At 59.2% G+C, this 56,685-nt stretch carries 54 protein-coding genes (2 of these 54 running past the window's edge); 40 read left to right on the top strand and 14 right to left on the bottom strand.

All coding sequences use genetic code 11. The features are described from left to right. The 10 genes in view from AC4CWF_RS19325 to virB11 are tightly spaced (at most 41 nt apart) and all read left to right on the top strand, a layout consistent with a single transcriptional unit that may run on beyond the window. Window positions 1–324, top strand: the 3' portion of a protein-coding gene (locus tag AC4CWF_RS19325) for a VirB3 family type IV secretion system protein (protein ID WP_491286839.1). It extends 21 nt beyond the left edge of the window; the window shows 324 of its 345 coding nt (coding positions 22–345); its start codon lies off the left edge, out of view; the stop codon is at window positions 322–324. Further along, on the top strand, window positions 311–2,680 hold the full coding sequence (locus AC4CWF_RS19320) for a VirB4 family type IV secretion/conjugal transfer ATPase (RefSeq protein ID WP_491286837.1): 2,370 nt from the start codon (window positions 311–313) through the stop codon (window positions 2,678–2,680). Before AC4CWF_RS19325 ends, AC4CWF_RS19320 begins: the two co-directional genes overlap by 14 nt. A gap of 41 nt (window positions 2,681–2,721) precedes the next feature. Continuing rightward, complete coding sequence (virB5, locus tag AC4CWF_RS19315; protein WP_491287698.1) at window positions 2,722–3,378, top strand: P-type DNA transfer protein VirB5; 657 nt, start codon at window positions 2,722–2,724, stop codon at window positions 3,376–3,378. Next, window positions 3,375–3,608, top strand: coding sequence for an EexN family lipoprotein (locus AC4CWF_RS19310; RefSeq protein ID WP_491286835.1), 234 nt, complete (start codon window positions 3,375–3,377; stop codon window positions 3,606–3,608). The genes virB5 and AC4CWF_RS19310 overlap by 4 nt, the downstream gene beginning before the upstream one ends. Window positions 3,609–3,611: 3 nt before the next feature. Beyond that, window positions 3,612–4,544, top strand: a complete 933-nt coding sequence (locus AC4CWF_RS19305) for a TrbL/VirB6 family protein (RefSeq protein ID WP_491286834.1) — start codon at window positions 3,612–3,614, stop codon at window positions 4,542–4,544. A gap of 38 nt (window positions 4,545–4,582) precedes the next feature. After that, window positions 4,583–4,867 (top strand): hypothetical protein, encoded by a 285-nt coding sequence (locus AC4CWF_RS19300; RefSeq protein WP_491286832.1) that lies wholly within the window; start codon window positions 4,583–4,585, stop codon window positions 4,865–4,867. 1 nt (window position 4,868) lies between these two features. Then, on the top strand, window positions 4,869–5,540 hold the full coding sequence (locus AC4CWF_RS19295) for a VirB8 family type IV secretion system protein (RefSeq protein WP_491286830.1): 672 nt from the start codon (window positions 4,869–4,871) through the stop codon (window positions 5,538–5,540). Between the two features lie 23 nt (window positions 5,541–5,563). Further along, window positions 5,564–6,394 carry a P-type conjugative transfer protein VirB9 gene (gene virB9, locus AC4CWF_RS19290; protein ID WP_491286828.1) on the top strand — a complete coding sequence of 277 codons (831 nt, stop codon included), beginning with the start codon at window positions 5,564–5,566 and terminating at the stop codon, window positions 6,392–6,394. A gap of 8 nt (window positions 6,395–6,402) precedes the next feature. Then, window positions 6,403–7,575, top strand: a complete 1,173-nt coding sequence (virB10, locus tag AC4CWF_RS19285; protein ID WP_491286826.1) for a type IV secretion system protein VirB10 — start codon at window positions 6,403–6,405, stop codon at window positions 7,573–7,575. Between the two features lie 8 nt (window positions 7,576–7,583). Beyond that, window positions 7,584–8,609 (top strand): P-type DNA transfer ATPase VirB11, encoded by a 1,026-nt coding sequence (gene virB11 / locus AC4CWF_RS19280; protein WP_491286824.1) that lies wholly within the window; start codon window positions 7,584–7,586, stop codon window positions 8,607–8,609. A 476-nt stretch (window positions 8,610–9,085) separates the two neighbouring features. Here the strand turns inward: virB11 and AC4CWF_RS19275 are convergent, their stop codons facing one another. Beyond that, window positions 9,086–11,122 (bottom strand): oxidoreductase, encoded by a 2,037-nt coding sequence (locus AC4CWF_RS19275; protein WP_491286823.1) that lies wholly within the window; start codon window positions 11,120–11,122, stop codon window positions 9,086–9,088. 145 nt (window positions 11,123–11,267) lie between these two features. Between AC4CWF_RS19275 and AC4CWF_RS19270 the strand changes: the two genes are divergently transcribed. The 8 genes from AC4CWF_RS19270 (at window position 11,268) to AC4CWF_RS19235 (ending at window position 19,475) form a co-directional block, all read left to right on the top strand. Then, the gene (locus tag AC4CWF_RS19270) at window positions 11,268–11,897 is read left to right on the top strand and encodes a TetR/AcrR family transcriptional regulator (RefSeq protein ID WP_491286821.1); all 630 of its coding nucleotides are present in this window, start codon (window positions 11,268–11,270) and stop codon (window positions 11,895–11,897) included. A 5-nt stretch (window positions 11,898–11,902) separates the two neighbouring features. Continuing rightward, window positions 11,903–12,712, top strand: a complete 810-nt coding sequence (locus AC4CWF_RS19265) for a pyrroline-5-carboxylate reductase family protein (RefSeq protein ID WP_491286818.1) — start codon at window positions 11,903–11,905, stop codon at window positions 12,710–12,712. A gap of 60 nt (window positions 12,713–12,772) precedes the next feature. Continuing rightward, window positions 12,773–13,774 (top strand): ABC transporter substrate-binding protein, encoded by a 1,002-nt coding sequence (locus AC4CWF_RS19260; RefSeq protein ID WP_491286816.1) that lies wholly within the window; start codon window positions 12,773–12,775, stop codon window positions 13,772–13,774. Window positions 13,775–13,873: 99 nt separating this feature from the next. Continuing rightward, complete coding sequence (locus tag AC4CWF_RS19255; RefSeq protein WP_491286814.1) at window positions 13,874–14,761, top strand: ABC transporter permease; 888 nt, start codon at window positions 13,874–13,876, stop codon at window positions 14,759–14,761. Continuing rightward, a complete protein-coding gene (locus AC4CWF_RS19250) occupies window positions 14,754–15,857 on the top strand; it encodes a quaternary amine ABC transporter ATP-binding protein (RefSeq protein WP_491286813.1) in 1,104 nt (367 codons plus the stop codon). The genes AC4CWF_RS19255 and AC4CWF_RS19250 overlap by 8 nt, the downstream gene beginning before the upstream one ends. Before the next feature lie 216 nt (window positions 15,858–16,073). Next, the gene (locus AC4CWF_RS19245; RefSeq protein ID WP_491286811.1) at window positions 16,074–18,155 is read left to right on the top strand and encodes a ParB/RepB/Spo0J family partition protein; all 2,082 of its coding nucleotides are present in this window, start codon (window positions 16,074–16,076) and stop codon (window positions 18,153–18,155) included. Window positions 18,156–18,671: 516 nt separating this feature from the next. Continuing rightward, a complete protein-coding gene (locus AC4CWF_RS19240; protein WP_491286810.1) occupies window positions 18,672–19,094 on the top strand; it encodes an antirestriction protein in 423 nt (140 codons plus the stop codon). A gap of 87 nt (window positions 19,095–19,181) precedes the next feature. Further along, the gene (locus tag AC4CWF_RS19235) at window positions 19,182–19,475 is read left to right on the top strand and encodes a DUF5983 family protein (RefSeq protein ID WP_491286808.1); all 294 of its coding nucleotides are present in this window, start codon (window positions 19,182–19,184) and stop codon (window positions 19,473–19,475) included. A 38-nt stretch (window positions 19,476–19,513) separates the two neighbouring features. Here the strand turns inward: AC4CWF_RS19235 and AC4CWF_RS19230 are convergent, their stop codons facing one another. Continuing rightward, window positions 19,514–19,837, bottom strand: coding sequence for a type II toxin-antitoxin system RelE/ParE family toxin (locus AC4CWF_RS19230; RefSeq protein WP_491286806.1), 324 nt, complete (start codon window positions 19,835–19,837; stop codon window positions 19,514–19,516). Then, window positions 19,837–20,118 carry a type II toxin-antitoxin system Phd/YefM family antitoxin gene (locus AC4CWF_RS19225; RefSeq protein WP_491287696.1) on the bottom strand — a complete coding sequence of 94 codons (282 nt, stop codon included), beginning with the start codon at window positions 20,116–20,118 and terminating at the stop codon, window positions 19,837–19,839. Before AC4CWF_RS19225 ends, AC4CWF_RS19230 begins: the two co-directional genes overlap by 1 nt. A 249-nt stretch (window positions 20,119–20,367) precedes the next feature. Between AC4CWF_RS19225 and AC4CWF_RS19220 the strand changes: the two genes are divergently transcribed. Both AC4CWF_RS19220 and AC4CWF_RS19215 read left to right on the top strand, forming a co-directional pair. Continuing rightward, window positions 20,368–21,558, top strand: a complete 1,191-nt coding sequence (locus tag AC4CWF_RS19220) for a DUF932 domain-containing protein (protein ID WP_491286804.1) — start codon at window positions 20,368–20,370, stop codon at window positions 21,556–21,558. A gap of 180 nt (window positions 21,559–21,738) precedes the next feature. Then, window positions 21,739–22,158: a hypothetical protein gene (locus AC4CWF_RS19215; protein ID WP_491286803.1), complete on the top strand. Its 420-nt coding sequence runs from the start codon at window positions 21,739–21,741 to the stop codon at window positions 22,156–22,158. A gap of 251 nt (window positions 22,159–22,409) precedes the next feature. Here AC4CWF_RS19215 and AC4CWF_RS19210 read toward each other — a convergent pair whose 3' ends face one another. Beyond that, the gene (locus AC4CWF_RS19210) at window positions 22,410–23,558 is read right to left on the bottom strand and encodes a DUF1173 domain-containing protein (RefSeq protein WP_491287695.1); all 1,149 of its coding nucleotides are present in this window, start codon (window positions 23,556–23,558) and stop codon (window positions 22,410–22,412) included. 337 nt (window positions 23,559–23,895) lie between these two features. Here AC4CWF_RS19210 and AC4CWF_RS19205 point away from each other — a divergent pair, with 337 nt between their 5' ends. The 9 genes from AC4CWF_RS19205 to AC4CWF_RS19165 all read left to right on the top strand — a co-directional run bounded on the left by AC4CWF_RS19205 (window position 23,896) and on the right by AC4CWF_RS19165 (window position 29,583). Continuing rightward, window positions 23,896–24,264, top strand: coding sequence for a hypothetical protein (locus tag AC4CWF_RS19205; protein WP_491286802.1), 369 nt, complete (start codon window positions 23,896–23,898; stop codon window positions 24,262–24,264). Between the two features lie 5 nt (window positions 24,265–24,269). After that, window positions 24,270–25,313, top strand: coding sequence for a DUF7146 domain-containing protein (locus tag AC4CWF_RS19200; protein WP_491286801.1), 1,044 nt, complete (start codon window positions 24,270–24,272; stop codon window positions 25,311–25,313). Between the two features lie 381 nt (window positions 25,314–25,694). After that, a complete protein-coding gene (locus AC4CWF_RS19195) occupies window positions 25,695–26,636 on the top strand; it encodes a DUF2493 domain-containing protein (protein ID WP_491286800.1) in 942 nt (313 codons plus the stop codon). A 63-nt stretch (window positions 26,637–26,699) separates the two neighbouring features. Further along, window positions 26,700–26,960, top strand: a complete 261-nt coding sequence (locus tag AC4CWF_RS19190; protein WP_491286798.1) for a type II toxin-antitoxin system Phd/YefM family antitoxin — start codon at window positions 26,700–26,702, stop codon at window positions 26,958–26,960. Beyond that, complete coding sequence (locus AC4CWF_RS19185; RefSeq protein WP_491286797.1) at window positions 26,950–27,372, top strand: hypothetical protein; 423 nt, start codon at window positions 26,950–26,952, stop codon at window positions 27,370–27,372. The genes AC4CWF_RS19190 and AC4CWF_RS19185 overlap by 11 nt, the downstream gene beginning before the upstream one ends. 97 nt (window positions 27,373–27,469) lie before the next feature. Then, the gene (locus AC4CWF_RS19180; RefSeq protein WP_491286795.1) at window positions 27,470–27,736 is read left to right on the top strand and encodes a type II toxin-antitoxin system Phd/YefM family antitoxin; all 267 of its coding nucleotides are present in this window, start codon (window positions 27,470–27,472) and stop codon (window positions 27,734–27,736) included. Beyond that, on the top strand, window positions 27,733–28,131 hold the full coding sequence (locus AC4CWF_RS19175) for a type II toxin-antitoxin system VapC family toxin (RefSeq protein WP_491286794.1): 399 nt from the start codon (window positions 27,733–27,735) through the stop codon (window positions 28,129–28,131). Before AC4CWF_RS19180 ends, AC4CWF_RS19175 begins: the two co-directional genes overlap by 4 nt. 614 nt (window positions 28,132–28,745) lie before the next feature. Next, complete coding sequence (locus tag AC4CWF_RS19170; RefSeq protein WP_491286793.1) at window positions 28,746–29,069, top strand: DUF736 domain-containing protein; 324 nt, start codon at window positions 28,746–28,748, stop codon at window positions 29,067–29,069. A gap of 346 nt (window positions 29,070–29,415) precedes the next feature. Beyond that, window positions 29,416–29,583, top strand: a complete 168-nt coding sequence (locus tag AC4CWF_RS19165; RefSeq protein ID WP_491286792.1) for a hypothetical protein — start codon at window positions 29,416–29,418, stop codon at window positions 29,581–29,583. A 583-nt stretch (window positions 29,584–30,166) separates the two neighbouring features. Here the strand turns inward: AC4CWF_RS19165 and traG are convergent. The 3 genes from traG to AC4CWF_RS19150 are packed head-to-tail and all read right to left on the bottom strand — an operon-like array spanning window position 30,167 to window position 32,593. Next, window positions 30,167–32,086 carry a Ti-type conjugative transfer system protein TraG gene (gene traG / locus AC4CWF_RS19160; RefSeq protein WP_491286790.1) on the bottom strand — a complete coding sequence of 640 codons (1,920 nt, stop codon included), beginning with the start codon at window positions 32,084–32,086 and terminating at the stop codon, window positions 30,167–30,169. Then, window positions 32,077–32,316, bottom strand: coding sequence for a conjugal transfer protein TraD (locus AC4CWF_RS19155; protein WP_491286788.1), 240 nt, complete (start codon window positions 32,314–32,316; stop codon window positions 32,077–32,079). The genes traG and AC4CWF_RS19155 overlap by 10 nt, the downstream gene beginning before the upstream one ends. Then, on the bottom strand, window positions 32,306–32,593 hold the full coding sequence (locus AC4CWF_RS19150; protein ID WP_491286786.1) for a TraC family protein: 288 nt from the start codon (window positions 32,591–32,593) through the stop codon (window positions 32,306–32,308). Before AC4CWF_RS19150 ends, AC4CWF_RS19155 begins: the two co-directional genes overlap by 11 nt. 220 nt (window positions 32,594–32,813) lie before the next feature. Between AC4CWF_RS19150 and traA the strand changes: the two genes are divergently transcribed. Beyond that, window positions 32,814–37,448, top strand: coding sequence for a Ti-type conjugative transfer relaxase TraA (traA, locus tag AC4CWF_RS19145; RefSeq protein ID WP_491286784.1), 4,635 nt, complete (start codon window positions 32,814–32,816; stop codon window positions 37,446–37,448). Between the two features lie 373 nt (window positions 37,449–37,821). On the opposite strand, the gene AC4CWF_RS19140 is transcribed toward traA, so the two are convergent. The 6 genes from AC4CWF_RS19140 to AC4CWF_RS19115 form a co-directional block, all read right to left on the bottom strand. Then, entirely contained in the window at window positions 37,822–39,069 is a 1,248-nt protein-coding gene (locus AC4CWF_RS19140) for an aminotransferase class I/II-fold pyridoxal phosphate-dependent enzyme (protein ID WP_491286782.1), read from the bottom strand. Window positions 39,070–39,179: 110 nt separating this feature from the next. Next, window positions 39,180–39,800, bottom strand: coding sequence for a response regulator transcription factor (locus tag AC4CWF_RS19135; RefSeq protein WP_491286780.1), 621 nt, complete (start codon window positions 39,798–39,800; stop codon window positions 39,180–39,182). Between the two features lie 194 nt (window positions 39,801–39,994). Continuing rightward, entirely contained in the window at window positions 39,995–41,065 is a 1,071-nt protein-coding gene (locus tag AC4CWF_RS19130; protein ID WP_491286778.1) for an ABC transporter substrate-binding protein, read from the bottom strand. Then, entirely contained in the window at window positions 41,062–41,784 is a 723-nt protein-coding gene (locus AC4CWF_RS19125) for an ABC transporter permease (protein WP_491287693.1), read from the bottom strand. Before AC4CWF_RS19125 ends, AC4CWF_RS19130 begins: the two co-directional genes overlap by 4 nt. A gap of 157 nt (window positions 41,785–41,941) precedes the next feature. Beyond that, window positions 41,942–42,835 (bottom strand): ABC transporter permease, encoded by an 894-nt coding sequence (locus tag AC4CWF_RS19120; protein ID WP_491286776.1) that lies wholly within the window; start codon window positions 42,833–42,835, stop codon window positions 41,942–41,944. Further along, the gene (locus AC4CWF_RS19115; protein ID WP_491286774.1) at window positions 42,832–43,947 is read right to left on the bottom strand and encodes an ABC transporter ATP-binding protein; all 1,116 of its coding nucleotides are present in this window, start codon (window positions 43,945–43,947) and stop codon (window positions 42,832–42,834) included. The genes AC4CWF_RS19120 and AC4CWF_RS19115 overlap by 4 nt, the downstream gene beginning before the upstream one ends. A 215-nt stretch (window positions 43,948–44,162) precedes the next feature. Between AC4CWF_RS19115 and AC4CWF_RS19110 the strand changes: the two genes are divergently transcribed. From AC4CWF_RS19110 to AC4CWF_RS19090, 5 genes are all read left to right on the top strand, one after another. After that, entirely contained in the window at window positions 44,163–44,852 is a 690-nt protein-coding gene (locus AC4CWF_RS19110) for a GntR family transcriptional regulator (protein ID WP_491286772.1), read from the top strand. Between the two features lie 112 nt (window positions 44,853–44,964). Next, on the top strand, window positions 44,965–46,320 hold the full coding sequence (locus tag AC4CWF_RS19105) for an aspartate aminotransferase family protein (protein ID WP_491286770.1): 1,356 nt from the start codon (window positions 44,965–44,967) through the stop codon (window positions 46,318–46,320). After that, complete coding sequence (locus AC4CWF_RS19100) at window positions 46,317–48,032, top strand: acetolactate synthase catalytic subunit (RefSeq protein ID WP_491286768.1); 1,716 nt, start codon at window positions 46,317–46,319, stop codon at window positions 48,030–48,032. The genes AC4CWF_RS19105 and AC4CWF_RS19100 overlap by 4 nt, the downstream gene beginning before the upstream one ends. Further along, entirely contained in the window at window positions 48,032–48,805 is a 774-nt protein-coding gene (gene fabG, locus AC4CWF_RS19095) for a 3-oxoacyl-ACP reductase FabG (RefSeq protein ID WP_491287691.1), read from the top strand. The genes AC4CWF_RS19100 and fabG overlap by 1 nt, the downstream gene beginning before the upstream one ends. 14 nt (window positions 48,806–48,819) lie before the next feature. Further along, a complete protein-coding gene (locus AC4CWF_RS19090; RefSeq protein WP_491286766.1) occupies window positions 48,820–49,530 on the top strand; it encodes a winged helix-turn-helix transcriptional regulator in 711 nt (236 codons plus the stop codon). Here the strand turns inward: AC4CWF_RS19090 and AC4CWF_RS19085 are convergent. Next, entirely contained in the window at window positions 49,520–49,774 is a 255-nt protein-coding gene (locus tag AC4CWF_RS19085) for a Y4oE-related protein (RefSeq protein ID WP_491286764.1), read from the bottom strand. The genes AC4CWF_RS19090 and AC4CWF_RS19085 overlap by 11 nt on opposite strands. Window positions 49,775–50,156: 382 nt before the next feature. Between AC4CWF_RS19085 and AC4CWF_RS19080 the strand changes: the two genes are divergently transcribed. From AC4CWF_RS19080 to AC4CWF_RS19060, 5 genes are all read left to right on the top strand, one after another. Continuing rightward, window positions 50,157–51,092 (top strand): nucleotidyltransferase and HEPN domain-containing protein, encoded by a 936-nt coding sequence (locus AC4CWF_RS19080; RefSeq protein ID WP_491286762.1) that lies wholly within the window; start codon window positions 50,157–50,159, stop codon window positions 51,090–51,092. A gap of 662 nt (window positions 51,093–51,754) precedes the next feature. After that, window positions 51,755–52,615 (top strand): ABC transporter substrate-binding protein, encoded by an 861-nt coding sequence (locus tag AC4CWF_RS19075; RefSeq protein ID WP_491287689.1) that lies wholly within the window; start codon window positions 51,755–51,757, stop codon window positions 52,613–52,615. Between the two features lie 72 nt (window positions 52,616–52,687). Further along, on the top strand, window positions 52,688–54,304 hold the full coding sequence (locus AC4CWF_RS19070) for an amino acid ABC transporter permease/ATP-binding protein (protein WP_491286759.1): 1,617 nt from the start codon (window positions 52,688–52,690) through the stop codon (window positions 54,302–54,304). A gap of 49 nt (window positions 54,305–54,353) precedes the next feature. Continuing rightward, the gene (locus AC4CWF_RS19065) at window positions 54,354–55,592 is read left to right on the top strand and encodes an acetamidase/formamidase family protein (protein ID WP_491286757.1); all 1,239 of its coding nucleotides are present in this window, start codon (window positions 54,354–54,356) and stop codon (window positions 55,590–55,592) included. A gap of 101 nt (window positions 55,593–55,693) precedes the next feature. Continuing rightward, a protein-coding gene (locus AC4CWF_RS19060) for an acetamidase/formamidase family protein (RefSeq protein WP_491286755.1) crosses the window boundary here: on the top strand, window positions 55,694–56,685 show its start. The gene runs 1,315 nt beyond the window's last position; the window shows 992 of its 2,307 coding nt (coding positions 1–992); it begins with the start codon at window positions 55,694–55,696; its stop codon lies off the right edge, out of view.

Below are 56,685 nucleotides of genomic sequence, written 5' to 3'. Positions count from 1 at the left end.
GAAGAAGACACGCTGTTCCTGGCCTGCACGCGTCCGGCGATGATCGCCGGCGTGACCATGGAGGCAATGGGCGTCAATATCATGCTGACGACCATCCTCTACATTACCGCGGGTTCGATCGTTTACGCGCTGATCGGCCTTGTGTTCCATCTCGTGTTTCGGGCGCTCGTCAAGCACGATCACAATATGTTCCGCATCCTGTTTTCCTGGATCGAGACCCGAGGTCGCTCACGCAACACCTCCTATTGGGGCGGCTCGACGCTGTCGCCGTTAAAACTCAGCCGCTACTACGATGAAAGGGATTTGAGCATTGCCGAGCCTTGACTCATTGCGGTCCCGTGAGCTGGGGCCGGAAACGTTCATTCCTTACATCCGCCACCTCGACGAGATGATTGTCGCGCTTGAGTCCAGGGCTCTGATGACAATGATCGCGCTTGAGGGTGTTTCCTTCGAAACGGCCGATGTCCTGGAGCTCAACGCACTCCACCGTAGCCTCAACACGCTTTATCGCAATATAGCCGACGAGCGGTTGTCCCTGTGGACACATGTCGTTCGCCGTCGCGACAACGCCTACCCGGAAGGACATTTCTCCAATCGCTTTTCCGGAAGTCTCGATGCCAAATACCGGGAGCGGATGGTGCGCGAGGATCTCTTCCGAAACGATCTCTATGTGACCCTGGTCTGGCATCCCAGTCGGGACCCTGTTGAGAAAGCGGCCAACATTCTTTCTCGCCTGCGCAAGGCTCGCAAGTCGGCGACGGAGCTTGATGAAAATGGCGTCAAGCTGCTGCGCGGAAAGGTTGCCGACATTACGGCCGGCCTGAAGCGCTTCGAACCGCGGCAATTGTCTCTTTATGAGCACGAGGGCATTCTGTTCTGCGAGCAAAGCGAAGTTCTGCACCAGATCGTTGGCGGAAGACGTGAGCCCATCCCTCTCACCGAGGGGAGAATTTCTTCCGCCATTTATTCGGACCGGGTGATATTCGGCCGCGAGACCGTCGAGATCCGCCATGAGGCCGACAGTCGTTTTGCCGGCATGTTCGGTTTCAAGGAATATCCGGCAACGACGCGCAGCGGCATGCTGGACGGTATCTTGACGGCGCCCTTCGAGCTGATCCTGTCGCAGTCATTTGCTTTCACTTCTAAAGCTGATGCCCGCACGATCATGGGCCGCAAACAAAACCAGATGGTCAGCGTGGGCGACAAGGCTGCATCGCAAATTGATGAGCTCGGCGATGCGATGGACGATCTGGAATCGAACCGCTTCGTCCTGGGGGAACACCATCTGTCTCTTGCCGTCTTTGCGCCTTCGGTCGAGGCCTTGACCGATCACATGGCAAAGGCGCGCGCGCATCTGACCAGCGGCGGGGCGGTTGTCGCACGCGAAGACCTCGGCCTCGAACCGGCGTGGTGGGCCCAACTGCCGGGCAATTTTCGCCACCGGACACGATCCGGTGCGATCACCTCCCGTAATTTTGCAGCGCTCTCGCCCTTTCATTCCTATCCGACCGGCCAGAAGGATGGCAACGAATGGGGGCCGGCGGTCGCCATCCTCAAAACGGCTTCCGGCTCACCCTTCTACTTCAATTTTCATCATGGCGATCTTGGAAATACCTTCGTCTGTGGGCCGTCAGGGGCGGGCAAGACGGTGCTCTTGAACTTCATGCTCTCGCAGCTCGAGAAGCATGACCCGCATATGGTGCTTTTCGACAAGGACAGGGGCGCCGATCTCTTCGTGCGTGCTGCTGGCGGGGCTTATCTTCCGCTCAGAAATGGTGCCGCCACCGGCTGCGCGCCATTAAAGGCAGTCGACCTCACCAGGGACAGCAACAAGGTCTTTCTCACGCGTTGGATCGGCAAGCTGGTCGGATCGACAACCCGAGAACTGACCGTCACAGAACTGCGCGATATTGCCTCGGCCGTCGATGGCTTGGGCGACTTGCCGGTCGAACGCCGGTCGATCGGCGCTTTACGCACCTTCCTCGACAATTCCAGTATCGAGGGCATCGCCTCCAGGCTCAGACGGTGGGAGAGGGGAGGGCCGCTCGGTTGGGTCTTCGACAACGAAGGGGATGACATCGGGATAGGTGCCAAGTTTATCGGCTACGACATGACCGACTTCCTGGACAATGAGGAGATCCGGACACCTTTAATGGCATACCTGTTCTTCCGTATCGAGCAGTTGATCGATGGACGCCGCATCATCATCGTTATCGACGAATTCTGGAAGGCCCTGCAGGACGAAGGCTTCCGGGACCTCGCCCAGAACAAGCTCAAGACGATCCGCAAGCAGAATGGTCTGATGCTGTTTGCGACCCAGAGTCCACGCGATGCCATCGCCTCGCCGATCGCTCACACGATCATCGAACAGTGCCCAACACAGATCTTTCTACCCAACCCTCGGGGAGATCGAGCCGATTATGTCGACGGCTTCAAGCTGACCGAGCGAGAATTCGAATTGATCTCGCGTGAGTTGTCCGTCGAAAGCCGTCGCTTCATCGTCAAGCAAGGGCACAACAGCGTCGTTGCCGAGCTCAACCTCAACGGTTTCGACGACGAACTCGCTATCCTGTCTGGCCGTACAGCGAGCGTGGGACTCGCAGACGTCATCCAGGCCGAGCTAGGCCCGACGAAAGAGGACTGGCTTACCGTGTTCCAGGAAAGAAGGAGGACATCATGATCCGCTCACGCAGGATAGGCATCTCTGCGGCGATTGCCACCATGCTGATGTCGGCCGATTTTGCGTCCGCACAGGGCATTCCCGTCGTTGACCAGACGGCCATAGCCAAACAGATCGAGAGCATCGCGCAGCTGAAGTCGCAGCTCGATGCATTGAACCAGCAGCTTCGGCAGGCCCAGCAGCTGTATGGATCGTTGAACAAGATCACCAACATGGCCGACATTGCCGGTGTGCTGAATGATCCTTCCATCCGCAAGGCGCTGCCACATGACTTTGATGCCATTGAAGGCCTGTTCAAGGGATCCGGGACCGGCGTCTTTGGCAATGCTGCCTCGAAATACCTCGAGGGTAATTCGACCTATCGCACGGATGCCAATGATTTCTACGCGCAAGAGCTCACGCGCGCTCAAAACCAGAACGCAGGGCAAATGAGCCTCGGTCAGCAGCTTTATGATGCCGCCACCAGGCGTATCGACGGTATCGATCAGCTTCGCCAGCAGATATCGAACGCGGCCGACGCCAAGGACATTGCCGATCTGCAGGCAAGGCTGCAGGCCGAATCCGCATTTCTGCAAACCGACGTTCTTCGTATGCAGGGTCTGCAGATGGTTCAGCAGGCGCAGCTCCAGGTCGATGCCCAGCGCAAGGCTGAGGATTGGCGAAAGCGGATGGACACAATGGGAGCGGCGCTCAAATGAAACGGTTCATTCCTGTGGCGGTGCTTCTTTTCGTATCAGCCTGCTCCCAGCAAGATGAAAAAGTCTACACGGTCGACGAGTTGATCAATGACGATGCGCGGCTCACGAAGATCATCAGCGAATGCCGCGATAATCCTGGTGAACTCCGGAACACCCCAAATTGCCTCAACGCGGAGGCCGCCGACGGCAAGAGCCGCCTTGAGCGAATGCGCAAGGCGCTTGGAGGCTGAGAGATGTACCAGGTCTTCAGCTTTCTCGACGGGCAGTTCCAGGCCCCGCTGGAGAATTTTATCTCTTCCGGGACGTCGAACATTGCAAACTGGATCAGCGGTCCGCTGACGGCGGCCCTGACGCTCTATATCGTGCTCTACGGTTACCTTGTGCTTCGCGGGTCGGTACAAGAACCGATTATCGAATTCGCCTTCAGAGCGATAAAGCTTGCCATTATAGTCACGCTGGTGCGCAACGCCAGCGACTACCAGACCTACGTTACCAACATCTTTTTCGAGACATTGCCGCACGAAATCTCGCAGGCGCTGAATTCAGGCACGGCGCCCAGCGCCTCCACCTTCGATAGCCTCTTGGATAAGGCCCAGAAATGCGCCCACGAGATATGGTCCCGAGCATCATGGCCGGTCGATATCGTCACTGGCCTTGGTGGCATGTTGGTTATTGGCGCGAGCTTTCTTGTTGCTGCGATCGGTTACATTGTCTCCCTTTATGCGCGTCTGGCACTCGCCATCATTCTGGCGATCGGTCCAATCTTCATTGCGCTGGCCATGTTTCAGACGACACGGCGCTTCACCGAAGCCTGGATCGGGCAGTTGGTCAATTTTGTGATCCTGCAGGTTCTGGTCGTTGCAATCGGCTCGCTACTGATCACCTGCATCGATACGACATTCACGGCGATCGCGGTCTATAGCGACGTTCTCATGCGTCCGGTTGCACTCTGCTCCATCTGCATTGCCGCTCTCTATGTCTTTTACCAGTTGCCCGCTATCGCCTCGGCTCTTGCTGCAGGCGGAGCATCCCTGACCTATGGCTATGGTGCGGCTCGGGATGCGCATGAAAGCACGCTTGCCTGGGCTGCATCGCACACTGCCAGAGCGGTCGGGCGAGCAACACGTACCGCTGGCCGCCGGCTGACCCCGAACCGGGCGGAATGACAGCCCCAAACCCCATCGCACTGGACAGGTTATTTAAGATGATGCGGTTCGTTTTGATGCTCGTGCTGAACTTGATCCTCGCAGGCTGCAGCTCGATGTCCCATCCCTTGCCGAAATGCGACGGCTATTCGCGTCGACCGCTCAACCGGTCCATGTGGCAGTGGGAGACCAACGACAAATCGAGCCTGGAAATGTCCGAGGTGGTTCCTGCCGAGCCTACGAGTTATGCCGCGGCTTTTGGGGAGGAGCCAGCCGCGGTTGCGCCTGCCGCCTTTGCGCAGTTCGACGTCGAGAATTCCTATCGCTCTTGCAAGGGCAAATGACATGATAACCGCCGATAGTCTGAAGAGCCATTTCGAAAAGGCCCGCCGGTTCGATCAGGACCGATTGATCCAGGTGGAGCGTTCTGCTCGGATCGCCTGGTTTGTCGCTATCTCAGCCAGCATTATCGCTGTCGTTTCGGTATTTGCAATCGCAGCGCTCACCCCCCTGAAAACTGTGGAACCGTTCGTCGTGCGGGTCGATAATTCGACGGGGATTGTTGATGTCGTTTCCGCCTTGACCTCGACCGCCGGCACCTATGACGAAGCCGTCACGAAATACTTCGCCTCCAAATATGTGCGTGCGCGCGAAGGGTACGTCTGGAGCGAAGCCGAAGAGAATTTCCGTACAGTGGCGCTTCTGTCGACGCAGCCGGAGCAAACGCGTTTCGCGGCAGCCTATCGCGGCAGCAATCCCGGTTCGCCGCAAAATACTTACGGCCGTAGCGCGACATCGCGGATCAACATCATCTCTATCGCGCTGATCAACCCGAGTGTGGCATCGGTCAGATATATACGGACCGTTACGCGCGGCGACGACGTGCGCACTTCGCATTGGGTCGCGACCCTTACCTTTTCCTACGCCAACGCGCCAATGTCCTCGACTGACCGCCTGGTCAATCCTTTGGGCTTCGTCGTCAGTGATTATCGGGCCGATCCGGAGGCAATCAATTGAGACTAACCTTTTTCATTCCTGTCGTGGTCGCCTGCGCTATCGCCTCAACGGCCCTTGCTCTCGAAACGCCGCGCAGCGCATCCCAGGACGGCCGCATCCGCTTTATCGACTATCAGCCGTACAATGTCACCAAAATCGTGGGCACGCTCAGATCGTCTGTGCAGATCGAGTTTGCCGCCGACGAGGAGATCGCACACGTCGCTCTCGGCAATAGCGTGGCCTGGGAAGTGGCGCCAGCTGGCAACATCCTGTTCCTGAAGCCTCGCGAAAACCAGCCAGTGACCAACATCTCCGTCGTGACGGCCCGGCGGGACGGCTCGACCCGCAGCTATCAGATGGAACTCACTGTCCGCGATGGCAGCGTCGCAGTCGGCCAGAACACCTATTTCTATGTGAAATACCGCTATCCCGCCGATGAAGCACAGCGGCGCAAATTGGATGCCGCTGCCCGGGAGCAAGCGGCGCAGGCCGGGCAAGCCGACCAGATCCTCACACTCCACGAGGCTTATGGACCGCGCAATTGGCGGTATTCCGCGCAAGGCGCGCAAGCGCTCCAGCCACAGTCGGTTTACGACAACGGCAAAGTCACGACATTTGCCTTCGTCGGAAACCAGGCAATGCCTGCCATCTACATAGAAAACTCAGATGGTAGCGAAAGTCTGGTTCCAAAATCGGTCGATGGTAACCTCGTGCTCGTTCATGCGCTCAGCGCCAAGTTCATTTTGCGCAGGGGTGGTGACGTGCTTTGCGTCTTCAACGAAGCCTTCGATCGGATCGGCATAAATCCTGAGACCAGCACGACGTCACCGTCGGTCGAGCGCGTCGTCAAAGTGCCGTTTGAAACAGCGCGATAGGGGGCGTCATGTCCGAGGAACAGGTTACACACATTCCAGGCGAGCGCGCCGAAACGTCACCCGCCCGCCGGCTCGACACCAATCCAGTCCTCAAGCGCGGCGCAGTTGCCCTGGCGATTGTTGTCTTCGTGGCATTTGCCCTGTGGTCGATGCAAGGACAGGATAAGCCCTCAGAGACCGCGCCGGAACGGGTCATCATCCGCCAGACGACGGATTTCGAGCCGGCCAAGGAGCCGGTCCAGCCGGTCACGAAGCCGGCAGAGGCGCAGCTTCCGAGCCCCGTTCTGACAGAGCAAGCGCCGAGCGAGGATGACAAGTTGCTCGACGCCGCAAGACGGGCTCCGGTGATCGCCTACACTGGGGGAAAATCGCCCTCGTCGCGCCGGGAAAACCACAATGAAATGTCGGATGAGGTAACCAATTTTGTCCCCCTTGGCGCAAATGCCAGCGCCTTCCAGTCTCAGGACGAAAATGACGAGCAGCGTTTCACCCGATTGCTGACACCGACGCAATTGCAGGGTTCGCGCGCCGGCATGCTTGGCAACCGAAATTTCATCATCGCCATGGGGACATCGATCCCCTGCACCCTCGAAACGGCACTCTCCTCCGACCAGCCGGGGTTTACCAGCTGCGTGATCAACCGTGATGTGCTGTCGGATAATGGCCGTGTAGTTTTGATGGAAAAAGGAACACAGGTCGTCGGCGAATACCGAGGCGGGATTCGCCGTGGGCAAAAACGGCTGTTCGTCCTTTGGAACCGTGCAAAGACGCCGAAGGGCGTGATTATCACCCTTGCGTCGCCGGTGACCGATGCATTGGGCCGGGCGGGCGTTGACGGTCAGGTCGATACGCACTGGTGGGAGCGCTTTGGTAGCGCAATTCTCCTATCAATCGTCGGCGATGCGACCTCCTACGTCAGCAGCAGCCTTCAGGACAGCGATGTGGAGGCGAAAAAAACGACCAGTGCCGGCCAGCAGGCGGCGGCAATTGCCGTCGAACAATCGATCAATATCCAGCCAACTTTGGTCAAGCACCAGGGCGAGCTTGCATCCATCTTCGTCGCGCGGGATCTAGACTTTTCGAGCGTCTACCGTCTTCGTGTAACCGAGCCTCGCAACCGGATCTACGATCGTGCCGTGCTGGGCGATTTTACCCGGGATTCGAAGCGTGTGGCAAAATAGGCGTCGCGATGACCGAAGCCCCAGATGCCGGCGTCGTACGAGAATTGCTTCTGCCGCTGTCGCGGTTCCTTCGGGACAAGTCGCTCTATGAGGTTATCGTCAACCGGCCGGGACAAGTCGTAACAGAGGGAGCGGATGGGTGGCAGACCCACGATATGCCGGACCTATCCTACCATAGGCTTATGCGCCTTGCTCGCGCGGTCGCGAGTTTTTCGAGCCAGTCGATCGATGAAACCCGACCGATCCTATCGGCAACCTTGCCCGATGACGAACGCATCCAGATTGTCATCCCGCCGGCGACAACAAAGGGCACCGTCAGCATCACCATCCGCAAGCCTTCCTCGGTCTCGCTAAGCCTTGATGATCTCGATCATGGCGGATTGTTTGGAGATGTCGTGCACGCCAAATCGGCCGGCGGCAGGTCCGATCTGACGCTGTTGGAATTCTACCGAACCGGCGCTTACAAGCAATTCCTCAAGGAGGCGGTGCTGGCGCGGAAAAACATCATCATCTCGGGTGCGACCGGATCGGGAAAAACAACTTTATCCAAGGCGCTGATCCGCCACATTCCGCACAGCGAGAGGGTCATATCTATCGAGGATACGCCTGAGCTGGTGCTCCCGCAGCCCAATCATGTCCGGCTTTTCTACTCCAAAGGTGGTCAGGGAGTGGCCAGGATAGGCGCCAAGGACCTCCTCGAATCCTGCCTGCGCATGCGGCCCGACCGGATCCTGCTTCAGGAGCTTCGCGACGGGACAGCCTTCTACTACATTCGCAATGTGAACTCCGGACATCCTGGTTCAATTACGACAGTTCACGCCGATTCCCCGCGCCTGGCATTCGAGCAACTGACATTGCTGGTGAAGGAATCGGAGGGAGGGGGCGATCTCGAGCGCCATGACGTTCGTGAGATGCTAACGGTTGCCATCGACGTGATCGTGCAATGCAAGCGCGTAGACGGACGGTTTCGGGTGACCGAAATCTATTTTCGTGACGCAATCGAGTCTGACAGCGAAGATTTTCGATTAAGTTGAGGCGCTGACAAGAAAGTCACGAACGTTGAACCAAGCATTATTTCCTGCCGCGGCAATTCGCGCCCGGCGCCGGGATCCCGAGGATCCGGTGACGGGCGCTTAACCCGCTCGTCGCTGATGTCCTGTTGGGCTCAAGCCCTCCGCGAAGGATCGGCGCATGCCGAACGCATACTGGAAGCTTTCGCTTCGCTGGTCGACTATGCCGGGCCGGGCAACAAGTTGCGCCGCCATGCGCTCAAGCATCGCCTCGTTCTCGGGACGCGACACGCGACGGAAGCTCCTGGTGCAGTGCCCGCGTAGGCTGCACACCTTGCAAAAACCGCGATTGACGTAGTCGATCTTCACACTGTCGCGTGATTTACCAAAGTGACGGAGTCAGAACACTTAAGCCTGAAACTTTCGACAAATCCCCGCTTAGCGACCTCGCTATCTATCGCTGACGCGGGAGTGCATCAGGCACCTATCGTCGAACTATGTCAGAGATCCTTGGCGAGGCGCAGCGCGTCGTAGATCGCCGCATGTGTGTTTCGAGCAGCAACAGCGTCACCAATCCTGAACAGCTGATAGGAGCCCGAAGGGTTTCGCTCGAGCACTTGCGGCGCGCCGGATAGCAATTGATCGTAGGAAACTTCGCCGAGGTTCATCGAACCGGGTTTGAGCTCGAAATACAGTTCGTCGAGTGGGATCGTGCCATGGTTGACGACGATCTGGTCGACCGTGCGCTGCCGCGCGACGCCTCCATAATCGCTGCCGACATGGGCGATAATCTGGTTGCCGCTCCTCTCGGCCCGCTCCAGTCGGTAGGTGACCGTGAAGGTGACGTCGAGCTTCTGCAGCGAGCGCATGTAAGGAACGAGGTTCATCGCCATAACTTCGGGTGCGAAGGCGCGATCTGGCGTCATGATCTCGACCTTGGCGCCTGCTTTTGCGATGAGTTCCGCCGCCTGCAAACCGGCATGGTCCCCGGCATCATCGAAGACAAGCACGTTGGTGCCGGGCTTCACGTCGCCGGATATAATATCCCAGGACGACACCACAAGGTCGTTGCCTTTCGATAAAACCTCCGTATGCGGCAGGCCGCCCGAGGCGATGATGACAACATCCGGCGCTTCGGCCCGGATCGTGTCGGCATCCGCCCAGGTATTGAAATGAAAGGTGACGCCGAGCTTTTCGCATTGGCTCATGCGCCAGTCGATGATGCTGATCATCTCTCGCCGCCGCTCGCTCTGCGCGGTGAGGCGGATCTGTCCACCGGGATGGTTGGCGGCCTCGAAGACCGTCACGGCGTGCCCCCGCTCGGCCGCCACGCGTGCGGCTTCAAGACCGGCCGGTCCAGCTCCGACGATCGCCACCTTCCTTATAATTTCCGCTTTCGGGATCGTATGCGGCATCGTCTGTTCGCGGCCGGTCGCGGCATTGTGGATGCAGAAGGCCATGCCGCCCTGATAGATGCGGTCTAGGCAGTAATTGGCGCCGACGCACGGCCGGATGTCATTCTCGCGTTTTGCGATGATCTTTGCAACGATATGCGGATCTGTCATGTGGGCGCGCGTCATGCCGATCATGTCGACCTTGCCGCTAGCGATCGCATGACGCGCGGTCGCTACATCCGGAACCTTGGCCGCATGGAACGTCGGAAAATTGGTCGCGGCACGGATTTCGCCGGCAAAATCCAGATGCGGGGAGTTCGCCATGCCCTGGATCGGAATGACGTCGGTGAGGCCCGCATCCGTATCGATATGGCCTCGGATAACGTTCAGATAATCGATCAGGCCGCTGTCGCGCAGGCGGCGCGAAATCTCGATGCCCTCGGCAGCACCGGTGCCCCCGGGAAGACATTCGTCGGCGGTATAGCGAACGCCCAGGATAAAATCCTCTCCCACCCGCTCGCGCATCGCCTTGAAGACCTCGAGACAAAAACGCATGCGGTTATCAAGCGAGCCGCCGTATGGGCCATCAAGCTCGTTTGTCACCGGCGAGACGAACTGGTCGATCAGATGGCCATAGGCCTCCAGTTCGACGCCATCCATGCCGCCCGCCTTCATGCGTTCGGCGGCATCGGCAAAATCCTTGATGATGCGCGCAATGTCCCAGTCCTCGATCTTCTTCGGAAACGAGCGGTGGGATGCTTCGCGATGATGAGACGGGGCGACGACCGGCAGCCAGTCTCCCTTGTCCCAGCGTGTACGCCGGCCGAGATGGGTCAGCTGGATCATGATCGCCGCGCCTTCCTCATGCACGGCATCGGTCATCTCGCGGATGTACGGTACGATCTCGTCCTTGTAGGCGAGCAGGTTGTTGAAGACCGGCGGGCTGTCCTTGGATACAGCTGCAGACCCGGCCGTCATGGTCAGCGCTACCCCGCCTTTCGCCCGCTCGACCGTATAGGCTCGGTAACGCTCCTTCGGCATGCCATCTTCCGGATAGGCGGGCTCGTGCGACGTCACCATGATGCGGTTACGAAGCGTCAGGTGCTTCAGCCTGTATGGCTGCAGGAGGGGATCGTTCGACATGCGACGGGCTCCGGTTCACGGGTTTGCAACGGAGGCTAGATTGAAATGGACAGCAGTGTCAAATATGAAAACACCTGAGTACGTGCAATATACATACATGTACATTCCGATTGAAATGCAGTTATGGATTTGTTAGGATTTTTTTATGGAACAGGCGGCGAATGACAGCGGCTGGCGGGGATCTCAGGAGGGCTGGCTTCAGGCTGCCTATGAATTTCTGCTGGAATCCGGTGTCGACTCGGTGAAGATCCTGCCGCTCGCCAAGAAACTTGGCCTGTCCAGGACCAGTTTCTACTGGTTCTTCAAGGACAGGGAAGAACTTCTCGATGCGCTTATCTCCCGATGGAGGGACAAGAACACCGGCAATCTGGAAAAGCAGTCCGAGAGTTACGCGGAATCGCTGGCAGAGGCGATGCTCAACGTGTTCGACTGCTGGCTGAACAAGGATCTGTTCGATTCACAGCTCGAATTCGCCGTCCGCAGCTGGGCGCTGCAGTCTCCGGACATCCAGCGCGAGGTGAAGCGTGCGGATACGGCAAGGATAGAGGCGCTGACCCGCATGTTCGTGCGCTTCGGCTTCGCAGACGCACCTGCCGATGTCCGCGCCAGAACGACGTACCTGGTGCAGATCGGCTACATCTCCATGCAATCAACCGAGGATCTCGCCCAGCGCATGAAGCGAATTCCTGAATACATCGCAATCTATACGGGTCAGGTTCCGCAACAGCGGGAACTTGACCGCTTCTATTCACGCCACGGCTACCAAGAGGAGTAGGACGGGTGGAGGCTGGCAAGGGATTGAGAATCGGCGTGATCGGCGGGGCGGGCTGGTTGGGCGGCGCTCTTGCCGGCGCGATCCTCGACGCCGGCATCGTCGGCCCCCAGGATCTCACGCTTTCCTACCGCACTGCTCGCCCAGACCGGTTCGACGGCGCGCTCTGGACCCGGGACAATCAGGCGCTTGCCGACCGCTCGGAGGTCATTCTTCTCTGCGTCCGCCCCGCCGACTGGCAAGGGCTCGCCGTCGATGCAAACGGCAAGCTGCTGATCTCGGTCATGGCGGGGGTTGCGATGCCGGCCTTGCGTGATCGCCACGGGACGCAGCGCATCGTCCGCTGCCTGCCGAACGCGGCGGTCGAAGTTTTTCGGTCCTACACGCCCTGGATCGCGGCGGACGCGGTCGATGATGACGACCGTGCGTTCGTCCGGTCGCTGCTCTCGTCCTGCGGCGTCGAGGACGAGGTGAACAGCGAAAGCGACATCGACTATTTCACGGGCTTTTCAGGTGCCGGTCCGGCGTTTCCAGCGCTTCTGGCCGACGCAATGGCAAAGGATGCCGTATCGCGCGGCATCCCGGCTGCGATTGCCGAGCGTTCGGTCGCCGCACTGCTGATCGGTGCCGGGCGCCTGCTTGAAAAGCGCGGCGAACCTGCGGCCGAGACGGTTCGGGCTTTCGTCGATTACCGCGGCACCACCGCAGCGGCGATCGAGGCGATGCGGGCAGCAGGCTTCGACGCGGCGATTGCCTTCGGTCTTGAGGCCGCATTGAAGAAATCAGTCAGTTTGGGAGAGGCTTCCAGGCAACTGTGATCCGGTCATCCGCGGCGCCCCGGTTCCACCTCCAGCCGCTAAAAACAAGGGAACGATACAATGAACAGACTGTTGGCTTCGGGTTGCATGCTGGTCGGATTGTTCGCCGGCGCATCGTCGGCAGGCGCTGCCGGCTGCGGCAGCGTGACGATCGCGAGCATGAACTGGCAGAGTGCAGAAGTGATCTCCAACCTCGACAAGTTCATCCTGAACGCGGGGTATGGTTGCCAGGCTGAGATCACCGTTGGTGATACCGTCCCGACGATCACCTCGATGGCGGAGAAGGGCCAGCCGGATATTGCACCGGAGGCCTGGATCGACCTGCTTCCGGATGTCGTTGCCAAGGGCGCGCAGGAAGGCCGGATCGTCAAGGTCGGATCGCCGCTGCCGGACGGCGGCAACCAGGGCTGGTGGATCCCCAAATACGTGGCCGATGCGCATCCGGACATCAAGACCATTCCAGACCTTCTGAAGCATCCCGAGCTTTTCCCCAGTGAGGAAGATGCCTCCAAGGGCGCCATCCTGAACGGTCCGCAGGGATGGGGCGGGACCGTCGTCACGACCCAGCTGTTCAAAGCTTATGGTGGCGAGAAAGCCGGCTTCACCCTGATCGATACCGGCTCGGCCGCCGGCCTGGACGGCGCGATCGCCAAGGCCTACGAGCGCAAGAAGAGCTTTGCCACCTATTACTGGGCGCCCACCGCGCTGCTTGGCAAATATCCGATGGTAAAGCTGGAAGCAGGCGTCGCCAACAATGCCGCCGAGTGGAAGCGGTGCAACACCGTGGCCGACTGTGCCGACCCGAAGCCGAACGCCTGGCCGGTGGACACGATCGTGACGCTGGTTGCCAAGCCGTTCTCCGAAAAGGCGGGACCGGACGTGATGTCCTATCTCGACAAGCGCTCCTGGAGCAACGAAACCATCGGCAAGCTGATGGCCTGGATGACCGACAACCAGGCCAGCGGTGAGGACGGCGCCAAGCATTTCCTCAAGGAGAACAAGGCCATCTGGGCCAAGTGGGTATCCCCGGACGCCGCCAAGAAGATCGAGGCAGCGCTCTAGGGTGACGCCGGTGGCGGTGCGCGCGTCGCACCGCCTCTCCGCCTGCCGTTCAGAAAAATAAAAAGACCTTGCACGGCTCTTTCACAGAAGGGGAACCGAATGGAATGGTTTTATCAATTTCCACATATGGATGACGAAGCGCTTCGCAATTTGAAGAAAGCGATCGACGAGGGATTTCGCGGCTTTACCCGCGCCTATGGCGACACGATCGAATTGCTGTTTTCGCCGCTGCAGACTTTTCTCCTAACGGCCGACCGGTTCATGACGCAGACCCCCTGGCCGATCATTACGGCGATCATTCTCGTCATTGCCTGGTTCGCCAGCCGCAACGTCAAGATCGTGCTGAGCTGTCTGATCACGCTCTTGCTCATCGGTTATTTCGACATGTGGCTGGACACGATGCGCACCGTTGCGATGATCTTCGTATGTACCGTCCTGTCGATTGCGATCGGTCTTCCGATTGGTATTCTCATGGCCCGCTCGAACAGAGTTCAGCGGGTCATCAACCCCGTTCTCGACGTGATGCAGACGATGCCGAGCTTCGTCTATCTCATTCCTGTGGTGATGCTGCTGGGCATCGGCCGCGTCCCGGGTCTCATCGCCGTGGTCATCTATGCGATACCGCCAATGATTCGGCTGACTGACCTCGGCATCCGCCTCGTCGACAAGGATGTCCTGGAAGCAGCCGACGCATTCGGCGCATCCGATACGCAAAAACTGTTCAAGGTGCAACTTCCGCTGGCGCTACCGACCATCATGGCAGGGATCAACCAGACGATCATGATGGCACTGGCAATGGTGGTCGTCGCCTCGATGATCGGCGTCCAGGGGTTGGGCCAGCCAGTCCTGAAGGCTATCGCCAACCAGTATTTCACGCTTGGCGTGTTCAATGGCCTAGCGATCGTCGGCATCGCCATCATCTTCGACCGGATCAGTCAGGCCTATGGCAAACGGCTGCAAAAGCATCGGGAGATCGTCCATGGTTGAGCAGGCAACCGGGGGCATCGTCGTGCGCAATCTCTACAAGATCTTCGGCGCCAATCCCGCCAACTATGTCGATGCGGTGCGCAACGGCATGACGAAGACCGAGCTGAACGTGGCGCACGGTCATGTCCTCGGATTACGCGACATCAATATCGAAATCAGGTCGGGCAGCATCCAGGTTATCATGGGCCTGTCCGGTTCTGGCAAGTCGACGCTGATCCGCCATATCAACCGCCTGATCGACCCTACAGCAGGTGAAGTGCTGGTCGGCGGCGTCGATGTTGTCAAAATGGACCGCAGCGAGCTGCGAGACTTCCGGCGCCACCAGACGGCAATGGTGTTTCAAAAGTTCGCCCTGTTGCCGCATCGTAGCGTGCTGGACAACACCATGTTCGGCCTCGAGGTCCAGGGCGTCGATCGCATGAAGGCCAGAGACGTCGCCATGCGTTGGCTGGAGCGCGTCGGGCTAAAGGGGTTCGAGGCCAAGTATCCGAACCAGCTGTCGGGCGGGATGCAGCAACGTGTTGGCCTGGCGCGTGCCTTGTCGAACGATGCTCCGGTGCTGCTGATGGACGAGGCCTATTCCGCGCTCGATCCGCTGATTCGCACCGACATGCAGTCGGTGCTTCTCGACATCCAGCACGAGATCAAGAAGACCATCGTGTTTATCACGCACGACCTCGACGAGGCATTGCGGCTGGGCGATAAGATCGCGATCCTGCGCGACGGCGAGGTGATCCAGCAGGGAACAAGCCAGGACATCGTATTGAGACCGGCCGATGACTATGTCGCAAGCTTCGTTCGCGAGGTCAACAGGGGACGGGTCGTGCAAGTCGAGGCGATCATGTCGCCCTGGCGGGCATCAGCGGATGAAGGCCTCACGATCCCAACCAATATCACGATCGAGGAGGCGATCCGCGCACTGGCATCCGCACCCGATGGCGACGTGACCGTTGTTGATCAGGCTGGCAAACCGGTTGGCTCTGTGAGCTTCCGGCAACTGGCCGGCGCCATGGTCAACTCGCGCGACCCCGAACAAACACCGGTTGATGGGACGGTCGTGATTGATACGCTTGGCCCTTCGAAGGGAGCGGACTGACCTGCGGCCTTCGCCGTAAATGTAAATCGGGGAGAGGTCCCGATGCCGATGCGCATGACGATCCCTTGTTATTGCTGATATTGACCGGTTCATTTCCCTATTGTGCATCCCAGTGAGGGCGGCGGTTGAGAGGGGAGGAAGAGGGGGGAAGGGGCGTTCGTGGCGGGTTGAGGCTGTCGGAGAAAGGCTCCGGCCAGCCCGTCATGGAGAAACGACATGGCACAGGCCATTCAGAAAATAACGCTCAACACTGGGCGCGACGTCCCCTTCGACAAGCTCGTTCTCAGCCAGCAGAACGTGCGCAAGACCAAGGCAGGCGTCTCGATCGAGGAGCTCGCCGAGGATATCGCTCATCGCGGACTGCTGACCAGTCTCAACGTTCGCGTTGAAGTCGATGCCGACGGCAACGAGACTGGCATCTACCGGATTCCGGCGGGCGGCCGCCGATACCGCGCGCTGGAACTGCTGGTAAAACAGAAGAAACTGTCCAAGACGGCGGCCATTCCTTGTATCGTCAGCAAGAGCGACACTCTGGAAGTCGAGGATTCGCTTGCCGAGAATGTCAAGCGCATCGACCTGCACCCGCTGGACGAGTTTCGTGCCATCATGACGCTGCGCGAACAGGGGATCGACGAGGAAGAAATCGCCGCTCGCTTCCACATGTCGGTCGCAACGGTGAAGCAGCGCATGCGGCTGGCGTCAGTTTCGCCGCGTCTTCTCGAACTCTACGCGAATGACGAAATGAAGCTCGGCCAGGTCATGGCATTCTCAATCAGCGACGATCACGTCCGCCAGGAGCAGGTCTGGGACACATTCTCGCGCTCGCATAATCAGGATACCTATTATATCCGTCGGATGCTGACCGAAAACGCAGTGCGCGCCTTCGATCGCCGCGCCGTTTATGTCGGCATCGACGTCTATGAAGCTGCCGGTGGTGTGGTGATGCGCGATCTGTTCGAACAGGACAATGGTGGATGGCTGCAGGATCCGGCGCTACTCGAGCAGCTCGCTGTCGAAAAGCTGACCACTGAGGCCGAAGCGCTGAAGGCTGAAGAGGGCTGGAAATGGGTCGATGCTGCATTCGACTTCTCTTACGGTCACACCGCAGGTCTTCGCCGATTCTACGGTGGGCTGGCCGAGCACACCGAGGAAGAGCTTGCACGTCATGACACGTTGAAGGCGGAATATGACAGGCTCGACGCCGAATACGCTAAGCCAGCCGACGACCCCGAGGAAACAGAGGCCCGGCTTAAGGAACTCGGCAATGAACTGGATATGCTCAATGACCGGCCCTACGTCTTCGATCCTCAAGATGTCGCCCGCGGCGGTGCCTTCATCTCGCTTGCTGCCAATGGCGAGCCGAAGATCGAACGTGGCTTCGTTCGCCCCGAAGACGAACCTGACGCTGAGTTGGGAAGCAGTGAAACCGATGAGAGCGACCATTATGGTCAAAATGAGACTGGCGTTGCCGTGCCTCCCGCGAACGGCGGCATCTCGCTCAATGGCAAGCCTGTCGGCGTCGAAGAGCCGAAAGACGACGACAATATTGGACCTCTTTCCGATCGCGTTATCGAGGATCTCACGGCCAACCGCACCGTTGCGCTACGCAATGCACTGGCGAACAATCCGGTGATGGCCTTCATCGCCGCCCTGCATGTCGCGGTCCTGAAAATCTTCTACCGATACGCGGCGGACTCGTGCCTGGAGATCACCCTCCAACACACTGTCTTCAGCCAGACGCAGGGGCTTGGCGATACGGTCTGGGCAAAGGAGATCGAACAGCGGCAGAAATCTTGGGGCTGTGATCTTCCAGCAAATGCGAACGAAGTCTGGGACTATCTGATCGCGCTCGACCAGGATAGCCGTATGGCGTTGTTTGCCCATTGCGTCTCGTTGTCGGTGAACACAACCGTCCACGCGTGGAACCAGCGGAGGAAGGAAACCGCTCACGCCAACCAGCTTGCCCGTTCGCTCGAGTTCGGCATGGTCGCGGCGGGCTGGACGCCGACGGTTGACAACTATCTTGGCTGCGTCACCAAGGCGCATATGCTGCAAGCAGTCCGTGAGGCGAAGGGCGAACACTCGGCCCAACTGATCAGTCATCTCAAGAAACCCGACATGGCGCGTGTAGCCGCCCGGTTTCTGGAAGGCAGCGGATGGCTCCCGGACGTCTTGCGGCTTCCAATCTATGAGTTCGGGGCGCAACACAATGCCGTTGGTGCGGCCAGGGACGAGGCGGCCGAAGACGATACGGCCGAAACACCGACGCCGAGCGCCAGCCCTCCTGACGCAACGTGAGGAAGGCGCATAAGCGGCCATTTAGCCGGTCGATGATATCCGGGAACATCTCGGAGCCGCCGAATACCGCCCAAAAACCTCGCTCACAAAAGCCCGGCCACTGCGCCGGGCTTCTTTGTTTTCAGGAACACCGTCATACCTGCTTATACAATCAAAACGACCTACACCTCGCCGATATTCAGGCAAGCAACCTATGTCGCCGACAGGCTTGAAGCGGCCTGCACGGTGGCCGTCGACGACGGCAACTGGGGCAATGGTTGCAATCCGAGCACCGCACCTGCGCCGCCATCTAAATTGGTTTCTGTTGGAAGGCTCGGACTTTCAACGGGCTCCACCGACAATCCAGGACTTCCATTCAATCCAGCCCGACGTCTGCATTTTCCTCCTGCGCGCGCCGGCAAAGGCCGCGGCTGCGGTCAGAATGAAGGAAAGAGTGGGGCCGGGGCGAGGGGCGAGGCCGGGCTGTGGAGAGAGGGGCGCCCGGCCAGAATCGTGTTGCCTCTCTGGAGAAGATCGATGTCAATATCCAAAGTCACCCCCCAAACAGCCTCTGTCGTTCCTGACGAGCGCCGCCTGGATTTCCTGCCCACCTTGTTCGGCCCCGCGCTCCGGATCATCGGCGAGAACGCGGTCTACGGCTTCATGGAGCGGCTCAGCCCGCTGGATTATGGCGGCGGGTTCTGGGATTTCTACGAGTATGACGGAAAGCCGCTGTTTCTGGCGCCGAGATCTAGATCGCGTTTCCGGATCACCGGCGAGATCACCGGGTTCCAAGGCGAGGTTTCCGCCGAGACTGCGGGGATTATCGCCACGCTTTTTGCCTTCTCGCATCTCTCCTTCCAGTATCAATCCGAGCATCTCTCGGTTGGCTATGGCCGCCTCTACGCCTACTCGGCCGACCATGCCGAAGCCGCGGAGATTTTTCAGGCGATTGATTGAGGCGCCAACGCGCCCCCATCTCGATTGGCTCGTCTGGTCGGCGTATCGTCTGGACGAGCCGTCTCGCAATCCCAAAGGGTAGAAGCAATGACGACGTTAGAAAGCCACAAATTCGTGACCATCTCGACAGGTCACGTGAGCGCCGAAACCGCCCGGATGCTTGACAGTAGACCCTGCACGGATTGGCCTTGCGTCGGAGGGAGGTATGCCGACTACGGCTGGTTCTTCTACGCCCATGACGAAAATGCTGGCGAAGCGGCCCAGCGCATTCCCGACGTTCTCTTTGCCGTCATGACATGGGCTCGCCGGAAAGGGTTCAGCCATATCCTGCTCGACCGCGACGCGGAGCAGGTCGATGATCTGGCCTGGTATGACTGGTGACGACGGTGACGACGCTGACACACCGGCGAGCGTGTTGCTCAGCGCAACAGTCGCCCCTCGAGGAGAGATTGCATGTCTCGCCGTCCGTCCGCAACGCAATAGTTGATCACAACCTCTCCCATGACGAGATAGATCATTCGCCACGGCTTGTGGTGCAGTTCGCGATATCCGGTGATGCCCAGTCCGACCAGTTCCTTTGGCACATTTCCTCGGCCGGGAAATCCCTCAGGTCCCAGACAGGCATGTTCGATTTCGCCTAGAATCCGCTCGGCGGTTGGGACGCCATCGCGACCGGCGAGGAAACGGTAGAGATCTTCAAGATCCCGTTCCGCGTCCTCTGCAAAGAGGACCTGATATGGCATCACGTTTCAAAGTTCGACAGACGTGCGCGAAGGCGTGCGAAGGTTTCTTTCGCAGGGCGGACTTTTCCGCCCTCGACCTGCTTGTTGGTCAGCGCCAGCACCTTCAAAAGCGCCTGCGTTTCCTGCGTCTCCTCATATTGCGTGACGTCCTGAAGCACGGCTTTTGCTTCGCCATGCAATGTGATCACGATAGGCCTCCGATCATCGCCAAGCCGGCGAATGACCTCCGGTGCATGAGGCTTGAGGTAACTGATGGGCTTGACCTGTTCCGAGAATTTCATCGGTCCGAGCTCCTTTTGACCAGAATATAGACCGTTAATGGTCTGACTGGAAGCAAACATAGCGTAGCTGCAAAAGGGAGAGGAGGGCGGTTTCGCGGGGCGGTGGCTGCTGGAAGTCCAGAGAGAGGGCTTCCGGAACCGCCTGCATCGCTGTGCCACTCTGCCAGCGACATTATCCACTCTTCCCCTCACCAGCCCGGTAACCGCGAAAGCCGTCAGCCGGGCCTTTTCCTTTCAGGAGACTTCACCATGAACACCATGATTTCCAACCCGCAACACATATCGTCCGGATTCAAGGTCGATATATCCCGCGGCGAACGTAATGGTCGCGTTTCATCAGAATGGTTTTCGCGGCCCGACGACGAGCGCTATCTATCGCTTTCCGATCTGCACCGCGCCGTCGGCGACAGAACGGAGCGTGCTCGCGTCCGCACGATCGAGGCCGCCGAGATCCGCGTCGAGGCCACCCGTGACAACGCAGAACGCCTGTCTCTGGTCGTTCCCGGCGGGCGCGAGCCGTTGGCGCCGACACACTGGAGCTACGGCCAGCTCTGCAGCCTAGTCGGCGCGCCTGCGAGCTACATGCGTCAGCTGCCGGCGCCGTTGGCGGCGATCAATCTCCAGCACGGACTCCTCAACCATAATGCCGAAATGGTCAAAACGCTCGAGATGGACGACGGCCGCCTTGAACTGCGGGCGGTGACCGGTCCCGAGTATGGCCGGATTTGGGATAAGGATTTGATCGCGGCGATCATGAACATCGCTGGCAATGGCACGGGCGAGACGATCTGGAAAGTTCCGGGCCTCCTCGACTGGTCGACCATGACCCACAATCCCTTTGTCGACATTACGAAGGATACCACGACGCTGTACGCCAGCGATCGCGACGTCTTCATCTTCCTATGCGATGACACTCACCCGATCGAAGCCGGGCGACTGCCAAACGGCGAACCTGATCTGTATTTCCGTGGCTTCTATGCCTGGAACAGCGAGGTCGGCTCAAAAACGCTTGGTATTGCCAGTTTTTACCTACGGGCAGTGTGCGCCAACAGGAATCTTTGGGGCACCGAGAATTTTGAAGAAATCACCATCCGTCACTCAAAATTTGCGGCCCAGCGCTTCGCCCGTGAAGCTGCCCCGGCATTGTCTAACTTCGTCAAATCCTCGCCCGCGCCATTCGTTGCCGGCATTCGCGCTGCTCGCGAGCGCATCGTCGCCCGCACCGAGGACGATCGATTGACGTTCCTGCGCAACCGCGGTTTCTCCAGGGCTGAAACAGGCAAGATCATCGAGATCGTTCTCAGAGAGGAGGAGAGACCGCCGGAGTCTATTTTTGACTTTGTGCAGGGCATTACCGCGCTGGCGCGGGGAAAGTCGCATCAGGACACCCGGCTGGAACTTGAAGGCAAGGCAAAGAGACTGCTCGAAAGCGCTGCCTGACCTGGCCAATCCAAAGATCCTCATCCATCTCTTGCATTGCCGGCCATCGTGTTGGGCTTCCTTTGTTCTGGCAACCCGAAATGACAACCGACCTCTCTTGCAACGCCCACCCGATGGTCAAGCTCAAAAGGAGAAGCCACAGCTATTCGCCTGTTTCGCTGATACGGATCAGCCCTCGAAATGCTGCTCCTCCTGCATGTGCTGGAATTCAGCAAACTGAAGACAGTCCCGTTTTATCACGGAGGTTGTGCCAACCAAATTGTTCCGCGTCGCGCGCAGCGCCTCGTCGCTGCGTTACGAGCCTCCACGCAACACATCGACAGCCCGCTCAACATCTTCAGCGCCGACCGCAGCATCGGGCTTCTGCCGGCAGGCTACAAGACGGACGCGGACAAGGCGATGATTGGCCTCAGCGAATTTGCGTGTCAGTTCGTGATGCAGGGCATCCTTTCCAGATCAATGGATCTGCGCGTTAACGGTGATCCAATGAATGGATCATCCATCGCAACGTCAGGAGAGCTGATGCGCCAGCGCTTCACTAGTCACCGCCGTACCTGCCACAAGCGAAGCTATTCTGGCCCGGTTCAGGCTTCAAGCTAAGGTCTCCCGCCTGCGGCATCGTTGTCTTCCTCGGAAGGAGGGCGGCATGTTGACAGCTGGCGTTGCACTTGGCCCGTCTATCGTGACAGAGCTTGAGACCGCTCTTCGCATCTGGGAGGCGACGCGCTATTTCTGCGTGTTGCATCAGGATGGGCGGCCAAACCCGACAATCGCCCGCATGCCTCACCTCTGGGCGGTGCATTTAGTCGCGGCGACCTGTCAGCGCCCGATCCGGTCGGTGCGTTTTGCGATCAAGGAAGTCGTGGCATTTCACCATTCGCGACCCGCCACACCCAGGGCGTGATCTCCGGTCTCGCCTCGATCATGGTCGAAAGCGCCTGCTCATATTCCGCTCCGGCGCTCGCCGGGACGATGAACATGGCGACGGGAGCCGGCTTCTGCTCCGGCAATGTCACTGACACGATCGGTGCACCACGCGGCAGATTGAAACGCAGCCCCTTGACGCTCTTTCGCTTGAGGACGCTCAGCTTTTCCAGGAGGCGTAGGTCGTGAATATCCTCGAATGGCAGCCAATGCTCGTTGACCACCATGAGCGCGACCTCCTCAACCGCTGCAATGCCGGCGGTAGAAACACCAAAGGTGGCGACGATAATCAGATGAAACGCCTCGCACGATCGCCACAGTTCGAGTTCCGTGTCGTAGCGTGTGGCGAGCCGCCGCCACGCGTCTTCGTCAATCATCAGGGGAAAGGGCATATGCCGAACGACGATCTTCTGCCCCTCACGCGCGGCGGAAAACTCCTTCACTTCAGCCACGATCATCATCAGCTTACGTGCACCCGAACCGCTCGCCTGGACGCTCTTGAGTGCTGCAGCGCGCCGTGCGGCGATCCCATCCTTGTCTTCGGCATGGAACACTTCCGGCACGAAGAGCATATCTCCCAAGGTAGCGCCCCTCACTGTCATCTGGGCGGCGGCATTCAGAAGGCTTGCTCGCACCCGGCCCCAGCCGCGTCTGCCTGACCAGGTCGACCGCCATTCCGTCAATTCTCCCGCCTCCCAGAGATAGTGCAGCATCGCCCGCAGCGACAATTTCCGGGGTCGGCTGTGGATGCCCTGTTCAGACGCTTCAGCCGTCGCGCTGGATGCGGCCCAAGGCCCACGTTTTGTGAGCGAAAAATCTAGTTTCAGCTCCGCCCTGCCATTGGCATCGACCTGGATCGCACTGCCGATCAAAGGGCCAAGGCCGGAAAGCTCGTAAGGCGGGTCATAGGAGGGGCAGACAGGATCGTGGTCGCGCCCAGAGAGTGGCATCCGCTTGACGAGGTACTGGTCTTCGACCTTGGCGATATACATCGGTACTGACGGTTCTTTGCACATGCACATCGGGCGTAGTCCCTGCTCGTAGGCCTTCGATAGGAAGGCCTGCAAATGAGGCATGGCTTCCTCGACTAGCTCACCATCGATTATGAATTTTCGCACCTCTGTTCTCCTCGTTCCGTCGGCGAAGCTACACGGGGATAATATGTTTTACTATATAAAAAAAGACAGTAAAATTAGCGATGCCAATGATGTCCACGCTGCTGAGGGGAGAGTTCGGAAAAAAGAAGGACGACAGCTGTGGCCTGGAGCAACGCCATTCGGCGCCGCTCGATATTGGCCGAGACGCGGTGCGCTTCGGCGCAGTTTCCCATGTCTTCCGGTTGTGAGATCGAAGGCTACCAGCATTCAGAAGCCTTCGCGAGGCAACCGGAGCGTTCCCGATCAGGAGCATAGAATGACAATACCCGACCATGCCAAGGCCAGTTTCAATAAAATGCCGCACGCTACCGATCGCTGCAACCTCGCGCTAGTAGAATACCCTGATACGCCGACACCAGCAAACCCCGCTGCGTGCTGTCTGCTAGCGGTTACGACGGGACGGATCTCTTGGCTCTGCTGCAGTTTTGGGCTCTACCAAACTGAGGTCGTCAGCCCCGCTGAGGTGTGGCAATCGCTGTTCGGCGGGTCCTCGTTCTTGGTACTCACCGGCAACATGACGCTTTGGAAAGCCCCGCACTTCATTCCAGCTTCGGTTGAAGGGCAGGCGGTGTTGTCGCATCTCATCGAACGGCATCGCGTCATTGATGTCGCTGGCCGGAGTTGACTGCTATGATGTCTGCTTCACAATTGGCAGATCGGCTGGCGCACGATGCCGAGGCGGTCTGCCGTCACTATCTCTCCGCTGGGCGCAGGGCAGGCAATTACTGGATCGTTGGCGATGTCGCCAATAGCAGGGGCAAGTCCCTCTACGTCCATCTCTCAGGCCCCCGCAAGGGCAGATGGACGGACGCGGCGACGGCTCAGCATGGCGATTTGCTCGATCTTGTTCGGGAAACCTGTGGCCTGGTCGATTTCCACGACGTTGCCGAAGAGGCGCGGCGTTTCCTTAACGAAGCCCCGGCGAGACCGGTATCGTCCCACAGAGCTGATACCCTCGAAAGCCAGCCAGCCGAACGACCGGCCGCGGAGCGTGCACGGCGCCTCTTTCGTATGACGCAGCCGCTCACGGGAACACTGGCCGACAGCTATCTGCGCCAGCGTGGCATCCTGCATGCGTCTTTGCATCCCGCGCTCCGCTTTCATTCGTCCTGCTACTACCGCGATCTCGTCAGCGGTAGGGCGACCAGTTATCCGGCGCTGATTGCAGCGGTGACCGATCAAGCCGGTGCGATCACCGGCGTGCATCGCACCTGGCTTGACCCGAATGGCGACGGTAAGGCAAAGATCGATGATCCCCGTCGCGCACTCGGCCGGCTCCTCGGCAACGGCGTGCGGCTCAGCTTTCCCCACCGCGGCCTTGGCCCCGTCGCTGTCATGGCTGCAGGCGAAGGGCTCGAAACCATGTTGTCACTCTCGCATGTGATGCCCGGCATGCCGATGGTCTCGGCGCTGACGGTCAACCATCTTGCCGCCTTCCGGCCGCCAACCAGATGCTTGCGCCTCTATGTTGCCGCTGACGCGGATGCCGCCGGCCGGCATGGCACAGAAGGACTCAGCCGCAGGGTGCAGGCGCTCGGCATCCTGCCGCTTGTGCTCTCCCCGGAGCTCGGTGACTTCAACGAGGATCTGCGGCGGCTGGGACCTGACAGGCTCATCGCAAATCTTCGGGGCCAACTCGTACCAGAAGACGCTCGGGCCTTTCTCATCCGGTGATGCGGCCGGGGAAGAGAACGTGGGCGAGGACGTGGCGTGGCTGGCAACGGTCCTGATCCTGCCGGTCTCCTTCCTGGTGAGGCGCGCCTGCGTGCCTGTCGAGATGCGACCCTTACCAGGCGGCTGTCTGGCCTTCAGCGGATCGGTCAGGTTTCTTCCCCGCGCCGGCTTTTTACTGCGCATCGGCCGCTCCGAAAACCGGTTCCCACTTTTCGGGCCGATGCGGCAGCCGGCGCTCCTCGCGGGCCAAGAAACCCTCCCTCAACCGCCCGGAGCTGCGCTGGGCCGCTTCGCTGCGCTCGCGGTTCCGGCCCGCCCGCCGCCTGGACAGGGATCGCCGTCAGGCCGCGAGAGGCGCGGCCCAAACCGACGGAGACCATCATGAATCTTACCCTTCCCATCGACGACTCCTACGAACCCGACCACGCGTCTTCCCCGACCGACCGCGTCATCTACGAGATGCAAGTCTTTGGCTACCGCCCCTTCCAGGACGAGCCGGACCCGCGCCCGCTGCCCGAGGAGCCGGTCGTCCAGTCGGCGCTAACCGCGATGTTCTCCGCGATGTTCGAAATGCTCGGCGACACGCGGCTGGAGCCCGATCTCGAAGATCTTCTCTGGTCGACGGTCAACCTCTTCCACCGCGCCGGTGAGCGTATCCAGCGCGAGCTTCAGCGCAACGAGGATGCGCAGCGCAGTGGCCAGCGTGAACAGGATGGCTCGGAGGTGAAAAGCGTCGAGCTTGAGCGCCATGTCGTCGAGGGCATCACGCTCCTCGAGCGCCGCAACGCCTTCGAGTCCATGCGCGATTATGCAGCCGATCTCTTCGAGGCGCAAACCGGCTCGCTATGGCGGCCGCGCACCGGCTCCAAGGTCAATCACGCGAACATGACCGCGGCGATGATCGATAGCAGAGATTTTCTCTCTGCCCGCCGGCATGCCGAAAACACGGTGCTGATCCCCGCCGGCACCAAGATCGCCTTCGGTGGCGGCATGGATTATAACGATCACGACCGGATCTGGGCCGCGCTCGACAAGGCCCACGCCAAGCACGCGGACATGATCCTGCTGCACGGCGGCTCGCCGAAAGGAGCCGAACGCATCGCCGCCTGCTGGGCCGAGGCCCGCAAAGTCACCCAGATCGCCTTCAAACCCGACTGGAACAAGCACGCCAAAGCGGCCCCATTCCGGCGTAACGACGACATGCTTTCGGTCATGCCGGCCGGCGTCATCGTCTTCCCCGGTTCCGGCATCACCGAAAACCTTCGCGACAAGGCCCGCCGATTCGGCATCAAGGTCTGGGAAATCAAAGGAGATGGCGCGTGAGCGCCGTTTTCTTGCAAATCTGGAAAATCTGGATAGTATGGAGATCAACAAAGGAGCACGGCCATGCGGCAATTTACGACAGGCGATCTCAACAAGCAGGTTGGCGACGTTACCGACGCGGCTGCGCGCGAACCAGTTGTTCTTACCAAGCACAGGAAGCCACGCTTCGTGCTGATGAGCTATGAGTATTATGAGCGGATGCGCACCGGCGGCGACCCCCGTACCGCCCATCGCGTTTCGGATATGCCGGTGGAACATAAAGAACTCTTCGAGGCGGAGATCGACCGGCTGGCGCGCGGCGAGGGGTATAACGATGAGCCGTGAGTTCCTGCCAGGGCAGGTGATAGTCTACCCCTATCTCTGGTCGTGGCAACACGAGCGCGGTGAAAGCGAAGGCCGGAAGAGCCGTCCGACCTGTGTCGTCGTGGCGGTCCGTGGCGCAAACGACGGCCTCACCCATCTTGCCCTGCTGGCGATCACGACCCAGCCACCCCAAGCCGATCGGATCGCCTTGGAAGTTTCCGATATTGAAAGTCGGCGTGCAGGCCTCAGTGACCACAAGCGCTGCTGGATCGTCGTCGACGAATATAATTACGATGTCGCGGAAAAGTCTTGGTACATGGAGCCGGGCGGAAAAGCACTCGGCCGCTTCAGCAAAGCCTTCATGATGAGGATAGCTACAGCCTTTGGCGAGGCGTCGCGCAAATCGGGTCGTCGCGTCAATCGGACTGAGTGAGGCCTCGCTGGTCAAGCGCCATCTCTCTTTCCATTCAGGCAACGCTTGCATTTTGGAGGAATTGTGTACACATTTCCCACTCAAAAGGAGCCTCGCCATGCCTCAGTCCCGGCCACAGACACCATCTCCCCGCCGTGTCGGCGTGCGGGAGTTTCGCGGTAACCTGACGTCCTTCCTCAAACAGGTTGAGGATGGCCAGCGGTTTGTTCTCACCTCCCACCATAAGGTCGTCGCGGAAATCGGGCCGCCATCACAGGACACTGTCGTTCGCAAGCCCGGCGCGCTGCGCGGGAAGATCAAAGTTGCCGAAGACTTCGACAGCTTGCCGGCAGACGTCCTGACCTCGATGGAAGACGAGGCGTGAGGCTACTCCTCGATACGCATGCCGTGTTGTGGTGGTTGAACGACGACGTGACGCTGGGGAACCATGCGCGTGGTCTTATCGGCGATCCCGAGAACGACGTACTCGTCAGCACTGTCTCCCTGTGGGAAATCACCGTGAAGCTGCGGATTGGCAAGCTCGATGCCGATATAGAAGAGATTCTTGCGATCTTGCCGGATCAGGGATTCGATCGGCTGGATATCACGGATGCACATCTTGTCGCTCTTGCTGCTCTTCCGCTTCATCACCGTGATCCCTTCGATCATCTCCTCATGGCGCAGGCCGTAGCGGAGGGAGCGCATTTCGTTTCGCAGGATCGGAATGTCGCGCACTATGGCATTCCGCTTGTGACTTGCTCGGACCCTCCCACCTTGTGATATTGGATGGGCTTGGTTCCGCGAGGTGGCCGGCGCCGATCGCTCGGATGGCGCGCTTGCCCATAGCGGTTGTGCTTGGCGGACACCAACGACTCAGACTGCCAGCCGCTGGTAGGCCAGTTGGCGAACTCGTATCCGATGCCCCCGCGCGAACAGCTTCGTCCGATATTGCCGACCGGTCGGCAGACGGTAATTGGACGCTGCTAGACTTTGCAGACTGGCGCAAGTGTGATGTTGGCAGGGGCGTGCCCATCCGCGTGCAGCAGGTTCGACCAGGCGAGAGCATGGCGGCAATGCGGATGGCCGCGAAGCGCCTACGAGGCGCGTGGCCAATTTCCCGCAGCGCTGGACCGGGCAGCCATGGGTTTACCACGCCCTTCAGTTGCCCTGAACCATTCCCGTTTTATGTCGCTCGTATAGACGACCGACTGCTTTTGCGGCCAACCCCTAAAGGGGTAAGACTCGGGTGAAAATTTTGCGAAATTCGTTTTCAGTTGTTTCTCCCGGCGGAAAATCGAATTTCGCAAAATTTTCGCCCGAGCTGACCGCAGCAGGTCGGCCGTCTCTTCGTGCGCCATCGGGAATGGTCCCGAACAACTGAAGGAGACAGAACCATGGCCACCACGATCGCAACTCTGACGCAGAAGACTGACGGCATCCTCGAAGGCATCTTCGCCACCATCCGGGTCAACGCCCCGATCGCCATCATCCCGAACGCCAACAAAGCGAGTGAGGAAGCCCCCGACTACCGCGTCATCCACCGTAAGACCGGCTTCGAGATCGGCGCAGGCTGGAACCGCGTCGCCCGCCAGACCGGCGAGGAGTACCTCTCCGTCAAGCTGGAAGCCCCCGAGATCGGCGTCATCTTCGGCAACCTCGCCCAGGCACCCGGCGGCGATCCCAGCAAGAAGGTCATCCTCTGGAACAATCCGAACTGAACGGTGAATAACGGCCCCGAGCAATCGGGGCCGGCTCACGCATATTAGGTCAGCCGACTGCGAGGATTACAGACGTGATCACGGGCATCGAGCCCGAGACCACGTCTCTTTGGGTGCCATACGAGACCAAACCCTGTCTGCTCAGACCGCCAAGTCTGCCGTGAGGATCGCGCCGCCTCAAGGACATCGCGGCCCCTCCAATTTTCAGCCAACGCCCTGAAGGGCGCCGTCAGAAAATCGGTTCCTCCGCTCGCCGCCTCCGGCGGTCGCCTGCGGCGATCCTTGACCCGGCCCGATCCTCACGGCCCTCGGCGTCATCTTTCACATTATCAAGGAGATGGCGACGATGACCTACGACCTCGAAATCCACGTTGAAGAACTGCGCCTCGAAGCCCGCCACTGCGACCCGGCTGAGCGGGCTCAAATCGACGCGGAGCTGCAACAGGCGCGCGCCCAGCTAGCGGCAGCGATCGCAGCTCAAGACGCCGAGTGCGCCGGCGAGGCTCCCCGCTAAGGGGGGCTTTTACCTTGCCGTCCTGGTCACAGCGCCGGATCGACCGGCGCGGTGGACCCCAGCTGCGCTTTCCCAGCCACATCCTTGCGTGCTATCAACCCATGGTGTTGGGGTTCTTTACTGGCGTTCGGTATCGGTGCGCGCCTTGCCCGAGCAGACCGATGAGCATCGCTCTTGCTTGCAGTCGTGATGAGGCTCCTTCGTCTGTGTCCGTGGGAGCGGATACATTCCAAGGACCGCGTCAGGCAGGGAAGGTGTGCCCAAGCGCGTCGGCTCAATCGATGGGGCATACAAGCTGCCATGTTTTTCGTCGCATCCGTGCGTTCGAAACATATTCGATAGGGTTGAGCCAGCATTGGTAGAAGAGCCGTCCGTTCTCCAATCGCGGTCCGGCGACAGTTTCGAATGGAGCCGGCCTATGGCCACCATGCTCAGCCTGCGCCTTCAGTCGCTCCCCAAGCCGGCGTTGCCGTCTCGGCCTTCGGTGCTCACTCTCGAAGGCGAAGCAGCTCGACTGACCGATCAAGGGCGATGAAATAGCCAATCGAAGCCGAATACGGCGTACAGGAAAACGCTTGGATCGTTATGACCTCGACCTGGCAAACCTGTTGGGCTTCGACTGTGTGTCCATTTCCTTTCTCCTGAAATAGATCGCCCGTCCGCAGCGGATGGGACTGTGCCCCTGGACGATGATGATCTGCTCATCCTTGCGCATCGATTGCGTTATCTCATGCGGCATGATCAACGGGCGGCGCTGGAAATTGAGGCTTTCGGATTTTCGCGATGCGTTGTTCTTGCTGTCCCAGCCGAGATTACGTGAGCTGCCCTTTACTTCGACGGTCATCTCCCCGCATTGCGCCGAAACGTTCCGGGCCGTCTCCAACGCTTTGATGGCGGCGTAGCTCGCGAATGCGCATCCGTCGATCCATGAGGTCGCACCGTCCTTCCCGAAATGCCGCTCCAACTGCCCGACCGACTGATATAGCAGCATCATGCTGATGCCGTATTTTCGACCGCGATCGCGAGCTTCCTCCAAGATCTGCATGTAGCCGAGCAGGTCGACCTCATCGAGCATGAACAGTGCCCGGCGCTTGAAACCACCGTCAGACTGAAACATGGCATTGATGAGCGCGCCGATGATGACCCGGCCGATGCCAGGATAAGACCGCAGGATCGATGCGGGGATGTTCAGGAAGACGTCCTTATTGCCGGTGACGATGTCGCTTGATTTGAAGGTATTGCCGCAAACCATTGCAGCATAGCTGTTGAGCGACAGCCACTGCGTGTCCTTCGATGCCGTGGAATAGACACCGCTGAAGGTCTGTTCGGTCATGTTGGTGAAGACGCCTAAGGTTTCGCGGATAAAGTCCGATTGTGAATTCTCCTGAATGTCGCGCAGCATCGCGAGCACCGATGGTTCCGGCTCTGATACGATCTGACGCAGGCTGCGAAGGTTGCGCCGTCCCGCATATTCCGGCGACAGCATGACATGGGCAAGCAACCCCGTCAGCAGGTTGTGCGCCTGGCTCTGGAAGTAGGAGCCAGTCGAGCTTGCAAAGCGCGCGCTTTCCGACAGCAGCATATGGGCAACGCCGACGATATCCTCTTCTTTGCGCTCAGATGTCTCTATGCCGTCGAGCACGTTGAAACCCACGATAGGGTTTGATGGATCAAGCAACATGATCTCTCGCTTGAGAACGCGGTTCCGATGCCCGATGACCATCGGCGCGACCTCCGTAGACGGATCAAGGCAGATCAGCGGTCCGGAATATCGAAGCGCTGTCGGGATGACGTTGCTGGTCGTCTTGTATCCACCCGACCCCGCAAAAAACAGTATATGGGTAGAATCGAAGTCCTGCTTGTAGGTCAACAAAGGCGCCTTGCCACCTTGCCCCCACGTCGAGGGATCGTTGGGATCGAAGGGCTGCGCGTGGACGACTTCCTTATCGACGCGGTAGCGCTCGCCCACGACGATCTCGCCATCCGGCGGGAAGAGCTTTCCCGCTGCTGACATCGAAAGCCAGTCCGCATCGCCGAACATTCCGCGCCGCGCGCGTTTGACCCGTTCGGGAACGACAGTAGAGATCCGTGCCGAGCCCGCCACAGCCATGAAGCCGCATAACGCGCCGATCACGACAACCATGTCGAGATAGGAAAGCGCATAGCCCCATGTGATGTCGCCGCGTTCGACGAATTGAGCAAGACGGCCATATTCCCGCAAGGCATAAAAGCCGAAGACGCTTAAAAAACAAAACAGGTTCACTATCGCGACCGGCCGTCGCCGATGCATGGGCAAGGCCCAAACCGTCAAGAGCCCCGCGAGCGGCCCGAGCAAAAGTGCGGGTAACGGCGTTACGCGCAGGAACCAGTACTCGGTCTTGCCCGACATACCCGTGGCCAGTTCCGTCCAGCGCCAGCCTACTATATGGACGGTGATCGCGGTGACGGCGATCGGCACGATGACGAGCGCCAGGCTCGGATGCATTTTCCCCTTCAATGCCATTCCACCATCTCCTCGACGGGTGCGACCTCACAATTCGGGGAAGGTGCCATGAAGGCTTTCTCACCAATATCGCGCAGCCGCCGGTGCTCCGGCGAGTCTGTCGCCACTTCCGCCAATTCAAGCAGACCGCCTAGAAGAAACGCCCGGTCGGCCTTAGATAGGCCCGCTTTGACGACGATGGCGCCGAGCAGAAACTTCTCGCGGGTCTCCTGTTTACGATCAGCTGTCATTTGAAACCGCCTCCGGCGGTCCAGTGCCACTGATTGATGGTCGATGCGTTTGAGCAGCAGTGCCACCAGAGCTTTTCTCTGCCCCTTTGCGAAATCGTGCAGCGAGCTCTTCAAAAATGCGCTCCACCTCCTCGTCTGTGATCTGCATTTCTGCCAGCCCCGATTTTGTCGCGGCTCTAGCAAAACGCTCGGCGGATCTGACTACCAGCGATCGTCTTCGTTCGCGAAGCTTCTCGATTTGGGCATCGAGGTCGGAAAGCGATGATTTGAGGACCATTTGCGTATCTTCCTTCAGAAAAACAATTTCTGTCTATGGATTATACTATCTAGAAAAAAATAGTTAAATAGGCCATTTTGCATCTGCGTAAAAAGATTGCATCTGAAATTCCACCGCTGGACCTGTTCAGGAAAAGCGGTATCGGCACCTTCGGTGCGATCGGTTTGAGGGCGCAATATACGTCGCTGGTGCGACGTGCTCGGATGGTCTGGAGACGACAGTGGCGATCATGTTCGTCAGAGCGCAGGTGATCAGCAGGGGAGCGGGACGCAGCATCGTCTCCGCCGCTGCCTATCGTCATCGGGCGCGGATGATGGACGAACAGGCTGGTACCTCCTTCAGCTATCGTGGCGGCGAGGCTGAACTGAAGCATGAGGAGCTGGCGCTGCCGGACCAGATCCCGGCCTGGCTGCGCACGGCCATTGAGGGGAAGAATGTCGCGGCGGCGAGCGAGGCGGTTTGGAATGCAGTAGACGCTTTTGAGACGCGTGCGGATGCGCAGCTTGCCCGCGAGCTTATCATCGCGCTTCCGGAAGAGCTTACGCGGTCAGAGAACATCGCGCTGATGCGCGAGTTCGTCCGGGACAATCTGACTTCGAAAGGCATGATCGCCGACTGGGTTTATCACGACAAGGCTGGCAATCCGCACATCCACCTGATGACCGCGCTTCGCCCGCTGACTGAAGATGGTTTCGGCCCGAAGAAAGTGCCCGTGCTTGGCACCGACGGCGAGCCCCTGCGGGTCGTCACGCCGGACCGGCCGAAGGGCAAGATCGTTTACACGCTTTGGGCCGGCGACAAGGAGACGATGAAGAGCTGGAAGATCGCCTGGGCTGAAACCGCCAATCAGCATCTGGCGCTTGCCGGTCATGATATCCGTCTCGACGGGCGCTCCTATGCCGAACAAGGGCTCGATGGGATCGCCCAGAAACATCTCGGGCCGGAAAAGGCGGCGCTCGCGCGCAAGGGCGTCGAGATGTATTTCGCGCCGGCCGATCTCGCGCGTCGCCACGAGATGGCCGACCGGTTGCTGGCCGATCCGGATCTACTTCTGAAGCAGCTCGGCAATGAGCGCTCCACTTTCGACGAACGTGACATCGCCAAGGCGCTGCACCGCTATGTCGACGATCCCACAGATTTCGCAAACATTCGTGCGCTGCTGATGGCGTCTGACGATCTCGTGCTATTGAAGCCGCAGCAGACAGACCGTCAGACGGGCAAGGTGACCGAACCGGCAGTCTTCACCATCCGCGATATGCTGCGCATCGAATACGACATGGCGCAGTCGGCGGAAGTCCTGTCCCGGCGCAAGGGCTTCGGCATCCCCGAGGCGAAGATTGCTGCGGCTATCCGAACCATAGAAAGCGCCAATCCGGAAAATCCCCTCAGGCTTGATCCGGAACAAATAGAGGCCGTTCATCACATCGCCCGCGACAATGCTATCGCGGCTGTGGTCGGGCTTGCTGGTGCGGGCAAGTCGACACTGCTCGCCGCGGCACGTGTCGCCTGGGAAAGCGACAGTCACCGCGTCTTCGGTGCGGCGCTTGCCGGCAAGGCGGCCGAGGGGCTTGAGGATAGTTCCGGCATCAAATCGCGCACGCTCGCGTCGTGGGACCTAGCCTGGGAGAACGGGCGCGATCTGCTCGACCGGCGGGACATCTTCGTCGTCGATGAAGCCGGCATGGTCTCGTCGCCGCAGATGGCGCGCGTGCTCAAGCGCGTCGAGGAGGCAGGCGCCAAGGTGGTTTTGGTCGGCGATGCAATGCAGCTTCAGCCGATCCAGGCAGGCGCCGCCTTCCGGGCGATTTCCGAACGAATCGGTTCCGCCGAACTTGCGGGCGTGCGCCGCCAGCGGGAAGAATGGGCGCGAGAGGCCTCCCGTCTCTTTGCTCGCGGCAAGGTCGAGGAGGGGTTGGATGCGTACGCGCAGCATGGACATATCGTCGAGACCGAAAACCGGGCTGAGGTTGTGGACCGCATCGTTGCGGACTGGACGAGCGCCCGCCGTGACTTGATCCAGAGACAAGCAGATACCGAACAGCCGGTCCGCTTGCGCGGCGACGAACTGCTCGTTCTCGCCCATACCAATGACGACGTGAAGCGGCTCAATGAGGCGCTGCGCAACGTCATGAAAGATGAAGGCGCTTTGACCGTCTCTCGTGAATTCCAGACGGAACGAGGCGTGCGGGAGTTCGCCGCTGGGGATCGGATTATCTTCCTCGAAAACGCCCGGTTCCTCGAGCCGCGTGCGCGGAAGATTGGACCGCAATATGTGAAGAACGGCATGCTCGGCACGGTCGTCTCCACCGGCGACATGCGTGGCGGCCCGCTTTTGTCCGTCCGTCTCGATAATGGCCGGGATGTCGTCATCAGCGAAGACAGCTATCGCAATATCGATCACGGCTATGCCGCGACCATCCACAAGTCCCAAGGCGCGACCGTCGACAGGACCTTCGTGCTCGCGACCGGGATGATGGACCAGCACCTGACCTATGTATCGATGACCCGCCATCGCGATCGGGCCGATCTCTATGCCGCTCGCGAGGACTTTGAACCGAAGCCCGAATGGGGGACCAGGTCCCGGGTTGATCACGCCGCCGGCGTCACGGGCGAGCTGGTCGAAACCGGCAATGCGAAGTTCCGGCCGCAGGACGAGGATGTCGACGAAAGCCCCTATGCCGATTTGAAGACCGACGACGGAACCGTGCATCGGCTTTGGGGCGTGAGCCTGCCGAAGGCGCTGAAGGAGGGTGGCGTCTCGGAAGGCGACACGGTGACGCTGCTCAAGGACGGCGTCGAACGGGTGACGGTGACGGTCCCCGTCATCGACGAGGACACGGGAGCAAAAAGTTTCCAGGAGCGGACGGTCGACCGGAACGTCTGGACCGCTAAACAAATCGAAACCGCAGAAGCTCGCCAGCAGCGCATCGAGCAGGCGAGCCATCGGCCCGAATTGTTCAAACAGCTCGTCGAGCGACTTGGCCGTTCCGGCGCCAAAACGACGACACTCGATTTCGAGAGCGAGGCCGACTACCAGGCGCACGCCCGCGATTTTGCCCAGCGTCGCGGTATCGATACGCTCGCCGGGGTCGCAGCCGGGATGGAGGAAGGCGCGGCGCGGCAGCTGGCGTGGCTGGCGCAGAAGCGCGAGCAAGTGGCGAAGTTGTGGGAGCGGGCCAGCGTAGCGCTCGGTTTCGCGATCGATCGCGAAAAGCGCGTCTCTTATAACGAAGAACGCGCTGAAACCCTCGTGGCGCAAATTCCGACAGATCGACAATATCTAATTCCGCCAACGACATTGTTTTCCCGTGGTGTCGACGAGGATGCCCGGCGCGCGCAGCTTCGCTCAGATCGGTGGAAGGAACGCGACGCCATCCTTCGGCCGGTCTTGCAGAAGATCTATCGCGATCCCGAACGCGCGCTTGCCAGATTGAACGTGCTTGCCTCCGACGAGCGGATCGAGCCCCGCAAGCTTGCCGACGATCTTGTCGCCACGCCGCAGCGTCTCGGTCGCCTGCTTGGATCGGATCTTTTGGTCGATGGCCGTGCGGCCCGCTCCGAGCGAGACGCCGCAGTATCGGCATTGCCCGAATTGCTGCCGCTGGCGCGTGCCCATGCCACAGAGTTCCGCCGCCAGGTCGAACGCTTCCGCATTCGGGAGGAACAACGCCGCGCCCACATGTCCCTTTCGGTTCCTGCCTTGTCCAAGCAGGCAATGGCCCGGCTTGTCGAAATCGAAGCTATACGCGAGCGTGGCGGCAAGGACGCATATAGAACGGCCTTCGCCTACGCGTCGGAGGACCGCCTTCTGGTTCAGGAGGTTAAGGCGGTCAACGACGTTCTCACCGCTCGCTTCGGCTGGGCCGCCTTCACCGACAAGGCTGACGCAATTGCCGAGCGCAGCATGATCGAGCGCATGCCGGACGACCTTGCCCCGGATCGTCGTGAAAAGCTCACGCGTCTCTTCGCCGCCGTGCGCCGCTTTGCCGAAGAACAGCATCTTGCCGAGAGGAAAGATCGCTCCAAGATCGTTGCCGGCGCCAGCGTCGAGCCGGGGAAAGAGACGGTGCCCGTGTTGCCGATGCTTGCCGCTGTAACCCAATTCAAAACACCGATCGACCATGAGGCCCGGGAGAGGGCGCGCGCTATTCCTCACTACGGTCAGAATCGCGCCGCTCTCGTCGACGCGGCGGCGCGGATTTGGCGCGACCCCGCCGGTGCTGTCTGCAAGATCGAGGAACTTGTGGTGAAGGGTTTTGCCGCCGAGCGCATCGCTTCGGCAGTCAGCAACGATCCCGCAGCCTATGGCCCGCTGCGCGGTTCCGATCGAATGATGGATGTAATGCTCGCCGCCGGTCGAGAACGGAAGGTGGCGCTCCAGGCCGTCCCGGAAGCGGTAACTCTCGTACGTGCGCTCGCAGCGTCCTACGTCGGCGCTCTCGACACGGCGACCCAAGCAATCATCGAAGAGCGCCGGCGCATGGGAATTGCTATTCCCGCGCTGTCTGATGCGGCCGAAGATGCACTCCGGCAATTGACGGTCGACTTCAAAAAGAGACAAGGGAAAGAGAGGGCTACAACGGTTGACGTCTCCGCGAGATCGATCGCCCCGTCCATCCAACAGGAGTTCGCAGCCGTCAGCCGGGCGCTCGACGATCGTTTCGGTAGAAACGCCATCCTGCGCGGCGAAAAAGACGTCGTTAACCGCCTGTCACCGGCACAGCGCCGCGCGTTCGACGCGCTGCAGGAAGACTTGCAGGTTCTGCAGCAAGCAGTCCGGGCTCAAGGCAGCCAGGAGATCATTTCGGAGCGCCAGCTGCGTGCCATTGATCACGCACGCGGTCTCATCCATTAGCTGCATTCAATGGTCTTTAAAAGCACGCTAAGGACCCCACACAATGTCGCTCGCGTCAGGCCCGTAGGCTGGGCCTATTCGTCGATTTGCGTGCCGTGGCACTCTGACAGAACCCTGTCCGGGGTGAGTGAACGGACTTGATATGCTACACAATTGCGAAGCCGGGAAATAGGGGTGCTGTCTTTCTATTGTTCCCGGCTGTCTCTGGCGAACTTCGATATGTCCACAGTTTGTTCTGAAGGGCACGTTCCCCGCCGAAAGCAACTAAAACGCGTCTCGCAAAACCAGCGTGCTCAGAGGCTTTCCTACCGCCGGACTTGGTAACGTCAAAGGCATGGTCCGTTGCGATTCCTCAATGAATACGAAGAGCTCATCAGTTCTGGCGGATTTCTTCCCTGATGCCGTCGATCGCCGCACACAGGCTTCTGATCTGAGCTTCAGTGTGTGAAGCAGTCAGGCAAATCCTCAATCCTGCTTCTCCGCGAGCGACGGTAGGAAAGAAAATTGCCGATGTGTAGAACCCAAGTCTCAGGAGCTGCACTGCTGCCCCGACCGAGAGCAGTTCGTCACCCAGCCGGATCGTTCTAATGGGAAGTTCGCTGGTCGCGTCTTGTGAGGGAAGCAGTTCGTCCAGGAGCGCCAGGTTCCTTCGCAGTGCCTCCTGCCGACTGGCGAGTTCATTTGTACGATGAATTTGAGCTGACGCAGCTGCCGCGCCAATCGCAGCAGTGTTCAAAGATGCAGAGAATGCATGGGCGACGGCAAAACGCCTGAACAACAGTTCTTGCGCGGCCGTTCCAAGCATCAAGATGCCGCCGGATGCACCAAAGCCCTTGCCGAGCGATGCGGCGACAATCGTCCTTTCACCAAGCTCGTCGAAAACGGATCGCGCAAACCCTGCGCCATTTTCGCCCAGAATGGAGATCCCGTGCGCGTCGTCGATATAAAGGAAAAGGCCGTACTTCTCCTGTAGCGCACGAAGTTCCGCCAAGGGAGCGCTTCCTCCCATCGAATAGGCGCCATCGCAAACGTAAGCCACAGTTTTGTGGGTGCGACACAGAGCGTCGAGCGCCGCAAGGTCATTATGCTGGATGGTTTCCACACCAGTTTCCGCCGCGACGGAGGCCTTGTGATACGCGAGCGTCGCATGGGCAAGGCGGTCGAAAACGACGACAGGCTTTTGTCCGGCTGTCAGATGACCTGAGGCCAGCAAGGGCAGAGCGCTCATGTTGGCTGCAAGGACAGTTGTGAACGTCACTACCCGAGCGCGGAACAGATCGGAAAGATTATCCTCCAGTTCCCCAAGTATGCTGAAATTCAGGCGCGTACGGGCACAGGACCAATGCAGAGTGCCGGAATCACGGACCGCTTTCACCGCGCCAGCGACGATATCGGGATGGTTATCAAAACCCAGGTACGAGCATCGTACAAAGTCCACGACGTCCTGCCCATTATGGGGCAATTTTACGGTTCGGCCCTCAAGCGGCATCGCATAGATCGCCATAATGCCCTGATAGTGCGCGGCGTCGAAACTAGAGGTGGCCGCGTTGATCATCGCAGCAGTATTGCGAGACTGGCCTTGGACGCGCGAGCCTCTTGAGTATCCTGATGTGTTGTTCATGGTGCTCTCCTTCCTTCGCTACCTATGCGCGAAGAAGGTCACGGCTCCGATAGAATGACAACAAAGCTATTGTGAAAGAAAATTCAAGATTTGTAGAAGGTAGCAGTGGGCTATTGGTCGTCGTGGGTGATATCGGCGACATAACCGTTCGAACGGATCGTGCGAATGATCACCTGTTCAGTCGTCTCCTGGATCGCGCGACGAAGTTTTGCGATGTGAACATCCACGGTGCGCGCATTGACGTGATGGTTCACAGGCCAAGCAGTGGCTATCAGATCGTCACGCGAAAGCACGCGGCCAGGCGTTTCAAGAAGTCGCTTCAGCAATCGGAATTCGATCGGACTAAGCTGCACACTGCCAGTCTTGCATCTGACAAGACGCGCCTGCTCATCAACCTCGAGATCGCCAAAGCGAAACAGCGGCCGAGGTGAAGTCGAGGAACCCGCGCGGCCTGAGCTTGGTAGTGAAATTGAGCGCAGATAGGACAGAACTCGTTCGGGCGAAACCGGCCTTACGAATACGTCATCGATCCCGGTCTTTAAAAGATTAAGGTAACTTTGTTCGTGCCGGGCGCGAATGAGCGCTAGCAGTGGCAGATGCGAAGTCAAATCACTTGTCTTTAACGTCTTGCAGAACGCGGTGACCGCATCGATGTCGTCGGCGGTGTCCACAAGGACTGCAGCAATTGCGGCTATCTCGGCCCCCCGCAACACTTTCAAAATCCTCGGCAAGCGAAGCGCGAAATCCTGCTGTAGCCAGAATATGGCTCATCAGCATGTAAAAGTCTGGATCCCTGGAATGGATCATCACGAGATCGGTCATGGTACTGATCAAGCCCTCCGGAGTGTGGTTGTGGGAATGGCCGGCTCGGCCGGTGCCGATGGCTATCAAAGGGCCGGCCGGCGTCGCGTTTGCAATGGCGGGATCACCGCACCCAGTTGTTCCATCGCTGCAGCAGCATGGCAGCATTGGCATTGATCCAGGCCGCATCGGGAACGATGACGCTATCCTTGATCTCTGCCGTTGTCGGCATGGATTTGCGTGTCTCTTCCGACATCAAGGAGACCGCTGCAGTGCTCGGCGGCGTGCACGAGAGAACGTCGCAAGCCTTGGCCTGGACGCTGGGATTGTCGAGCCAAAACGCAATCAGCTTCAGCGCATTGTCCCGGTTGGGCGCGCCTTTGACCAATGCAATCCTGTCTCCGACCAGGAATGAGGCTTTGTACGACCAGCTGATCGGCAAGCCTTCGGTTTTCATGGCTTTCGCCCGCGTTAGCCAAATCTGGCCAAGGTCGTATTCACCGTTACGAAATCCCTGCACGCTCTGATCACCGGTCTTCCACCAAAGGGTCACTTCGTCCCGAATTTCATCAAGTTTGCGGAATGCACGGTCTAGATCCAGTGGAAACAGTTCGTCTTTCTTGACTCCGTCCGCCAAGAGGGCCGCAGCAAGGACGCGCCAAGGATCGTCAAAATTCGGAAATGCCCGGCCACCGGGAAATTTTTTCACGTCCCACATGTCTGCCCAGGTTTCGGGTGTCCCCGTGCGAACAGCGTCCTGCCGATATGCAAGTAACGTTGCAGTCGATTGTAGGAGTGCTCCGCCGACATCGCACGCGTTGATTGCAAGGTCCGCGTGCGCGGAGAAGCGTGCGCAGAAGGAGGTAAGGTCTTCGGTGACCCGGCGGTGTGCCTCCGACGCGGCTTGGATTTCTCCCTCGAGGTAGAGGTCCCAGCTGACATTGTTCGATTTGACCATCGCGGCGACCTTGGCGCGCATCTCGGCATTCGTCGCTGAAACGATAGTGACTGTTATGCCCGTTTCCTTGGTAAAGGGATCGAACCAGGCTTCCTTAAGGGCGCGGTCATAGGCGCCGCCGGTTGAAGCGATGATCACCTGGCCCTGGGCATTCGCCGGCTTGTCGGTGAAAAATGCTGCTCCGGCGACGATGAGGCAAGCCAGGCTGCATGCGTAGTTTCTCCGTATCGATATCATTGGTCTTCCACTCCTGTTGGGGTTTTAGGACTGCGAGGTTTCGAAAGAAGCTGGATGAAGCCGATCAGAAAAAGGGAGGCAACGACGATCACGGTGGATGCGGCTGCGATGACGGGCGTCAGGTTGAAGTCAATATCCTCGAACATCTTGCGCCCGATGGATTTGCCGCCGACGTCCGAGATAAAGAAGGCGACGGTTGCCTCGTCGAAGGAAGCAAGGAAGGAGAACACGGCTCCCGAAGCAACACCCGGAGCGATGTTTGGCAGGGTGATGTGGAAAAAGGCCTGCGTCCGGTTGGCTCCACAATTGAGTGCCGCGAGGTCCAGCGCGGGGTCCAGTCGCTGCAGCGCCGCCGTTACGGTGATCACCACGAAGGGCACTGCAAGCACCGTGTGGCCGATCAGAAAACCGATGAACGTTCCAGTCAGTTGCAGCGGCGAAAAAGTGAGGTAGAGGGCCACACCGAGGACTATGTGAGGAACGATCATCGGCCCCAGTGACAGCGCATGCAGGGTGCCCTTGAACGGCATGTCGCCGCGGATGATGGCCAATGCCGTCATCGTACCGACCACAGTTGCCGTCACTGACGTGGCAATGGCGATGCGCAGGCTGAACCAGGTTGCGGCCATCCAGTCGGGGTCGCGGAAATACGTGCTGTACCACTTTAAGGTGATACCTTGCGGTGGAAACTGAAGATGTGACGTCGCGCTGAGCGACATTGGGATGATGATCAATGTCGGCAGGACGAGGAAAAATAGGATGAGAGCGACGACGAGTCCGGCCAGCAAGGTTACTACCACCTGACCGATGGGGCGGTTTAGCGATCGATATGCGGCCAGGAGATAAGCGGCCGCTGACTGCGGAACTATATTGCGGTTAATGAGCACTGTGAAATCCTTTGCTGAGCGAAAGTGCCCTGCGGAACAGGAAGACGATGAAGAGTGTGATGGATAGGAGAATGGTTGATAGTGCCGCTGCGAAGGGCCAATCCAGAAGAACAGTCGTCTGCTGGCCGATGAGCGTGGCCATCAACATGGAGCCCGGACCACCGAGCAAGGCAGGGGTAATGTAGAAGCCGAGCGCGAGAACGAAGCATAGGATGCAGCCGGCAAAAACGCCTGGAAGGCTAAGCGGCAGCGTGATTAGCAAGAAAGTCTGTACCGGACTCGCACCCAGATTGGCTGCGGCACGCGCAAGATCCGGTGGCAGCGTCCTCAGCGTCGAGTGGATCGGCAGGATGGCGAATGGCAGAAGGATATGTGTCATTCCCAGAATGACGGCGCCCTGCGTGTAAAGAAGCTTCAGGGGTTGGTCCGACAGCCCCGCGTTTTGCAAGACTTCGTTGAAGACGCCGTTTCGCTGCAACAGGACGATCCAGGCATAGGATCTGATGAGGACTGAGGTCCAGAGGGGCACGAAAACGCAGATAGCCGTTATAAGTGCCGCTTTTCCGCTTAGCCGCGTCATGGCGAACGCGACCGGATACCCAAGCACCAGACAAAAGGCTGTGACGGCTGCTGCTGTGATCACGGTCGTTGTCAGGACGTTGAGGTATAGGGGTTCCTGCCCGAACCGAAGGTAGCTCTCTGCACCATTGGCAAAGCTGAGGGCGACGAGTTTGGACACCGGGTAAAGGAAGCCGACTGCGAACGTGGTGATGAGCGGCAGGATCAGCAACCACGAGGTGAAAGGCGCATAACGGCTGGCGTCGCGGGCTCGAAGCATGTTGGGGCGGATACGTGTGGGCTGCGTGGATGTCTGGATGTTCATCGCTCAGCTCCTTCTTCAGGACCAAAGACCCGAAGCGCGCCGGGAACAAAAGCCACTGTCACATCGGAACCTCGTTCGGGGGGAGACAGAAGGCTGGAAGGGACCTCGGTGCGAAGAACCAGGTTTGGAAGCGCGTGAAGGCGTACAAGTGCCGTTCTTGACGCGCCGGCAAACACCACTGCTTCGATCGTTCCGGACAAACTCCGGTCGTTGCGAATTTGGAATGGCGCGATTGATATGTGTTCAGGTCTTACGGCAAGTCTGACGGCGGATCCCTGAGCATGCTGAGAGGCCGACGGGTCGACCGGAGTGGGAACCTGGACGATCGCGCTGCCGACTTCAATGGCGATGCCTAAGTGATCCTTGCCACAGACGATACCCGGAATGAAATTGATCGATCCGACAAAGTCGGCGACGAAAGCGTTATCGGGGTTGGCGTAGAGGTCGCTTGGAGTTCCGATCTGTTCCAGTCGGCCCTTATGCATGACGGCTACGCGATCCGACATGGTCAGCGCCTCCTCCTGATCGTGCGTCACGTAAATGACGGTTGCTCCGATCCGCTCCTGGATACGCTTGATTTCGAACTGCATTGATTCCCGCAGCTTCTTGTCGAGCGCGCCGAGTGGTTCGTCCATAAGTATGACAGGAGGATCGAAGACCAGCGCGCGCGCGACGGCCACTCTTTGCTGCTGGCCCCCAGAAAGCTGGCTCGGATAGCGGTGCTGCAACCCCTCAAGCTGCACGAGATCCAGCATCGCATCGATGCGTTTGCTTATTTTGGAACCCTTTCCGAGGCGCCTCATTTTTAGGGGAAATTCAATGTTCTGGCGCACGGTCATATGCGGGAAGAGGGCATATTTCTGGAATACCATTCCTATGTTGCGCCGGTTCGGCGCAAGGACCGTTACTTCGCGGTCGCCGACCAATATGGAGCCCGCTGACGGCGTCTCAAACCCGGCGATCATGGTGAGAAGTGTGGTTTTGCCGGAGCCGGATGGGCCGACAATAGAAACAAACTCGCCGGCGCCGATATCGAGATCCGTCTTACGCACCGCCTCTACGGCGCCGTAGCTCTTTTCCAGTTGGCGAAGTGTCAGTCGCTGTCCGATCAAATGCTGTCCCCTTAATTATTTTGGAATTACGCAAGGTCTCGGCAGGCTCACCTTTTTCGGATCGGCGTAGCTTCTGCCCGTCCTGCTGATTAAGGCAGGCGTGACTTCAGCGACGAAAATCGCTAGAGTTTGATGCGCCAAAACTTTGCAATACCTTCACATTCATTTTTTTGTTGCATCAAAAAATCATCATGTCAACACAGTTAGGGTGAGAAATGGTCGATATGTTAGCCACTGACGGGAGGAGCCGTCAGGCTCCCAGCCTTGGAGACGCTGCCTACGGGGCGTTAAAAGAGCGATTGAGTAGGGGGGTGTATAGGCCTGGCGACAAGCTGACAGTTCGTTCGGTTGCCGAAGCCTTAGGTGTGAGTTCAACGCCGGCGCGCGATGCGATCAATCGCCTTGCCGCTGATAACGCGGTAATCTACGCAGGCCCAAAGACTGTGCTCGTTCCTGTTTTGAATGAGGCCGACCTACGGGAAATCACCCTCATTCGCATTGCTCTTGAGGGGTTGGCAGCTCAGCTCTCGATCGAGAGCTGCCGGACTGAAGATATTGATAAGCTCCGGAATATACAGGAAAATATCAATGCAGCGCTTGATCGCGGGCAATACGAGCAGGCCCTTTGGTTCAACAAGGAGTTCCATTTTCTTGTCTACCGGTTATCACGCTTGCCGCACATCTTATCCATGATCGAGGCCCAGTGGCTCAGAGTTGGCCCTTCCTTCTATGGCCTTTATCCGGAGTTTGCGGAGGCGAAGTATGGTGTGCGCAATCACGAAATGGCTATTGAAGCGCTCGTTGATCGCGATGGGGGTGGGCTGCGAGCTGCGTTCGAGAACGATATCCGCGATGGGTATCGCAGGTTACGTCACGCCCTTCGAGAGCGTGCGGCCGCGGGCTGAGCTTTTTTGGCATGCGGCCTTGACGTTTTGATTTTTTGTTGCAACAAAAGTGAAGCCTACATAAAGCTCGAGACTTCCCCCGGCACTAATTCAGCAACAAGAAGGTACGCAGATGTTCACAGGAATGGCAGCCGGCGCAGTCGGGCATGCTTGCCCGCGCTCCGCCGCTCTTTATCGTCGCGGTCGTAACGTCTTTCCGGGCGGAACAACCCGGTCCACAATCGACTGCGATCCGCATCCGATCTACATCTCAGGCGGAGAGGGCGCCTATGTCGTCGATATGGATGGCAACCGCCTCCTCGATCTCAACAATAACTTCACGACACTCTTGCACGGGCACGGCTTTGCGCCGGTGGTCGATGCCGTCACCGATCTCGTGCGGAGGGGAACGTGTTTCTCAAACCCGACGCATCACGAGATCGCTCTCGCAGAACTGCTGGTGTCTCGCATTCCGGCAATCGAGCAGGTCCGCTTCGTCAATTCGGGCACGGAAGCTGTGATGTTCGCGATCAAGGCGGCCCGCGCCTACACGGGCCGGCCGACCATTGCCCGTTTCGAAGGCGCCTATCACGGCGCTTACGACTGGGCTGAAACCGGACAGTCAAGGTCGAACGAAGAACCCGGGACAGGCCGTCGTATGGCTCGACCCGCTTACACGGGAGCGCCCAGAACGACGTCAGACAACGTCGTTGCGCTGGACTTCAACGACGTTGACGGGATGGAGGAACGCCTAGCGCCCCATGTCGAGAGCTTGGCGGCGATACTCATTGATCCCATGCCGAGCCGGGCGGGGTTGCTAAAGCCGCTGCCGCGATTCATTGAGCAACTGACACTTTTTGCACAAAGACATGGCATCCTGATCATCGCCGACGAGGTTTTGAATCTCCGGCAAGGATATAACGGCGCTTCATCACGATACGGGCTTTCACCCGACCTCGTGACCGCCGGAAAGATCATCGGTGGCGGCTTTCCGATTGGCGCAGTTGGTGGCCGCTCGGAAGTGATGTCGGTGTTCGGTTCGGACGGAAAGGTCCCTCTTGTTCCGCAAGGCGGAACATTTGCGGCTAATCCTGTCTCGATGGTTGCCGGGCGGGTGGCGATGGAAGCCATGACGTTGGATGCTTTTGACCGACTGGAGCGACTGGGCGACAGGCTTCGCAATCAGCTTTCGACCGCTGCGGCAAAGCACAGTGCCCCGTATTCAGTTGCAGGGGCGGCGTCGCTTTTCCGCATTCATCCCAAGCGCGTGCTCCCAGATACCTATGCTGACGCAATATTAGACGTGGAGGATGCTGCGCGCATGCGCAGTCTCAGCCGTTTTTTCCGCCAAAAGGGGATTCTTCTTCCGGGTGATGCGGCTGCCTGCCTTTCTACACCCATGACGGAAACAGAAATCGACAACATCTCGGACGTATTTGAGATGTTCTTGACAACCTACAGTGATCACAGCTGGGAGGCCAGGCCATGAATTCCATCTCCATAGAGGAAACTGTAGCAGATCGCGTGGCCAGTTCGCTGGTTCGCCACGAGGTCGAATTCATTTTTGCTCAGAGCCTGCCCTCTGCGGTTGTTCTTGCCGCGGAAGCCCGCGGCATCCGCCAGATTTCCTATCGGCAGGAAAATATGGGGGGAGCGATGGCCGATGGCTATGCCCGCATATCCGGAAAAGTCGGTATCGTTTGCGCTCAAAATGGACCGGCTGCCACCCTTCTGGTGCCACCGCTTGCTGAAGCTATGAAGGCAAGTATCCCAGTGGTGGCACTGGTGCAGGAAGTCGAACGCGACCAGACCGACAAAAATGCCTTCCAGGATTTCGATCACATCGCACTTTTCCAGTCCTGCACGAAGTGGGTCCGCCGTGTCCACATGGAGGACCGTATCGAGGACTATATCGACGCAGCCTTCACCGCGGCGACGTCCGGGCGTCCCGGTCCTGTGGCGCTTCTCCTGCCGGCAGATCTGCTTCGCGCCCGGTTCGAGGCTACTGGTGCCAAGCGCCTCGCCAATCTCGGACGCTACCCGCTTGACCGGCCTCGTCCAGCCGATGACGTGATCAAGCAGGCGGCCGTGTGGATCGCTGCTGCGGCCAAACCGGTCGTTCTCGCCGGCGGCGGCGTCCATGGTGCAAATGCCTCATCACAACTCGCGCATCTGCAGGAACTGGCGAGCTTGCCGGTTTGCACTACGAATATGGGCAAGGGTAGTGTCGATGAGCATCATCCACTTTCACTCGGCGTCCTTGGATCCCTGACCGGGCCCAGGTCTCTCGGAGTCTATACGCAGCAATTCCTGGAAGAGGCGGACCTCATCATCCTTGTCGGTACCCGTACCAACCAGAACGGGACCGACAACTGGCGTCAAATTCCAAAGACGGCGCGCGTAATCCATATCGATGTCGATCCGACAGAGATTGGGCGCAATTTCGAGGCGCTTCGCCTGGTCGGCGATGCGCGCGAATGCCTGAAAGCGCTGGCTACCGCCCTCGGAAACCAGGACCTCCGCTTACGGCAAGCCGCCCGCGAAGGGCTTGAGAGTCGGATCGGACGGTGCTGGTCGGATTTCGACGAGGCGCGTCGTCCGGTTGCACTATCGGACCAGTCGCCCATCCGGCCAGAAAGAATCATGCGCGAGTTGCAGCCATGGCTTGAGCGCGATCTGACTGTTGTCGCCGATGCGAGCTACTCCTCTATGTGGGTGACCGGACAATTGCGAGCAGCATCCGAGGGGACGCGATTTATCACCCCGCGCGGGCTTGCCGGACTGGGATGGGGACTGCCGCTGGCAATCGGCGCAAAGCTCGCCCAGCCGCATATTCCTGTTGTCGCTGTGGTCGGAGACGGCGGCTTTGCTCATAGCTGGGCAGAGCTGGAAACCGCGGTGCGCCTCAACATTCCCGTCACTACGATCGTGCTGAATAATGGCATCCTGGGCTTTCAGCGAGACGCCGAGACGGTCAAGTTCGGTCGCTACACCTCAGCCTGCTATTTCTCACCCGTCGATCACGCCCAGATTGCCGCTGCCTGTGGCTGCAGGTCTGCCCGTGTCGCCGATCCTGCTGATCTGGCCGACCTGATTCGAACGGGTATAGAGACGGACGGGCCGTTCCTGATCGAGGTGATGACGGATCCGGGGGCCCATCCACCACTGTCACTCTTTGCCGCCATGGACAAGGCGGCGTGATGATCGATCCGTCGCAACGCGTTGCGGTGGTCACAGGCGGCAGCTCCGGTATCGGGTTTGCCGCCGTAAACCATCTTCTGGACACCGGCTACAAGGTCGCCTTCTTCGGGCAGAGCGCCGCTCATGTGGAGGCGGCGGCAATCAAGCTCCGCCGCCAGTTCGATGACAGGCGCATTCTTGCGCGTTGCGTTGATCTGAGATCGCCGCAACAGGTTGCAGGCTTTTTTTCAGATGTCGAGGATAGGTGGCGTGTCCCCGACACGTTGATCTGTAACGCCGGCGTCTCGCCGAAAGGCGAGGACGGGGCGACACCCTTTGCGCATGTCAGTCTCGATGAGTGGAACGAAGTTCTTTCTGTCAACCTGACCGGTGCAATGCTTTGCTGCCAGGCGGTGGTTTCTGCGATGGCCCGGCAGCGTTTCGGCCGGATCATCTTTATCGGGTCGATCGCCGGGCGGGCTGTCCCGAAGGTAGCCGGAAGTGCGTATGTCGTTTCGAAGGCGGCACTTTCGGGTCTCTCCCGCTCCCTCATTGCGGCTTTTGCCGGAACGGGTGTTACCGTGAATATCGTGGCACCGGGACGTATCGTGACGGACATGGCGGGCGGCCGTGATAGTTCGGTTAACCGGGCAGCCCTGATGCGGATTCCGGTCGGGCGGCTCGGGGAGCCGGCGGACATAGCTAACACGATCGGGTTTCTTGCATCCTACGATGCTGGCTTCATCAACGGTGCAATCATCGATGTGAACGGTGGGGAGTTTGCTCCCCTGTAAAATGGAGCTGGGGAATGCCAAAGATCCTGGTCTGCGTTTCCGACACGCAGCTTTTCTTATTGCTTCGACATGTCCTAGCGCATCAGGGCTTCAGTGTTGTTCTGGTGACACAGCCTGACGAGGTGTTCCACCTTCGCGCGCAGGCGCCCATCGTCGCCGCCTTGATCGACTGGTCGCAAGCCACCACCGACAGTGTCCGCTTTCTGGCGGTCGTAAGGTCTGTTGTTCCCTCTTGTGCCGTGATCCTGATATCCAGAGGTACTAGGAAGCGGGATGTTGTTCTACCCGAATGTGATCTGCTTCTTGAGCGTCCATTCAATCCCGACATTCTGCTGCAGTTCCTGCGTCGGCTCCGAAACCTGCATCTTGCCGCCAATCGTAGTGGTCTGCCCGGACCGGTGCTTCGATTTGCCGACCTTGAAATGAACCTTGCGACGGTGACAGTGCATAGGGCCGGTAAACAAGTGGCATTGACTGCTCTGCAGTTTCGTCTCTTGCGTCGCCTTCTGCAGGCGCCCTCGGTCGTTTGCCAGCGCGACGATCTCATCGAAAGCTGCTGGCCCGCGCATGTGGAGGTGGAACCTCGAACTGTCGACATCCATATCGGGCATATCCGCCGCGCGCTTGAGGGCTTCGGCCCGGACATGATCCGTACGGTCCGGGGCCGCGGTTATGCTCTTCAAATGCCATCCAGCTTCAGGATACTGAAACCTTCTAATTCCTGAGCCGCCGAAATAGTCCGGCCAAGCGGCGGAATTGTTCCTCCTCACCCTCAAACCAAGCGTCCAGCCCACAGAACGCAACCGCGGTCGCCGCTTCACTGCCATAAAGCGCGTGCGCCTGCTCAATGATGGCGACATCGGCTGGATTGCCGTCATTCGCGGGCCGAGGGTTTTTTTGTTTCGGTCTCTTGGACCGGGATTGATTTCGCGACACAACAGTCTCCCCGCGTCCGGCGCAGGAAGTCATTTTGAATGATCGCCGGACGTTGTTGCACGCGTTCCGCATGGATAGGGTGCCGTCCCTGGCGAATGTGTCATGTCTGGTGTTAGACTATAGGCGTCTTGTTGTTCCGGCAAGCGCGCATATTCGTCACTACCACAGAAAGTGACCACACTGGAAAGCTCTGCCAAGCCGTCAGACTGAGAACATAGTTTGCTCGCTCTCTTTCGCCGGTACCCGTGGGATCGGCTACCAAGTTGGACAAGCTGTCATTCGGTCTTGTGTAAAGCTCGCATGTAAACCGCTTTGTAAACCCTTCGTTGAAACGCATGTGACTTTCCTGCAATGTCTGTTGTGCATACAGCTGTCACGATGGTCCGGATTTAAACCGCAGGGATTTTTATTGCTTATGAAGACGAGCCTTGATCATCTGCCGCCGGTCAAACAGCACGAGCTCGCCCGGGTGGTCCAGATTCTCCTTGAGGAGTTTGAGGACGCGCTAAAAGGTGCTTCGGCAGCGTTTAAGAAGCGTGGAAGGATCCTGAAGATCATTCTCTTTGGCTCCTACGCCCGTGGTACGTTCGTTGACGAGCCCCATACGAAGAAGGGCTACCGTTCCGATTTCGACATTCTTGTTGTCGTAAACAATCGCAAGCTCACCGACTTTTCGGCCTACTGGCACAATGCAGCCGAACGCTTGATGCGGAGCAACGATATAAGCACGCCGGTCAGCCTGATCGTGCATTCTCTCAGGGAGATGAACACGGAGCTTCGTCGTGGCCGGTACTTTTTTGTAGATATCCGCCGGGATGGCCTGGCGCTTTACGAGCTTAACGATGAACCGCTGGCTGTGCCGGGGCAGGTAACCGCCGAAGAGGCGTGGCAGATGGCCTCAGTGTATCTGAACGATAGGTTGCCGCATGCGCATAATTTTCTAAAGGGCGCTAGATTTTATCAGGCCGAAAATGATGGCAAAGAAGCGGCATTTCTGCTTCACCAGTCAATTGAGCAAGCTTACGCTACTCTTCTTTTGGTTTTGACCAACTACAGTCCTTCCTCGCACAGTTTGCGATTTCTTCGCGGACTTGCCGAACAGCAGGCCGGAGAACTCGTGGAAATTTGGCCAGAAAGCCAGCAACGGCATACATCTTGGTTCAACATTCTCAACGAAGCCTACGTCAAGGCCCGGTACTCACCGTATTTTGAGATTTCGGGAGAGGCGCTTCAATGGCTAAGCGAGCGAACAGAGGCGCTAATTACAGCCGTAGAGAAAATTTGTCGCGATCATCTTGAACGGATTCGCCCTGCTCAGCCGGCTGTTGAAGAAGTGTCTCGTCGGCCCTGAGAGTGGCTTCGTCAATTTCGTCAAACCCGGCTCACGTGAAGCGGACGGAGTTTTGGCTATAGGCGAAATGAGCCCAGCCTTGCAGCGTGCCGACAGCAATTTCCCCATGCTTCTCGGCTCAGATCTTGATCGTGGCCGGCTCGTGCCCATGATCGCCACCCGGCGACATCGTCATATGGCGGGGCTTGTCGCGCCTCACCAATAGCACAGGATCGGCTCGAGCATCGGCGCCGAACTTTTGCGTGCGTAATTGAAAGTTATCGCGGATGTGTACGCTGGATCAGCCCGACGAGGTGCTGCATTAACCGGATGCAACATCGTCATTTCGCATTCGCTGCACTGCGAAAGCCGAGCATCCGGCTGCGGGAATCAGGTCGCGAAAACGATCAAGGCATGCTGGCGCAGACATACATGCAGGTCATCGGAAGATTAATGCCTGGGCTATTGACGCCTAAATAATAGGCGAAACAAAATTCTGTCTCTTAGGCGCCCAAAAATGACAAGAAATCGTGCGGCCAGAGACAACCGGATCTGGCCTTAAACTTCCTAAGCTCCGTTGCGTCGGGTGCGGCTACTGCATCGACCAACCAACGGAGCGGGAAATGAAAAAGCTGAATATCGGGGGCAGCCGCGCGTTGCTCAGATCCTGGATGGGCCTCTGCATGATGGCGCAGGCGGTTGCGGCCACCGTGACCGGGGCGATGCTACTCTCGGCCGAGCCCGCTGCTGCGGCCGCGCCTGCGGCCTGCGCCGGCCTGCAGACGAAATATCCGGCCCTCAAGGGCAAGACGCTGGTCAACGCCATCAACCCGCATACGCCGGGCTACGAGGCGCTCGATCCCAAGGATCCCAGTAAATATATCGGTTTCGATATTGATCTGGGCGAAGCGATCGGCGACTGCCTCGGGTTCAAGCTCACCTATAAATCCGTGACCTTTGCTGCGCTTCTCACCACGCTTCAGGCCGGTCAGGCCGATATCGTGATTTCCGATATCTACGCCACCAAGGACCGCGCCAAGGCCGCCGACTTCATCACCTATCTCAAGGTGTTCGACGGGGTTCTTGTCGCCAAGGGCAATCCGAAGAAGATCACCGGCATCGATACCTCGCTCTGCGGTGCCGTGGCTGCGGAAAACACCGGTTATGTCGAAGTGCCGCTGATCCAGGAGCTGGAAGCCGAGTGCAAGGCGGCCGGCAAGCCGGCGCCGGAGATCCAGCTCTACGACAACAACGCCAATTGCATCCAGGCCATCCTGTCCGGTCGCGCCGACACCTACATCAACGACGTCAATACCGTCGATGGCGCGGTCAAGGCCTATCCCGACAAGCTCGCCAAGGCCACAGCAGTCATGCTGCCCTATTCGGTCGGCATCGCCGTTCCGCGCGGCAAGGTGGAGTTCCGCGATGCCGTGATGGCCGCATTGACCGAAATCCAGAAATCCGGCTTGCAGGGCGAACTCATGAAGAAGTGGAACCTGCCCGACAACCAGATTGAAGAGCCTTCGCTCGTGCTGGCGGACTGACCGTGTCTAAGGCCGGATTTCAGAAGCGTCTGATCTCCGGCCGAATTTTCCTCGAGAGGAATATACGCCACGATGGATCTTTTTCTCCAGTATCTTAGCCAGCCGTATCTCGTGACGGGCATCGTCTATACGCTTCTGATCACGGTGCTCGGTCTTGGCGGCGGTCTCGTCATGGGGGTTGTCCTCGCCGGCATGCAGCTCAGCAGGTTTGGCGCTCTGGCGTTTCTCTCGCGAACCTATGCCATCATCTTCCGGGGCACGCCGCTCATCCTGCAGATGATCTTCTGTTACAACGCGCTGCCGCTGATCGGCATCAAGCTTTCGGCCATCGAAGCGGCCAGCCTGGCGCTTGCGCTAAACGAGGCGCCGTTTATCGCCGAAATCATCCGCGCCAATGTGATCGGCGTCGATCGCGGGCAGGTGAGTGCGGCGCAGGCGCTGGGCATGACGCCGAACGTCATCATGGGACGTGTCGTGGCGCCGCAAGCCATCCGCTCCATGGTGCCGGCGCTGGGCAATGAAGCGGTGAGTGCGCTGAAGAACTCCTCGCTCGCATCGGTCGTGTCCGTCCAGGAACTGACCTTGCGCAGCACGCAACTTGCCTCGGCCACCTTTGACTTTTTCTCCATCTTTTTTGCCTCGGGCCTGATGTACCTTCTGTTGACCAGCGTCGTGGCGTTGATCCAGATCGTCGTCGAGATGCTGCTCGATCTCGACCGCCCGAAGCCTGCAGAACAGATCGCGCGGTTTTTTCGCGCGCTCTCACCTTTCCGCACGCGCAGCGTGGCGGCGCTTGCGGCGCCAACCCCAACGCCGGACGATCTAGCGACCGGACGCGATCCCCTGCCGCCAGCCTCGCCCAAGGTGACGATGGCGGACGCCGGTGTCGATCGTGCCGCGCGCGCCAGCCGGCTGTCTGGCAATACGGATGCGGTCGAGGTCCGCGGCCTTCACAAGGCCTATGGTCCGAATGTCGTCCTCTACGGCATAGACCTGACGATCAAGGCTGGCGAGGTCGTCGTCCTGCTCGGCCCAAGCGGCTCTGGCAAGAGCACCTTGCTGCGCTGCATCAACCGGCTGGAAGGCTGGGAGGAGGGCAGCATCCGGGTCGGTGGACGCTCCCTTGGTGTCAACGAAGAGGGAAAGCCCCTGTCACCGCGCGCAATCGCGCAGATGCGGGCAAGCGTCGGCGTCGGCATGGTGTTTCAGCAGTTCAACCTTTTCGGTCACCTGACGGCGCGCGAAAACGTCGCCGATCCCCTGCGCTGGGTGCAGGGTCTCTCCCGCTTCGATGCGGATCGGCGGGCCGATGCCCTGCTGGAGAGCGTCGGTCTGGCCCACCGGGCAAACGCCCTGCCGCGCCATCTCTCCGGCGGCCAGCAGCAGCGTGTCGCCATTGCCCGCGCCGTGGCACAGAACCCCAGCGTTCTGCTGCTCGACGAGCCCACTTCGGCGCTCGACCCGGAATTGGTGAACGAAGTGCTCGAGGTCATTCGTCGGCTCGCCGTCGAAGACGGTCTGGCGATGATCATCTCCACCCACCAGCTGCGGTTTGCCGCAGACGTCGCAGATCGGATCATCTTTCTCTCGGGCGGATCGATTGTCGAGGAAGGACCGGCAGACGAGATCCTGAACCGGCCCCGCCATCCGCTGACCGCCCGGTTTCTCAGCAAGATGGAAGGCGAGTGACCTCGCCTGCCTCCCGCATCCCCCAAATTCTTCATCCGTGAGGTTTTCCATGACAAGACATCATCTGCCAGCCACGCCCTCGACCGTGCACTGGGGTTATTTCAGCAAGACGCTGGCACCCGTTCTGACCGTCGCCTCGCAGGATCGCGTCGTGATCGAGACGATTACCCACCATGCCAACGACGATGCCGAGCGAATGATCACGGGCGATCCGGCAGCCGAGGAGATTTTTCGCTGGACGCCAGAGGAAAAGACCATGCGGCGGCGGGGGGCCGGTGCTGACGAAGGCCCGTTCACGCGCGGTTCCGGCGAAGGCGTCGGCGTCCATCTGCTCACGGGTCCGATTGCGATCGAAGGTGCGGAACCGGGCGACGTGATCGAGGTGCGCATTGTCGATGCGCATCCACGACCCAGCGCAAATCCGGCCTATGCTGGACGCTTCTTTGGCTCCAACCCCTCCGCCAACTGGGGTTTTCAGTACAATGATCTCATCGAGGAGCCCAAGCGCCGCGAGGTGGTGACGATCTACGAACTGGACATGACGGAACCGGCGACGGTCTCTGCGCTCTATTCCTATCTGTGGACGCCGCAAACGGATCCGGACGGGATCGTCCATCCGACGATCGATTATCCCGGCGTGCCGGTCGACCATACAACCGTGACCAGGAAGGAGGGCATTCTCTCCGGCATCAAGGTTCCGGCGCGCCTGCACTTCGGCACGATGGGTCTGGCGCCGGCGGAAGCGGATTTTGTCAGCACCATTCCGCCGAACTATACCGGGGGCAACATGGACGATTGGCGCATCACCAAGGGCGCCCGTATGTATTACCCGGTGGCCGTTGCGGGCGGGCTTTTTTCGGTCGGCGACGCCCATGCGTCGCAAGGCGATAGCGAACTGAGCGGCACGGCGGTCGAAATCTCGCTGACGGGCGAATTCGAGTTCATCCTGCACAAAAAAGCCGATCTGCCCGGAACAGCGCTGGAAGGTCTCAACCACCCACTGCTTGAAAACAATGAGGTCTGGTCGGTCTATGGTTTCAGCTATGCCAATTACCTGTCCGAACTCGGTCCCGACCATCAGAACGAAATCCTGAAGCGCTCCAGCCTCGACCTTGCCATGCGCGATGCGTTCCGCAAGCTGCGGCGCTTTCTGATGACCGTTCATGCGCTCTCGGAGGACGAGGCGATCTCGCTGATGTCGGTGGCCGCTGATTTCTCGATCACCCAGGTTGTCGATGCCAACTGGGGCGTCACCGGCTCGATCCGAAAATGCGTGTTTGATCGATGACGACAGACAGGCTGGCATTCTCTTCTTCGCAAGTGCAATATGATCTCGAAGGGGATCGGACCACGGCGGTTGAACGCCTGTCCGGCACAGCGGATGAAGGGATGCAGATCAGGCAGTTCGTCAGCGAAGCGCATTCCAGGGGCACGCGGGGGCAGGCATGGCAAGATAGCCTTGCCAGCATCGGTATTCGCTCCGATGTGCATCCCGCGGGCCTCCAGAACTTTGCCGCAGCGTCCATGCGCGGCGAGGCAGACGGACTGGTGCTGGCGCGCCTGACGGTCGGCGCGCAGACGCTGTCTCCTCTTGCTGGCCGACCCCGGCTGCCCATCGTGCTCCTTTCGCTCGATGAGGCGATCAACGTCACGCTGCCCTTAGATGTCCTGACTGTCGAGCCGGGCAGCCTGGTGATCCTGCCGGTGGCCAGCCAGTGGCAGATCGCCCTCCAGAAAAACGTGCGGCTCATCGCGCTGTCGGTTGCCGATACGCTGTTTCATGGTCCAAAGACCGGGCTGCAGGCACTGACCATGCCGCAGCATCATCCGCCCGAAGGATTTGCCGGCATCTTCATCAAAGCCGTCGAGGCAGCCGCCCTTGAAATGGAGAGCCTGTCGGCTGTCGAATGGAGTTGCTTGGAAGACGCCGTGGCCGATTTGTTTTTTGCCCTTCTTCTGCAGGGGGAGAGAAACGAGGTTTTGGCACGGCCGAGCCTTGCGGCCCTGTTTCATCGGGTAACGCTTCGCCTTGAGCGGCATCTGCACGAAACGGAGCTGACCGCCGGCCGCATCGCCCGGATGGAAGGGATTTCCGAACGTTATCTTCAGAAGCTGTTCGAACAGAATGGCGAGAGTTTTAGCCATTATGTCCGCGAGCGCCGTTTGCAGCGGGCGCGGGCCGCTCTTGTGGCGCCGGGAGACATTCGCCTTCCCGTGGCGGATGTTGCGTTTACCTGCGGTTTTGGCGATGCGGCCAATTTCAGCCGCCTCTTCAAGGAACGGTTCGGCATGCCGCCCGGTGCCTTCCGCACCCATTACACGGAAAAGGCAAGCGGCGGTGCCGCAAGCACCGACCAGCGCGGCTGGCCGGTGAAGGCGCT

The sequence above is a fragment of the Neorhizobium sp. PAMB6630 genome, assembly GCF_058242775.1.
The sequence above is the reverse complement of the archived record's forward strand: the minus strand, read 5'-3'. Positions and strand labels throughout refer to the sequence as shown.

Excerpts from the sequence above, each read along its gene's own strand:
- AC4CWF_RS19230 (WP_491286806.1), bottom strand. The coding sequence starts at position 19,837 with ATGCCATATCAGGTCCTCTTTGCAGAGGACGCGGAACGGGATCTTGAA.
- AC4CWF_RS19150 (WP_491286786.1), bottom strand. The coding sequence starts at position 32,593 with ATGGTCCTCAAATCATCGCTTTCCGACCTCGATGCCCAAATCGAGAAG.
- AC4CWF_RS19235 (WP_491286808.1), top strand. The coding sequence starts at position 19,182 with ATGACGACGTTAGAAAGCCACAAATTCGTGACCATCTCGACAGGTCAC.
- AC4CWF_RS19165 (WP_491286792.1), top strand. The coding sequence starts at position 29,416 with ATGACCTACGACCTCGAAATCCACGTTGAAGAACTGCGCCTCGAAGCC.
- virB5 (WP_491287698.1), top strand. The coding sequence starts at position 2,722 with ATGCTGATGTCGGCCGATTTTGCGTCCGCACAGGGCATTCCCGTCGTT.
- AC4CWF_RS19270 (WP_491286821.1), top strand. The coding sequence starts at position 11,268 with ATGGAACAGGCGGCGAATGACAGCGGCTGGCGGGGATCTCAGGAGGGC.
- AC4CWF_RS19085 (WP_491286764.1), bottom strand. The coding sequence starts at position 49,774 with ATGACTTCCTGCGCCGGACGCGGGGAGACTGTTGTGTCGCGAAATCAA.
- AC4CWF_RS19225 (WP_491287696.1), bottom strand. The coding sequence starts at position 20,118 with ATGAAATTCTCGGAACAGGTCAAGCCCATCAGTTACCTCAAGCCTCAT.
- AC4CWF_RS19190 (WP_491286798.1), top strand. The coding sequence starts at position 26,700 with ATGCGGCAATTTACGACAGGCGATCTCAACAAGCAGGTTGGCGACGTT.
- AC4CWF_RS19185 (WP_491286797.1), top strand. The coding sequence starts at position 26,950 with ATGAGCCGTGAGTTCCTGCCAGGGCAGGTGATAGTCTACCCCTATCTC.
- AC4CWF_RS19250 (WP_491286813.1), top strand. The coding sequence starts at position 14,754 with ATGGTTGAGCAGGCAACCGGGGGCATCGTCGTGCGCAATCTCTACAAG.
- AC4CWF_RS19100 (WP_491286768.1), top strand. The coding sequence starts at position 46,317 with ATGAATTCCATCTCCATAGAGGAAACTGTAGCAGATCGCGTGGCCAGT.
- AC4CWF_RS19310 (WP_491286835.1), top strand. The coding sequence starts at position 3,375 with ATGAAACGGTTCATTCCTGTGGCGGTGCTTCTTTTCGTATCAGCCTGC.
- virB10 (WP_491286826.1), top strand. The coding sequence starts at position 6,403 with ATGTCCGAGGAACAGGTTACACACATTCCAGGCGAGCGCGCCGAAACG.
- AC4CWF_RS19195 (WP_491286800.1), top strand. The coding sequence starts at position 25,695 with ATGAATCTTACCCTTCCCATCGACGACTCCTACGAACCCGACCACGCG.
- fabG (WP_491287691.1), top strand. The coding sequence starts at position 48,032 with ATGATCGATCCGTCGCAACGCGTTGCGGTGGTCACAGGCGGCAGCTCC.
- AC4CWF_RS19105 (WP_491286770.1), top strand. The coding sequence starts at position 44,965 with ATGTTCACAGGAATGGCAGCCGGCGCAGTCGGGCATGCTTGCCCGCGC.
- AC4CWF_RS19220 (WP_491286804.1), top strand. The coding sequence starts at position 20,368 with ATGAACACCATGATTTCCAACCCGCAACACATATCGTCCGGATTCAAG.
- AC4CWF_RS19300 (WP_491286832.1), top strand. The coding sequence starts at position 4,583 with ATGATGCGGTTCGTTTTGATGCTCGTGCTGAACTTGATCCTCGCAGGC.
- AC4CWF_RS19215 (WP_491286803.1), top strand. The coding sequence starts at position 21,739 with ATGCTGCTCCTCCTGCATGTGCTGGAATTCAGCAAACTGAAGACAGTC.
- AC4CWF_RS19260 (WP_491286816.1), top strand. The coding sequence starts at position 12,773 with ATGAACAGACTGTTGGCTTCGGGTTGCATGCTGGTCGGATTGTTCGCC.
- AC4CWF_RS19200 (WP_491286801.1), top strand. The coding sequence starts at position 24,270 with ATGATGTCTGCTTCACAATTGGCAGATCGGCTGGCGCACGATGCCGAG.
- AC4CWF_RS19240 (WP_491286810.1), top strand. The coding sequence starts at position 18,672 with ATGTCAATATCCAAAGTCACCCCCCAAACAGCCTCTGTCGTTCCTGAC.
- traG (WP_491286790.1), bottom strand. The coding sequence starts at position 32,086 with ATGGCATTGAAGGGGAAAATGCATCCGAGCCTGGCGCTCGTCATCGTG.
- AC4CWF_RS19110 (WP_491286772.1), top strand. The coding sequence starts at position 44,163 with ATGGTCGATATGTTAGCCACTGACGGGAGGAGCCGTCAGGCTCCCAGC.
- AC4CWF_RS19305 (WP_491286834.1), top strand. The coding sequence starts at position 3,612 with ATGTACCAGGTCTTCAGCTTTCTCGACGGGCAGTTCCAGGCCCCGCTG.
- AC4CWF_RS19065 (WP_491286757.1), top strand. The coding sequence starts at position 54,354 with ATGACAAGACATCATCTGCCAGCCACGCCCTCGACCGTGCACTGGGGT.
- AC4CWF_RS19080 (WP_491286762.1), top strand. The coding sequence starts at position 50,157 with ATGAAGACGAGCCTTGATCATCTGCCGCCGGTCAAACAGCACGAGCTC.
- AC4CWF_RS19295 (WP_491286830.1), top strand. The coding sequence starts at position 4,869 with ATGATAACCGCCGATAGTCTGAAGAGCCATTTCGAAAAGGCCCGCCGG.
- AC4CWF_RS19275 (WP_491286823.1), bottom strand. The coding sequence starts at position 11,122 with ATGTCGAACGATCCCCTCCTGCAGCCATACAGGCTGAAGCACCTGACG.
- AC4CWF_RS19090 (WP_491286766.1), top strand. The coding sequence starts at position 48,820 with ATGCCAAAGATCCTGGTCTGCGTTTCCGACACGCAGCTTTTCTTATTG.
- AC4CWF_RS19130 (WP_491286778.1), bottom strand. The coding sequence starts at position 41,065 with ATGATATCGATACGGAGAAACTACGCATGCAGCCTGGCTTGCCTCATC.
- AC4CWF_RS19210 (WP_491287695.1), bottom strand. The coding sequence starts at position 23,558 with ATGCCTCATTTGCAGGCCTTCCTATCGAAGGCCTACGAGCAGGGACTA.
- AC4CWF_RS19120 (WP_491286776.1), bottom strand. The coding sequence starts at position 42,835 with ATGAACATCCAGACATCCACGCAGCCCACACGTATCCGCCCCAACATG.
- AC4CWF_RS19255 (WP_491286814.1), top strand. The coding sequence starts at position 13,874 with ATGGAATGGTTTTATCAATTTCCACATATGGATGACGAAGCGCTTCGC.
- AC4CWF_RS19125 (WP_491287693.1), bottom strand. The coding sequence starts at position 41,784 with ATGTCGCTCAGCGCGACGTCACATCTTCAGTTTCCACCGCAAGGTATC.
- AC4CWF_RS19140 (WP_491286782.1), bottom strand. The coding sequence starts at position 39,069 with ATGAACAACACATCAGGATACTCAAGAGGCTCGCGCGTCCAAGGCCAG.
- AC4CWF_RS19205 (WP_491286802.1), top strand. The coding sequence starts at position 23,896 with ATGACAATACCCGACCATGCCAAGGCCAGTTTCAATAAAATGCCGCAC.
- AC4CWF_RS19180 (WP_491286795.1), top strand. The coding sequence starts at position 27,470 with ATGCCTCAGTCCCGGCCACAGACACCATCTCCCCGCCGTGTCGGCGTG.
- AC4CWF_RS19245 (WP_491286811.1), top strand. The coding sequence starts at position 16,074 with ATGGCACAGGCCATTCAGAAAATAACGCTCAACACTGGGCGCGACGTC.
- virB11 (WP_491286824.1), top strand. The coding sequence starts at position 7,584 with ATGACCGAAGCCCCAGATGCCGGCGTCGTACGAGAATTGCTTCTGCCG.
- AC4CWF_RS19070 (WP_491286759.1), top strand. The coding sequence starts at position 52,688 with ATGGATCTTTTTCTCCAGTATCTTAGCCAGCCGTATCTCGTGACGGGC.
- AC4CWF_RS19170 (WP_491286793.1), top strand. The coding sequence starts at position 28,746 with ATGGCCACCACGATCGCAACTCTGACGCAGAAGACTGACGGCATCCTC.
- AC4CWF_RS19155 (WP_491286788.1), bottom strand. The coding sequence starts at position 32,316 with ATGACAGCTGATCGTAAACAGGAGACCCGCGAGAAGTTTCTGCTCGGC.
- AC4CWF_RS19075 (WP_491287689.1), top strand. The coding sequence starts at position 51,755 with ATGATGGCGCAGGCGGTTGCGGCCACCGTGACCGGGGCGATGCTACTC.